Origin of the sequence: Mycobacterium sp. pUA109 (assembly GCF_041287095.1) — a bacterium.
Lineage (GTDB): Bacteria > Actinomycetota > Actinomycetes > Mycobacteriales > Mycobacteriaceae > Mycobacterium.
The window spans coordinates 1-57,671 of sequence record NZ_JBGGKS010000008.1 but is presented as its reverse complement, the minus strand read 5'-3'; the positions used below and the strand labels follow the sequence as shown (position 1 = coordinate 57,671).

The following is a 57,671-nucleotide window of genomic DNA, read 5'->3' as shown; positions in this document are numbered from 1 at the left end:
CGAACAGGTGGTGATGGCCTACGGGATGACCGAAAACCTCGGGCTGACCGCGTTGCGCGGCGACGAGTGGCTGGCGCACCCGGGCAGTGTCGGCCGCGGGTTCCGGGGCACCGAGATCCGCATCCTGGACCCGAACGGCGCCCCGCTTCCCCCCGGCGAACTCGGCGACATCTATCTGCGGGCGCCGATGAGCGCCGGCTACCGGTATCTGGGCGGTGCACCCCCGCTGCCGTCAACGCCGGACGGGTTCCGCTCCGGCGGCGACGTCGGGCACCTCGACGAAGACGGCTACCTCTATATCGCCGACCGCCGCTCCGACATGATCATCACCGGCGGCGCCAACGTGTTTCCGGCGGAGGTGGAATCGGCGCTGGCCGACCACGACGCGATCGTCGATGTCGTGGTCATCGGGCTATCGGATCCGCACTGGGGCCGTCGGGTGCACGCGGTGGTGCAACCGGCCGACCCGGCGCTGACCGAACAGCAGGTGATCGCGTTCGCCAAGGGCCGACTGGCCGGCTACAAGGTGCCCAAAACCGTCGAGTTCGTCGACGAGATCCCGCGCACCGCGGCCACCAAAATCAACCGTTCGGCGCTGGTCGAAGCCCGCGGCGGCTAACACGGGGCCCCCGTCGCCAAGCCCGGCGATCACCTCCGCACCGAGGTCAGACGGTGTAGATTGGGAATGTCCGGCATTTATCAGCAACTAAGGGAAGCGCGATGACTACGCACGCCGCCGCCCCGCCGACCCACGCCGACTGGGCTGCCGAACTCGCCCATCTCGTCTACCGCACCCGCATCGAAGCCGACCTCACCCAGGCCGACCTGGCGCGCGCCCTGGGCACCAACCAGGCCACCGTCACCGCCTGGGAAGACGGCAGCTGCGCCCCCGATGTCGAAGCCCTCGACGACGTGGCGCGGGCCTGCGGTCAGCACCTGGAGATCACCATCGGCCGGTAGCTAGCCGCCCACCCGGGCGAACTGGCCCTGCCGGTACTGCTCGACACACGTCGCGCGCCTGACCTTGCCGCTGGTGGTGATCGGAATCGACCCGGGCGCCACCAGAACCAGATCCGCCACCCGCAGACCGTGCGAGCTGAAGATCGCCGAGGTGACATCGCGCTTGACCGCGGTGAGCTTGGCCGCGGCCTCCTGGGGCTCACCCCGCTTTTTGACCTCGATGATGACGACCAGTTGCTCGGTGCCCTCACCCGGAATCGCGATCGCCGCACACCGGCCCCCGGTGATCTCCTGGACGGTCGCCTCGATGTCGTCGGGCGCGTGGTTGCGCCCGTACACGATCAGCAGGTCCTTGATCCGGCCGATGATGAACAGCTCACCGTCAAAGACGAATCCGACGTCACCGGTGCGCAGCCAGGGCCCCTCGGGGGTGCCCGCCAACGGGGCAACCAGCCGTCCGCCGAACGTCGCGTCGGTCTCCTCGGGTTTCTCCCAATAGCCCAGGGCGACGTTGTCGCCGTGCACCCAGACCTCGCCGACGGTTCCCGCCGGGCACTCCAGGCACGTCTCGCGATCCACGATGCGGATCAGCGGTGATTCCGGCATCCCATAGCTGACCAGCGGCGTGCCATCACCGTCGAGGCAGCGCTGCGCGGTGCCGGCGGTCAGCTTCTCGGTATCAAAGCGCACGATCGCCGGCGGCGCGGCCGGCGCCCGCGTCGCCACATACACGGTGGCTTCGGCGAGCCCGTACGACGGGCGCAGCACCGCCTCGCGCAGGTTGAACGGCGCGAACCGCTGGGTGAAGCGCTGCAGCGTCGCCGGATGCACCCGTTCACTACCGGTCGCGATCACCAGCACGTCGGCGAGATCGAGCCCGGCCAGGTCCGCGTCCGACGTCCTTCGCACCGCCAATTCGAAAGCGAAGTTCGGTGCCGCCGAGTAGGCGCGACTATTACTCGCCAGCAATTGCATCCACCGGGCCGGCCGTTGCAGGAACGCCACCGGGCTGGCGAGCACGGTGGGAAGTCCGGTCAGAATGGGTCCGCAAACTCCCAGATACAAACCCATGTCGTGATAGAACGGCAGCCACGACACAATCGTGGTGTTTGGCGGCGGCACTTTTCCATAGTCAGCAAAGAAGGCCGCCATTACCTGTTCGAAATTGGCCAACAGATTTCTGTGCGACACCATGACGCCGGCCGGCTGACGGGTCGACCCGGACGTGTATTGCAAATAGGCGGTGCTCGGAAGATCGGCACCGCCGGTACCGGATCGCACCGACGCGTCTAGGTCCAGCCCGTCGACCTCGATGACGGTGGGAGCCGAGGTGGCCGACGGCGACTGCACGTGCGCGGCCACGGTGCTGACGACCGCGGTCGTGGTGAGAATGACCGACGGCGAGGCGTCACGCAGCACCGAACTGACCCGCTCATCGCTGACGCCCCCCAGCGGAACCGACAGCGGCACGGCGATCAGCCCGGCCTGCAATGCACCGAAAAACGCCACGATGTAGTCGAGCCCCTGCGGCGCCATGATGAGCGCCCGGTCGCCCGTCGCGGCGCACCCGCGCAGCGCCTCGGCGACATTTAATGTCCGGCGATGCAGTTGCGACCAGGTGAGGCGTTCGGCAATCCCCGACCAATCCTGCTCGTAATCGATATAGGTGAACACCGTGTCATCGGGCTGCAGCCCGGCGCGTTCCGACAGTAGGGCCAAAATCGACGTCCCAGCCACGGGCATCAGGTTACCGCCGCCGTTACCGCTGCATCGGCGCATCCGGACGGATCGTTCGGATTTTGGGACAACTCGGCGGGAGTGAAATACCGTTATTTCGAGCGTCAAGGTATTGCCTAGTAGCGGCCGGAGCCCGCACCCCATGTTTGCTGCAGGAGGGCCAGTGGCTTCATTCGAGACACCCGCGACGGCGGTGGCCGTGGTCGGCATGGCCTGTCGACTTCCCGGCGGCATCGAGTCCCCAGAACAACTGTGGAAAGCGCTGCTTGGCGGCGACGACCTCGTTACCGAGATTCCGCCCGATCGTTGGGACGCCGAGGAGTACTACGACCCCGAGCCCGGGGTGCCCGGGCGGTCGGTGTCGAAGTGGGGCGCCTTCCTACACGACGTGGCCGGCTTCGATTCCGAGTTCTTCGGGATGAACGAACGCGAGGCCGCCGTCATCGATCCACAACACCGGTTGCTGCTGGAAACCTGTTGGGAGGCAGTGGAGCACGCCGGCGTAAGCCCGGTCAGCCTGGCCGGTTCGCGGACCGGGGTGTACCTGGGTCTCACGCACGGCGACTACATCTTGGTGGCCGCCGACGCCAACACCTTGGAGGGGCCCTACGGCTTCTTGGACAACAACTTTTCCATGGCCTCCGGCCGGGTCGCGTACGCCATGGACCTGCACGGCCCGGCGATCACGCTCGACACCGCCTGCTCGTCAGGTCTGGTCACCGTGCATATGGCCTGTCGTAGCCTGCGCGACGGCGAATGCGATCTGGCCCTGGCCGGCGGGGCCGCGGTGGCGTTGGACCCACGCAAATTCGCCTCCGGTTCGGCGGGCGGGATGCTGTCCCCGACCGGACACTGCCGCGCCTTCGACATTGCCGCGGACGGGTTCGTGTCCGGGGAAGGTTGCGCGGTCGTGCTGCTCAAGCGGTTACCGGATGCGTTACGCGACGGCGACCGGATCCTGGCGGTGGTGCGCGGCACGGCGCTGAACAACGATGGCCGCACGCCGACCATCACCATGCCGTCGCGGTCCGCGCAGGTCCAGGCCTATCGGGCGGCGTTGGCGGCGGCGGAGGTGGACCCGCGCACCGTGGGCATGGTGGAGGCCCACGGCACCGGCACCCCGACCGGGGACCCCATCGAATACGCCGGCCTGGCCGAGGTCTACGGCCTCGACGGCCCCTGCGCACTCGCCGCCGCGAAGACCAATTTCGGGCACAACCAGTCGACCTCGGGCACCTTGGGCCTGATGAAGGCGGTGTTGGCCCTCCAACAGGGGGTGATCCCGCAGAACCTGCACTTCACCCGGCTGCCCGACGAGCTCGCCCAGATCAAGACCAACCTGTTTGTGCCGCGGGACAATACGCCCTGGCCCGGCGACGGGGACACGCCCCGACGGGCTGCGGTGTCGGCGTACGGGTTCTCCGGAACCAACGCCCACGCCATCGTGGAGCAGGCCCCCGACACCCCCGACACCCAAGCGGCGGAGACCGCGGGGCCGCTGCTGTTCGTGCTGTCGTCCAGCTCGGCCGACGAACTGCGCCGCACCGCGGCCCGGCTGGCCGGTTGGGTGCACGCCCACGACGACGTGGCGATACCGGACCTGGCGTACACCCTGGCGCGGCGGCGGGGGCACCGGCCGGTACGCACCGCCGTGATCGCCAGCACCCGGCCGGAACTCACCGCGGCGTTACGTGAGGTCGCCGCCGGCGAGACCCCGTATCCGGCCGCGGTCGGCAAGGATGACCGCGGCCCGGTGTGGGTGTTTTCCGGGCAGGGTTCGCAGTGGGCCCAGATGGGCGCACAGTTGCTGGCAACCGAACCGGTGTTTGCCGCCACCGTCGCGCAGGCCGAGCCGCTGATCGCCCGCGAGTCCGGCTTCTCGGTGACCGAGGCGCTGTCGGCACCGGAGGTCGTGACCGGTCAAGACCGGATCCAGCCGACCCTGTTCACCATGCAAGTGGCGCTGGCGGCCACCATGGCGGCCTACGGGGTGCGCCCGGCTGCGGTCATCGGCCACTCCCTGGGTGAGGCCGCGGCGGCGGTGGTGGCCGGCGCGCTGTCACTGGAAGACGGGGTGCGGGTCATCTCCCGCCGCTCCCAGCTGATGTCCCGCGTCGCCGGTACCGGGGCCACCGCGGTGGTGGAACTCCCGGCCCAGCAGGTGCTTTCGGAGCTCACCGTGCACGGCGTCAACGACGACGTGGTGGTGGCGGTGGTGCCGTCGCCGCAGTCGACGGTGATCGCCGGCGCCGCCCAGCCGGTTCGCGAGCTGGTAGCCGCCTGGGAGCAGCGGGACGTGCTGGCCCGCGAGATCCCCACCGATGTCGCTTTTCACTCCCCCCAGGTCGATCCGATCCTGAACGATCTGACCGACGCGCTCGCCGAGCTCAACCCGATGCCACCGAAGATTCCGTTCTACTCCGCGACGCTGTATGACCCGCGTGAGCAGCCGGAGTGCGATGGCCGCTATTGGGCGGACAATATGCGCCGCATGGTGCGCTTCGCCGCCGCGGTCCGGGCCGCCTTGGAGGACGGTCACCGCGTCTTCGCCGAGTTGGCGCCGCACCCGCTGCTGACCCGCGCTCTCGAGCAGACCGCCGGCAGTCTCGACGTGCCGATGGCCGCGCTGGCCGCGCTGCGCCGGGCGCAGCCGTTGCCGCACGGGCTGCGCGGGTTTGTGGCGGATTTGCACAGTGCGGGCGCCGCGGTCGACTTCTCGGTGCTCTACCCGCACGGGCGGTTGGTGGACGCGCCGCTGCCGAGCTGGAACCACCGTCGGCTGCTGTTGAGCCGCGAAGGCCAGGAATCCCCCACCCACGGCGGGTCCATGGTTGCGGTGCATCCGCTGTTGGGCCCGCACGTGCGGTTACAAGAAGAACCCGAGCGCCACGTGTGGCAGGCCGAGCTCGGCACCGCCGTCCAGCCGTGGCTGGGCGACCACCGGATCCGCGATGTGGCGGTGCTGCCGGCGGCGGCCTACTGCGAGATGGCGCTGGCCGCCGCGCGCACCGTGCTCGGCGACGCGTCTGAGGTCCGCGACATCCGGTTCGCGCAGGCGCTGCTGCTGGATGAACAAACCACGGTCGGTGCCTCGGCGTCGTTCTCGGCACCGGGCGTCGTCGACTTCACCGTGGAGGCCAACCAGGCCGGCGAACAGGCGCGGCATGCGACCGCGGTGCTGTGCGCGGTCGCCGAGGAGCAGCCTTCCGGGCACGATACGGTCGCGCTCCTCGCCGCGCACCCGCGCCGCGAGGACGGCGCTGAGGTGCGCAACCGCGTGGACCAGCATGGTGTTCAGTACGGTCCGGCGTTCACCGGCCTGACCGCGGTGCGCACCGGCGACGGGCCCGACACCACGGTGCTCGCCGAGGTCGCCCTCCCCAGCCAAATCCGCTCCCAGCAAGATGCCTACGGCATGCACCCCGCGTTGCTGGATGCCTGTTTTCAATCCGTCGCGGCCCATCCGGACGTTCGGGCCCTGGGCGAAGACGGGCTCGCGTTGCCGTTGAGTATCCGGCGACTGCGTTCCTACCGAACCGCCCGCGGCGCCCACTACTGCCACACGCGGGTGACCAAAGCGGACACCACCGGGGTCGAGGCCGATCTCGACGTGCTCGACGAACACGGGGCGGTGCTGCTCACCGTGCAGGGGCTGCGATTGGGCACCAGCCGCTCCGAAGGCGACACCAAAGATCGGTTGCTGGCCGAGCGGCTGCTGGCCATCGAATGGCAGCACAGCGAGGTGCCCGAACCGCAATACAGCGACGCCGGAACCTGGCTGCTGATCAGCACCACGACCTCCGATGCGCTGGTCGGCACGTTGAGCGATGTGTTGAAAAGCCGCGGCGCGCAATGCAGTACCCTGTGCTGGCCGCAGCACACCGACGACCTCACCAACCGGGAGCAGCTGGCGAATCAGCTGCGGGCCGGTGGCTTCGCCGGTGTGGTGATCCTCACCGGGTCGACGAACGGCGACACCGACGACCAGACCCCGCTGCGCGGCCGCGAGCAGGTCCAACACCTGGTGCGCATCATCCGCGAGTTGCCGGACCTGCCCGGCGAGCTCCCCGCGCTGTATGTGGTGACCCGCAACGCGCAGACCGTGGTGCCCGGTGATGTCGCCAACCTGGAGCAGGCCGGACTGCGCGGTCTGATCCGGGTGGTCGGCGCCGAGTATCCGCACCTGCGCGCCACCCAGATCGATGTGGACACCGACACTGACGCCGAACAGCTGGCGCGGCAACTGCTCAGCGGGTCGGAAGAGGACGAAACCGCCTGGCGCGGCGGCGGATGGTATGTGGCGCGGTTGTGCCGGGCCCCGCTGCTCCCCGAAGACCGGCACACCACCGTCGCCGACCCGCAGCGCGACGGCATGCGCCTGCAGATCCGGACCCCCGGCGATCTGGAGACTTTGGAACTTGTTGCCCGCGACCGGGTTGCGCCGGGACCGGGGCAAATCGAGATCGCGGTCCGCGCATCCAGCATCAACTTCGCCGATGTGCTCAACGCGTTCGGCCGCTACCCGGTCTTCGACGGCCCGCCGCCACAGCTGGGCACCGATTTCGCCGGCGTGGTCACCGCGGTCGGACCGGACGTGACCGATCACCAGGTCGGCGATCACGTCGGGGGCCTGTGCGCCGACGGCTGTTGGGGCACCTTCATCACCTGCGACGCGCGCGCGGCCGTCACCCTGCCGTCGGGACTGTCCGACGCGCAAGCCGCGGCGGTGACAACCGCCCACGCCACCGCCTACTACGGACTGCATGACCTGGCCCGCATCGGGCCCGGCGATCGGGTGTTAATCCATTCCGGGACCGGGGGTGTGGGGCAGGCGGCCATCGCCATCGCCCGGGCGGCGGGCGCCGAGATCTTCGCCACCGCCGGCAGCGAGGGCCGCCGGCAGGTGCTGCACGACATGGGTGTTGAGCACGTGTACGACTCCCGCAGCCTGGAGTTCGCCGACCTGATCCGCGCCGACACCGACGGCTACGGGGTCGACATCGTGCTCAACTCGGTCACCGGCGCCGCCCAACGCGCCGGCCTGGAATTGCTGTCCTTCGGCGGCCGGTTCGTCGAGATCGGCAAACGCGACATCTACGGCGACACCCGGGTGGGGCTGTTCCCGTTCCGGCGCAACCTCACCTTCCACGCCGTGGACCTGGGGCTGCTGGCCGCCACCCATCCGGAGCGGGTCCGGGACCTGTTCGCCCGGGTCTACCGGCTCGTCGCCGACGGTGCGCTGCCGATGCCGGAAACCACGCACTACCCGCTCGTCGACGCGGCCACCGCCATTCGGGTCATCGGCGGCGCCCAGCACACCGGCAAGCTCGTGCTCGACATCCCGCACACCGGTACCAGCACGGCGGTGGTGGTGCCGCCGGCACAAGCCCGGGTCTTCCGGCGCGACGGCGCCTACCTCATCACCGGTGGCCTGGGCGGGCTCGGGCTGTTCCTGGCCGAGACGATGGCCGCGGCGGGCTGCGGACGCATCGTGCTGTCCTCGCGCTCGGCGCCGACTGCGGAAACGCTGCAGACCATCGAGCGCATCCGCGGCAGCGGCGCCGACATCGTCGTGGAGTGCGGCGACATCGCCGACGCCGGTACGGCGCAGCGGTTGGTGGCCGCGGCGACCGGCACCGGACTTCCGGTGCGCGGCGTGCTGCACCTGGCGGCCGTGATCGAGGACGCCACCCTGGGCAATATCACCGACGAGCTGCTGGAGCGGGACTGGGCAGCAAAGGTGTACGGCGCGTGGAATCTGCACCGTGCCACCGCCGAGCAGCCGCTGGACTGGTTCTGTTCGTTCTCCTCGGCGGCCGCGCTGGTGGGGTCGCCGGGTCAGGGCGCCTACGCCGCGGCCAACAGCTGGCTGGACGCCTTCACCCTCTGGCGCCGGGCGCACGGCCTGCCGGCGACCGCGATCGCCTGGGGGGCCTGGGCCCAGATCGGGCGGGCCACCGCCCTGGCGGCAAGTACCAATGGCGGCATCGCGCCCGACGAAGGTGCCTACGCGTTGGACGTGCTGCTTCGCCACGCCCGCGCCTACACCGGGTATGCGCCGATCGCGGGCACACCGTGGTTGACGGCGTTCGCGCAGCGCAGTCCGTTCGCCGAAGCGTTCCGCACCACCGGACAAGACGCGACGGGCACCAGCAAGCTGCGCGCCGAGCTCGACGAGCTGCCCCGCGACGAGTGGCCCGCCCGGCTGCGGCATCTGCTCTCCGAGCAGATCAGCCTGATCCTGCGGCGCAGCATCGACCCCGACCGGCCGCTGTCCGAATACGGCATTGACTCGTTGGGGGCCCTGGAACTGCGCACCCGCATCGAGACCGAAACGGGAATACGCCTCACCGCCGGCGACATCGGCATCGCCACCACGCGCGATTTGGCGGGAGTGCTGTGCGACAAGCTCACCCCCGCCGACGCCGCCTCTTAGCTGGCGAGGCAGCACATTCGGTAGGTGATCGCTCCGTTCTGCAATGCGCGGCAAGTCGTCCGTTATAGCCACGAAGCTTGAAAATTGAAAAGAGCCAACCGATAACGGTTAACGCGGTAACGTCCCGCCCATGTGGAGCACAGTGCTGGGTGTGACGCTATTGATGGCGCTCGACCCGGTGCGTTTCGGCTTCATCCTTCTTTTGATCTCCCGGCCACGGCCGGTGCCCAACCTGCTGGCCTATTGGGGCGGCTTCATGTTAGTGAGTGTTCCCTACCTGCTGGTTCCGCTGATGATGCTGCACGTGACACCGGCATTTAAATCTTTTGCGCATGATTTGACCAATCCGGCCACGGCCGCCAGCGCCACGGCCCGGCATGTTGAACTCGGTATCGGTGCGCTCACCCTAGTGATCGCTGCGCTGATGGTAGTGCGCTTCCCGGCACGTCAGCGGGCACAGTTGCCCACACCGGGCGGCACCACGTCGACCTTGGTATTGGACTCGGATCCACCGCCCGCGCTCTCGCGGTTGCATAACCACGCAGCGGAAGCGGCGCCGGACCGCGAATCGCTAATCCGGCGGCTGATTGGCCGCGCCCGCAAGGTGTGGGACAACGGAGCCGTGTGGGTCTCGTTCGTGATCGGCCTCGGATCGATGCCGCCAATCCCCCCGGTGCTCCTCGTACTCACCACCGTCGCGGCCTCGGGAGCTTCGACCGGCGCGCAGGTCAGTGCCGCCCTCGCGTTCCTCGTCGGGACGCTTGCGGTGGTGGAAATCATCATGGTCAGCTATCTCGCCACGCCCGCGAAAACCCAAGCGATACTGCAAGTGCTACAGAATTGGTTGCGGCCGCGCAGCCGGCAAATCTTGGCTGCCATCTTCGCAGTGATTGGGGCGCTACTGGTGGTCAGCGGCATGCACAGTACCTGAGTCGGTAGCTCAGATTAGCCGTCATCGGCTCAGGTCAACTTTCTCTTCGACAAGGTCTGCGGCGGTGGCAACGCTGGCGGCAGGTTTAGTCATCTGGTCAGCGATGTCGTGGGCTCGGGCGGCGTATTGCGGGGCGAGGATGCGGCGCAGGTCTGCCACCAGCGATTCGCGGGTGGTGGCCGAAAAGCGCCGGGAAGTACCGACCATCAGCCGTTTGACCTGAGCTCCCCAGATCTGGTGGTCGGGCAGAGTCCAGAGGATCAACGTGGGCACTCCGGCGCGCAGGCCGGCGGCCGTGGTGCCCGTGCCGCCGTGGTGGACGACCGCGCGGCAGGCGGGGAAGACGACCGCGTGGTTCGCTGCACCCACGACCTTGACGTGGTCGAACTGTGGGAGATCGCTGAAGTCGCTCCAGCCGGAGCAAACCAGCGCCCGCTCGCCAAACTGCGCGCAGGCCCCCGCGATCATGGCCAGCGTGTCAGCAGGAGACTCGACCGCCATGCTGCCAAAGCCGAAGTAAATCGGCGGTGTCCCCGCGGCAATCCAGGATGTGACCTCGTCGTCGGTATCTGCCGTCAACTCCAGTGTCGGCGTGCCGACGAAGGGCCGTCGGACATTCCGTTTCGCCCATTCGACTGCCAGGCCAGGGAAGCACACGTTATCGTAGGCCTGAATTTCCAGCGATCCGCGTTGTGTGATCCGCCGAGGCGAGGGAGTGGTCGCCTTAGGCAGGCCGAGTTCACGCCGTTGCGCGTCTTCAACCTTCTTGGTCTCGCGCCAATGCAGCCATTCGAACACCGTCATTGCGGAGCGCACCAGCCAGGAAGGCAGTTGCGGAAGAAGATGTCCGTTGGCTCGGATCGGCAGGGTGTGCAGCGTTGCCAACGGAATGTCGTAATATTCCGCGACATTGGCGGCTTGCTGCTCGAAAACCGGGCCGCTGATCAACAGATCGGTCCGGTGGGCTAGCGACGTCAGCGTCGCGCTCATCTCCCCCCAGCGCTCGGTGAACAGGTCCCGAGTGTCGCGCCGCAACTTGGCCAGATCGCGGAACCTGGACAGGTTGCGTGGGAAATCCTTCCACAAGTTGAGCAGAGCATCCGCCTCCATCGCCGGCTGCGAATCCGGTCCGTAACCGACCGCCACAAGCCCTGCCGATTCGACAAAGCCAACCACATCGGGCGCGACGGCCATGCGTACTTCGTGGCCCCTGCGCAACAGTTCACGGCCCACGGCAGCGCACGGCTCGACATCTCCACGAGCTCCGTAGCTTGCCAGCACAAATTTCATCGCGGATCCTAGCCACTTCCCGTGCGCGTTCTTCGAAATGAAAGCGGGAGCCTCAGGTATGGCCGCCGATATGATAACCGAATACCCGCGCTTCCGAGCCGAAATCCAGAAGTTTGAGCAAGCGACCGACAACATCGAACCGGCTGCAGAACGCGCTCTAGTTACCTCCTTTCAACCGCCTGACCGGGATCGACGGGGCTATCTGCAACGGTATGAGAGAAGGACCGGAGACCCCACCGGGATTCAAACAGCTCGAATTCCAATCAGTGCACGATCCGGGTGCAACATTCACCGCCCGGCCGGTAGGGTATCGGAATCAGCGGAATCGGTTTTGCGCTGCGGCGCTGTCCCGTCTGAAGGAAGCCGTGTATGCCCAGTCTCGACTTGGTCAAGAAGCGTGGACGCGGCGTTCTGCTCAACTCGATGCGCACGTGCGTCGCCCAGGATCGCCTTCCTTGGATCGCCAAAGCCGTGTACGTGAACGGATGCCAGCGGCTGCTTCCCGTCCTCGGTGTCGAGTCCGACGAGACGCCGGTGGAGTCCGAGTACGGACCGAAGTTCGTCGCCGGATCGGGCGGCTCTTGGCTGAACTCAATACTGCGCTATCGCGGCGTCTGGGAGCCGGCACTCTCTGAATTCATCATTCGGCACGTGCATGAGGGTGATGTGTGCGTCGATGCCGGCGCCAACTGCGGGTACTTCTCGCTATTACTTGCCCAACAGGTGGGGCAGTCCGGGAAGGTCATCGCGATTGAAGCTGCGCCCGACAGCGTGCGACGGTTACGCGCCAACGTCGAGCTCAACGGCGCCGTCGGCACCGTGGACGTTGTGCTGGCGGCGTGCGCCCAGCAAAAGGGCGAGATCACGCTACACGTGCATCCACGCAATGACTGCTGGACCCGGCTCAGCCCGCCTGGCAAGGGAGAGTTGGATCGCCTCTACATGGGGAAGACATGGATTCCGGTGACCGTGCCCGCAGACACGCTCGGCGCCATCGTCGGCAGCGAGGCCGAGCGGGTGTCCTTCATCAAACTCCACATCGAGGGTGCCGAGGCAGCGGTGGCGCCCGAGATCCCCGGTACGTTCCCTCACCCCAGGCTAGTGGTGGCGCTCCTCGCGAAGGAGCCGCACATCGCGGCCACGCTGAAGCCGTTTGAGGAGGCGGGGTTCTACGTTTACGACCGGCACAACGACTACCGCTGGGCTTTCGAGCGCAAGGTGCAAGCAATCACCGAGGCGTCGTACGGCGACTTCACGAAGCAGCACACCGCCTACGTACTTCTCAGCCGCCAGCCGCTCACGCTGTCGTAGCTCCGCACCCTGGTCAGCGCAGGCCAAACGAGCTACTGCGCTTTAGGACCAACCCCCGGAAGGACCCGTTCTGTTTTGAAATACCACAAAGATGAATACGACATCTGAACGCATACTTCAACAAATCGAAAAATACCGTTTACCGATCATGGAACTACCGACCTCTCCGCCGGCCAGTTCGCCGCCTCGCCGCAGCGCGTTAATGACGAACGGCGACCCGGCGGCCCCGATGACCCCAACCATTTCGGGTCGTCATCGCTGGACAGAAACTACGTAGCGATTAGCCAATAGCGCCCCGTGCCCCGCAACAGCAGAGTAATCTGCGCAACGACGTGGACCACGTGCTGTACCTGGGGGTTTGAGATGGCGATTGTCCCGTCCGGCGGGGCACCTTTAGAAGAGTCGTGGTGTGCTCGCGGTTGGGCGCAGTGGGCCGCTACATCCGCGAGTGGCCACGACCAAGCCGACATCACGGCAGCCTTGCCCGCCATTTGCGACGCTCGGAGACCTCAAAGCGGGCGGCTCGATGCCGTCTGAGATCCCTTTCATCCGCCCGGCCTTTCCCAAGCCCGCCGAACTCGCCGAGGAGTTCGACGAGATCGTCAACGCCAACTGGTATACGAACTTTGGACCTAAGGAGCGACAGTTCGCCCGCGCCCTAGGCGAGTACCTCGGGCCTGGCCTGCACGTGGCCACCTTCGCGAACGGCACCTTGGCGCTCATTGCAGCTCTGCACGCCACCGTCGGTCCCGGAACGGCGGACCGCTATCTGCTGATGCCGTCCTTCTCCTGGGTCGCCGTGGCCGAAGCTGCGGTGTGGGCTGGGTACCGGCCGTGGTTCATCGATATCGACGCCGATACCTGGCAGCCAAGCGTTGTCTCGGCCCGCGCCGCCCTGAAGGACTCCCGCGACCAGATCGCCGGCCTCCTGCTCGCCAACGTCTTCGGCGTCGGCAACCCGCATATCAGGGCCTGGGAGAATCTCGCCGCCGAGTGGGAATTGCCGATTGTGCTCGACTCAGCGGCGGGCTTCGGCTCCGTGTACGCGGACGGTGAGCGCGTCGGCGGGCATGGCGCCTGCGAGATCTTCTCCTTCCACGCCACGAAGCCGTTCGCGATTGGTGAGGGCGGCGCATTGGTCTCTGGCGACCGCCGGCTCGTCGAGCGGGTGGAGGAATTCCAGAACTTCGGCTTCACCGGGGCACGGGAGTGCACGCAGATCGGGATGAACGGGAAGATGCAGGAGATCTGTGCCGCCATCGGGCTGCGCCAACTTGCCGGGTTCGACCGTCGCCTGGCGAGCCGTCGGAACGTCTTCAACCGCTATCACACTGAACTCACCCGCTTTGGTGTGCGGTTCCAGCCCAACGCGGATACCTCCTCGCTCTGTTTTGCGAGTGTGTGCTGCGAGTCCGCCGACCACAAGGCAGCGGTGCTCAGCAGCCTGCACCGAGACGCCATCCGCGCTGGAGACTATTACAACCCACCCCAACACCTGCAGCGATACTTCGTCACAAGGCCCGGATTCGCAGCGTCGGCCGATCTAACCGTGACGGAAGACATTTGCTCGCGAATCGTCTCGCTGCCGGTCCATGACTACATGGACCCGGACGACGTCGCACGCGTCATTGCTGCCGTACAGAAAGGAGGCCCGCAGTGACCGAGGAACGCAGACCGTCGGCCCTTCTTGTGGTGCCGCGGTAAATGTGATCCACCCGTAAGGACCGGCGATGAAATTTGTGCTGGCGAGCTATGGGACTCGTGGCGATGTCGAACTGTGCGCTGCCGTGGGCCGTGAGCTGCAGCGCAGGGGACACGAAGCGCGCATGGCCGTCGCGCCCAATCTGGTTGATTTCGTCGAGTCGGTGGGGCTTGCGGCGGTCGGTTACGGACCGGATACCCAGTCGGCACAGGAGACCGATGCCCTGCTCAACTTCTGGAGAGATTTCCCCCGCAGTCTATGGCGGATCCAGGATCTGCTCAGGACACGACGCGAAACTCGAGAGCTCTTTATCCAGTCTTGGGGCGAGATGAGCGCGACGCTCACCTCGCTTGCAGACGGCGCCGATCTGCTGTTCACCGACATGGTTTTCGAGCAACAAGCCGCCAACGTCGCCGAGCACTACGACATTCCGCTGGCCACGCTGCACTTTTTGCCGATACGGGTCAATGGTCAGCTCATTCCGATCCTGCCGCCTTCGTTGACGCGCTTCGCACTGAGAGCGCTCGAGTGGGTGCACTGGCGCGAAACCAAGAAGGTTGAGGATGCGCAGCGCCGCGACCTCGGCCTGCCTAAGGCGAACACTCCCTCACCGCGACGGATCACCCAACGCGGCTCCTTGGAAATCCAGGCCTATGACGAGGTTTGCTTCCCGGGGCTGGCAGCCGAATGGGCGCAATGGAATGGCCGACGGCCCTTTGTCGGCACGCTGACGCTGCAGTTGCCGACCGATGTCGACGACGAGGTCACCTCCTGGATTGCTGCGGGAACACCACCGATTTACTTCGGATTTGGCAGCGTACCGGTCGGATCTTCCGCCGACACGCTGAGCATGATCGCGGGAGCCTGCGCGCAGTTAGGCGAGCGGGCGCTGGTGTGTTCGGGCTGGACTGATTTCAGCGGCCTCCCGCAGTTTGACCACGTCAAGGTGGTGAGCGCAGTCAATTTCGCCGTCGCGCTTCCCGCTTGCCGTGCGGTTGTCCACCACGGCGGCACGGGCACCACGGCCGCAGGTCTGCGCGCCGGGGTGCCCACGTTGATCCTCTGGTCAGCACCGGATCAGCAGATCTGGGGGGCGCAGATCAAACGACTGAAGGTGGGCAGCAGCCGGCGCTTTTCGGCCAGCACCCGCGAATCGCTGGTGGCCGACCTGCGCCGCATTCTCGCTCCGCAATACGCAGCTCGAGCCCGCGAGATCGCCACCCAGATGACCAAACCCGCCACCAGCGCCGCCACCGCCGCCGATCGCGTGGAAAACTTCGCCCGCCTCAGGGGCGCTGGCTAACGGCGAAGATCGACACCTTGGACCGGGCGCGGTTTTGGGCAAACGACTCAGCATGGAGGGACGAACTGAGCAACGTACTCGATCTGCTCGACCAGACCGCCTTTGACGTCGAGCAAGCAACAGGAACCAGCAACCAGCTCCAATGCTTCTGGGTGTATAACCGTGCGGTCGACATCGACGGCCTGCGCCGGCTTCATGACCATCTTCAACAGGGACGGCTATTGGCCCGCCGCATCGAGCGGTCACCATTGCCGATCGGTCGGCATCGCTGGGTATCGTCCGGCGGCTTATCCGACATTGACATCGCCGCGTCAGCTCGGCCTCGTGAGGCGTTCCGCGCGTGGCTGGACGAGCAGCCTCCCGTCCCCCTGGACGTGCAGCATGGACCGGGATGGCACCTTGCGGTGCTGCCGTTCACCGACGGCGGCGCAGGCGTGAGCATGGTCAGTTCACATTGCCTCATCGACGGCATCGCGCTGTGCGAGGCGCTGGCGAACGCGACGTGCGGTCGCGACGACGTCTTCGCCTGGCCGGCCGCCGCGTCACGTCGACCGTGGCGTGCGCTGTCCGAGGACATGCGCCAAACCGCGCGCGACACTCCCGACATCGGCCGCGCCGTCGTCGCCGCAGCGCGATTGGCCCGACACAATCACAGCCAGGTCGACTCTGGCGCTCTGTCACCTGCCGGACCGGACGAATCCGTCACCATTCCAACAGACACGTTCGTTGTCGATGCCGACGAGTGGGATGCCCGCGCCCACTCACTCGGCGGGACGAGCAATGCGCTGCTATCGGCGTTCGCGGCCCGCCTCGCCTATCGGTTGGGACGCGTCACCGAAGACGGCCTGGCCACGTTGACGATCCCCGTGAACGAGCGCGGTCCCGGCGATACCCGCGCCGGCGCGGTCACCGAGATCGACATCAGTATCGATCCGGCTGCTGCGACGACGGATCTGCGTGAAATTCGCGCCGCGGTCAAACACGCGCTGATCCGGCACCGGGAGGTGCTCGACGAACGGTGGGCACTGTTGCCGCTGGTTCCGCTGTTGCCGCAACGGCTGCTTAGACGAATCGGCGTGGTGTATGGCAATACAACCCGCGTTGTGTCATCCAACCTCGGCGTCATCAACCCCGCCGCCAACCGGGCTGACGGCACCGACGCCGATTACTTCGCCATGAGGGTGCGTTACTCAGGCTTGACCGAGACGATGCTGCAGCGTGCCGGCGGACTGCTGGCGTTGGTCTCGGGAAGACTGCACGGACGGGTCTTCGTGTCTGCAGTCGCCTATCAGCCCGGCACATCGAACAATGATTTGCCGCGACGCCTTTCGAGCACACTGGACGAGTTCTCGCTCACCGGCACGCGGCTGTGGTGCGGGAGCTAACCGGTTCGCCGGTACGCCACCGCGATCTGCGGGCGCCCGCGGACGTTGAACGCAGCTTTGCGCACCTCAACGGTGATCGCCGGGTCGGCGTAGTGGGCCAAGGCACGCAGCGCCGAGGGGCTGTAGGCGCGCAACGCGCTGATCAGCCCGTCGTGCATGACCGGAAACAGCACCGCCAACGGCAACAAGCACACCAGCTGCAGGACGTGCGCCGGCGCGCTCAGCCGGGGCAAGTCGATGATCAGCAGCTTGCCCGCGACGCGGGTGCCTTCGGCGAACACCCGGGCGGCCTGCCGCGGCGGTAGGTGATGGAAGGACTGCGCGAACACGGCGAGGTCGTAGGACCCGTCGGGCGCGTCGATGGCGGTCGCGTCCATCTCGCGCACTGTGACACGCGGATGGCTGCCGAGATCCCCGGCCGCGATGGCCGCCACCGACGTGGGCTCGATGTCGGTGGCCGTGACCCGAGCGGCGGGATGCAACTTCACCAGCGCCCGCGACACCCCGCCATGACCGGACCCGAGTTCGAGGATCGTGGGATCGGCCACCTCGGCGACCTCGGCGAGGGCGAGGCGGGCGAACATGTCGTGCTGGCCCAAAATCCGTCCGCCGCGGTCCAGCGAGCGGACCACGCGCCGCTTCAGGTCGTCGACGTCGTCGCGGTCCAGGTATTCGGGACGATCGGTCTGCAACCGCCGATCCAACCATGACGCATCCGGGCCGCCGCGCGGCATGCGGTCGATGTCGAAGATCTCGCCGGCCATGTCGTTCATCATGGCCGACGGCATGCGTCACATGGGAGGAAAGCAGCCACGAAACTCCCCTGCACCCCGAATTGCCCTGGGTAGCATGCGGGGAAGGCACGCCACCGCAGCCTGCCGGCCCGACGGCAAGGAGGCCCCGTGACAACCATTCCTAGAATGTTGGTATTCGGCCTTGGTGGACTCGTGGTGTTCGGCGTCATGCTGTTCTTGCCGGCGTGGACCTTCGATTATTGGCAAGCCTGGGTACTGCTGCTGTTGGTCTTGGCGCTGTCCAACTGGATCCCCGGGATCTACTTGATGCGGAAGAACCCGGCTGCGCTTCAACGGCGGATGCGTGGGGGGCCCGGGGCGGAAGCCCGACCGGCACAAAAGATCGCGATGGGCTGCGCATGGCTGTCGCTGATCGCGATGTTCGTGGTCAGCGCCCTGGACCACCGCTTCGGCTGGTCACCGGTACCGATAGCCGTGTGTGTGCTTGGTGATGTGTTGGTAGCCATTGGGCTTACTGTGTCGACGCTGGTGGTCATTCAGAACAGCTACGCGGGCGCAACCGTGCGGGTGGAGGAAGGCCAGCAGCTCGTCTCCACCGGACTGTATGGCTGGGTGCGCCACCCGATGTACACCGGCAACGTGATCACGACGGTCGGTGTCCCCCTTGCGCTCGGCTCCTACTGGGGACTCGTCTTCGTCATCCCCGGTGTCGTAGCGCTCGCCCTACGCATCCGCGACGAAGAACGGTTGCTCCAAGAGGAGTTGGACGGCTACCGCGACTACACGCAGCAGGTGCGCCATCGCCTGGTGCCCGGTATGTGGTAGCAGGCGCAAACCTGCTGACCTCCTCCCCGCAGCCGCGCTGCACGTACCTTTACTGGGAGGATCCGGGGCTTTTGACTGGGTAGTTGAGTTCTCGGCAGCCCTCTATCAGGCGGTGGTCGTAGACCACGACAGCGGTGAGTGCGTCGCCGAGTTGCGCTGCGGATGCGAGGTGTATGGCGTCGAGGGAGCGCAACGACTCCGGCCCGATCGTTTCGGCCTTCTCGATCACTTCATCGGTGAGGGCGAGGATATCGAGATCCTCACTGAGGGCGCGTTTCGCATTGTCGATGATCCTGGTATCACCGCTTCGCAACGCGGTGCGCATCAGCTCGACCCGGCCGAGCGCGCTCGTTACGTGGTCACGATCCTCGGCATCGGCGAGCCACTGGCGCAAAGCCCCGGACTCCGGTTCCTGCGCGATGAGCTTCACCAGGGCGGAGGTGTCTATGTAGATCACCGTTCCTCGCGCACCTCTGCCAGGATCGCAGATAGGTCCTGTCGCGGCAGGCTGTCGGTATCGATTGTCGTGAGGCCCGCGGGCCGGCGTGCGGGCCTCAGGGATCCGTTGGCGATGAGGATTTCTCGGGTGCGGCCGGTTGGGGTGACCGGAACCAGTCGGGCAACTAACCGGCCACGCATCGTGACGGCCAACTCCTCGCCCGCTTCGACTCGTCTGAGGTATTTACTGGCGTTCTGCCGCAGCTCTCGAACCCCGATAACCTTCATTCCTAGCATAGTAGCACATGTAGTGCTACTATGCTGTAGTCTGCCCGGAGGCGCGTCCGCCCAACTGTTGGCTGAGTCTTCTCACGGTTGGCGCATCGAATAGGGTGCGCACAGGGAGGTTGACGTCAAGGGCTGTGTTGATTGCCGCGATTGCCCGCAGCGCGGAAAGTGAATCCCCGCCCAGGTCAAAGAACGACTCGTTGACTCCGACCTGCTCGACACCGAGTGCCTGGGTGTAGATGCCAGCCACGGCCTGCTCCACCTGGCTGACCGGGGCGCGGTAATCATCGCCGCTGTCGTGGTGTTCGGGGGCCGGCACCGGACTGAGGGCCGGCGTGGTCAACGCTGCGCGCCTAACGCGCCCCTGCAGCCGAGCGCGCTCGGGCTCGTCGAGCACATCGATCGATGACAGCCATTGCGCCGGATCGGCGGTCATCGCCGCCAGTATCTGCTGTAGCCGCTCAATCAGTGTCTTGATGCTTTCCGCGTCGAATACGTCGGTGCGGAACTGGACGAGAAGGGTCAGTTCGCGGCCGGGTAGGGCTTGCACCACCAGCGGATAGTGGTAGTGGTCGCGAATGATGAACTCGCTGATCGCCAACCCGTCGCCACCCGACAGCGCGGCGGTGTCGACCGGGTAGTTCTCGTAGACGAGAACGGTGTCGAACAGTCTTTCGTGGCCGGTGACGCGGTGAATCTCGTTGAGCCCCAGGTGTTGGTGCTCGAGGGTGTGGGTGTGATCGGTTTGCAGCTGGTCGAGCAGATCGGCGGTGGTGGTCGTCGGCGTGATGGTCGCCCGCACCGGCACGGTGTTGATCAACAGCCCCACCAGCGAGTCCACGCCGGCCACTTCGGCCGGGCGCCCGGACACCACGGCGCCGAACGCCACATCGTGTCGGCCGGTCAGCGAGCACAGCAGCAGCGCCCACGCACCCTGCAGCACCGTGTTGACGGTGGTGTGACAGGACCGCGCCAACTCGCTCACATCACGGGTGGTCTGCTCAGAGATCCGAAACGATTCCACGTCACGGGATCCCAGCCCCAACCGATCCGGTGGACCCACCAGGGTCGGGGTGTCAAACCCGGCGAACTTCTCCCGCCAGGCGCCGCGGGCGGCGTCGCGGTCTCGCTCGGCCAGCCAGCTGACAAACCCGCGATACGCGACCGGCGCGGGCAGCCGCTGCCCGTAATAGCCGGCGAAGATCTCCTGCAGCACGATGGGCAGCGACCAGCCATCCAGCACGATGTGATGGAAGGTCAGCACGAACCGGTGCCGGTCTTCGGCGACCCGGACTAACGCCGCCCGAAAAGCCGGTTGGCCATCGAGATCACCGACCGCGGCGCGTTCGGTCGTGCACAACTGCTGAACTTGCTCATCGATATCCGCGTCGCCGGTGTCGAGCTCCACATAGCGCCATCCCGGCACCGGGTTGGACGCGATGATCTGCACCGGATCACCGAACCGGTGGCAGAATCGGGCCACCAGGTTCGGGTGTCGGCCGACCACCGCCTGCACCGCATCCCGCAGCCGATCCGGGTCGATCCGACCGGTCACGGTGAAACCCAGCTGCACCGCATACACATCGTCGTCGCTGCCGCGTGCGGCGTCGGCGTGAAAGAGCAGCCCGTGCTGCAGCGGCGTCAGCGGCAACACATCAGCAAGCTCATAGTCGCGGCGCAGGTCGTCGATCTGCTGCTGGCTCAACCGAGCCGGCGCGACATCGGACGGGGTCAATCCGCCCCCGCCGGCACGCACGTGCGCGCAGATACCCGCCAAGGCCTCAAACCACAAGCGGCTCAACCGGTCGACCCGCGGCTGATCCAGCACCGTAGGTGCCCACGTCCAATCGGCACGCAGCCACGGGCCAACATCGGTGTCGAGGGTGACGGCATTGAGCTCCACGGCATGCGCCAACGGCACAGGGACGCCGGCGTTGGCGGGGTCGGTGAACAACGAACCCCAATCACCGATCCGCCACAGATCATCGGACTCGGCGGCAGCCGCGCCGCCGAGCCGCCCCAGATAGTTGAACCCGATCGCCGGATCCGTACCACCCAGCTCAACGTCGCTGTTGAGGTAACGCAGCAGACCATAGGTCAGGCCGTCCGGCAGGGCGCGGAGACGTTCTTTGGCGTCTTTGAGCACCGCCCCCAGCGCGGCGTCCCCGGCCACCACCTGCGCCCACGAGACCCCACCGACGGTGAGCGCCACCGGGTATTTGGTGGTAAACCAGCCCACCGTGCGCGACAAATCCACGTCGAGGCCCAGCTCCTCCTGGCGCCCATGGCCTTCCACGTCGATGCCGATCGGTGCGCCACGTCGGCCCAAAAACTCCGCCAACGCCAATCCAAACGCGATCAGCAGAATGTCTTGCACGCCAGCGTGAAACGCCGCCGGCACCTCCCCTAACAGCATCCGGGTCGTCTGGGTATCCAGCGATGCCGACAATTTCCCGGCGCTCACATGCGTATCCAACGCCGGAATCATTGCCGGCAACGCGGCCGGGGTCGCCGCTACCTGCCACCACACCTCGGCCTGGTCCACCACCGCCGGGTCGCGGGCATATTCCGCCAGTAGCGACGCCCATCGGGCAAACGAGGTCCCGGTTGCCGGGAGTGCCACCGGTTGGCCGTTGTGGCGCTGGCCCCACGCAACGTTGAGGTCCTCCAACAGGATCCGCCACGACACCCCATCCACCGCGAGGTGATGAATCATCACTACCAGCTGGCCGGTGGCGCGCTCCCAGACGGCGCTGAGCATCAGCCCAGCCGCCGGGTTCAACCGCAACCGCGCCAACAGCAATGCCACATCGGACAACTCATCCACGGTTTGCAGGCAGCCGCGGGCATCCACCGAGCCGGCGTCGGGCACCGTCAACGACCAGTCCAGTACCCAGTTGTCAACGCGCAGCCGCAGCATCGCGTGGTGGTCCAGCAGCGCCTGCAACAGCACCGCGACGTCTTCTTCGGTTACCCCTGCGGGGGCCTGGAGCACCATCGTCTGGTTGAACTGCTCTATCGGACCACCTAAATCACGTAGCCAGTACATGATCGGCGTGGTGATGACCTTGCCCACGCCGTCGTCACCGTGATCGGTTGGGCCAGTCTCGCTTTCGACCAGCCTGGCCAGCCGGGCCACGGTCCGTTCGGTGAAAACATCCCGCGGTCGGCACCGCAGGCCGGCAGCCCGTGCTCGCGCCGCCACGTGGATTGACAGGATGCTGTCGCCGCCGAGGTCGAAGAAGGAGTCGTCGACCCCAACCCGCTCCAGCCCGAGTACCTGGGCATAGATGTCGGCCAAAATCTCTTCGGTGGGGCTGCCCGGAGCGCGGTACCGGTCCACCTCGGTGTATTCCGGTGCTGGCAACGCCCGCTTGTCGAGTTTGCCGTTCGCCGTCAACGGCAGCTCCCCGATACCCACCACCGCGGCCGGCACCATATAGTCGGGCAGCCGTTGCGCCAACGTCGTCCGCGTGCCGGCCACATCCACCTTCCCGGTCACATAACCCACCAGCCGCTTATCACCGGGACGATCCTCCCGCGCGATCACCACCGCGTGCTCCACGCCATCAAGCGCACCTAATGCCGCCTGGATCTCCCCCAACTCGATGCGGTACCCACGAATTTTGACCTGATCATCGGCCCGTCCTAGGTACTCCAATTGCCCATCGGCACCCCAACGCACCACATCTCCGGTGCGATACATCCGCATCCCAAGCCCGCCGAACGGACACGCCACAAACCGCGTCCCCGTCAGCCCAGACCGACCGACATACCCAACACCCACACCCCGACCAGCCACATAAAGCTCACCGACCACCCCCGGCGAAACCGGCTGCAGCCACCGATCCAGCACGAAAAAGGCGAGATGCGCCAACGGCACCCCGATGGGGCTCGCCGTGTTGTCGGCATCGCCGTCGACGATCGGCCGAAACGAGGCATGCACCGTGGTCTCGGTGATGCCATACATATTGATCAGGCGCGGTGTTTTTGGATGACGATCCAGCCATGCCCGAAGACGCTGCGGTTCAAGGGCTTCTCCGCCAAACACCACCGTTTCCAGGGAGAGCTGATCCGCCCGCTCGGCCTGTGATGTGTCGGCGGATTGCAGGGCATAAAACGCCGACGGGGTCTGGCTCAACACGCCGACCCGTTCGGTGATCAGCAGGGCGTGCAGATCTTCCGGCGCCCGCGCTAACGACTCGGGCACCACCACCAACCGGCCACCAGCCAGCAGCGCACCGAAGATTTCCCACACCGAATAGTCAAACGCCAACGAATGACACTGCGTCCACACCCGTCCGGGCGCCAACTCGTCGTTCAACGACTCCAGCAGCCAAGTCACGTTGTGATGGGCGATGGCGACGCCTTTGGGCAACCCGGTGGTCCCCGACGTGTAAATGATGTAGGCGATGTCATCGGCAGCCGGTGTCGGCAACGCCGTAGTGGGCTGGGCAGCAATGTGAGGATCATCGACATCGATGACTGCCAGGCCGTGCCCGTCCAACCGCGACCGCAGGCCCGCGGTGGTGATCGCCGTGATCGGCGCGGCGTCGTTCACCATGAAGTCGATCCGCGCGTCGGGCTGCATCGGGTCGATCGGCAGATACGCCGCCCCGGACTTCAGCACCGCCATAATCGCCACGATCGCCTCAACCGACCGGGAAAATAGCAGCGCCACAAACTCACCCGGGCCCGCACCCTGACCGACCAACACGTGCGCCAACCGGTTCGCGGCCTCGTCCAACTCGCGGTACGTCATCGAGCGGCCCTCGCAGGTCAACGCCACCGCCGCCGGGGCCCGCGCCACCTGCTCGGCGAACAACACCGGAATCGACGCCGCCGCACCCGCCGGCTGGCTAAGGACTGCGCGATTACCCCACTCATCGAGCCGGGCGCGCTCACCCCCATCAAGCAGATCGATCGACAACAACCGCCGCGCCGGATCGGTCATGACCGCTGCCCCAAATCCGCCGTTTTCGCTGTCAACACCCGCTCGAACCAGTCCTCCGACTGGTCTGTGCCCAATTGTCGACTCAAGATTCGAACCGACGGTGTGTCGAAGAGGGCGCGTACCGCGAGGTGGGTGTCAAGGGCGGTATTGATCGCGACGATCCCCCGCATCGCCGACAACGAATCCCCGCCCAGATCGAAAAACGACTCGTCGACGCCGACCTGCTCGACCCCGAGGACTTGTGCGTAGATGCCGGACAAGATCTGCTCGACCATGTCCGCCGCGGCGCTGTCGTGGTTACCGGGCGGGTGCACCGGGGTGGGCGTTGGCTGGTGTCGGGTGTGGCGCCCCGCGTCGAACACATCGATCGATGACAACCGCCGACCCGGGTCGGCGGCCATCGCCGCCAGCACCCGCTGCAATCGCGCGATCAATGCCTTGATGGTTTCCGCATCGAATATGTCGGTGCGGAATTGGACCAGAAGGGTCAGTTCGCGGCCGGGCAGGGCTTGCAGCGTCAGCGGGTAGTGGTAGTAGTCGCGGCTGGCGTACTCGGAGATGGCCAACCCGTCGGCGTCGGAGAACCCGGTGGCGTCGACCGGGTAGTTCTCGTAGACGAACACGGTGTCGAACAGTCTTTCGTGGCCGGTGACGCGGTGAATCTCGTTGAGCCCCAGGTGTTGGTGCTCGAGGGTGTGGGTGTGATCGGTTTGCAGCTGGTCGAGCAGATCGGCGGTGGTGGTCGTCGGCGTGATGGTCGCCCGCACCGGCACGGTGTTGATCAACAGCCCCACCAGCGACTCCTCACCAGCGACCTCGGCGGACCTCCCCGAGACCACGGTGCCGAAAGCCACATCATGTCGGCCGGTCAGCGAACACAACAGCAACGCCCACGCACCTTGCAGCACCGTGCTGGCGGTGGTGCGACACGAGCGCGCCAACTCGTTGATAGCCCGGGTGGTCTGCTCAGATATCCGAAAAGATTCCACATCGCGGCTGCCCAACCCCAACCGATCCGGCGGGCCCACCAAGGTTGGGAAATCGAACCCGGTGAACACCTCTCCCCAGGCCGCACGGGCAGCCTCGCGGTCTCGCTGGGCCAGCCAGGTAACAAACCTGCGGTACGGCACCGGCGGGGGAAGGCGCTGCCCGTAATAACTGGCGAAAATTTCTTGCAGCACGATCGGTAGCGACCAGCCATCCAGCACGATGTGATGGAAGGTCAGCACAACCCGGTACCGATCGTCGGCAATGCGGATGAGAGCGACCCGAAACGCCGGCTGGCCATCGAGGTCACGGACCGCGGCGCGGTCAGCGGCACATATCCGCGCGACCTGATCGTCGAGTGCGCTGCCGGTGTCGAGTTCGACATAGCGCCACCCCGCCACCGGATCCGCCGGAATGATCTGCACCGGGTCGTCGAACCGTTGACAGAATCCGGCTACCAGGTTGGGATGCCGGCCGATCACCGCCTGCACCGCATCACGCAATCGTTGGTGGTCGAGCCGACCGGTCACGGTGAAACCCAGCTGCACCGCATACACATCGTCGTCGCTGCCCCGCGCGGCGTTGGCGTGAAAGAGCAGCCCGTGCTGCAACGGAGTCAGCGGCAACACATCGGCGACCCGGTACCGCTGGCACAGTTCGTCGATTTGCTGCTGGTCAAGGCGGGCCGGGGTGATATCGGAAGGCGTCAATCCGCCCCCGCCGCGCTTGACGTGCGCGCAGATACCCGCCAATGCCTCAAACCACAACCGGCTCAACCGATCAACTTGCAGTTGATCTAGCGCCGAGGGCGCCCACGTCCAATCGGCGTGCAGCCGCGGGCCAGCGTCGGTGTCGACGGTGCCGGCGTTGAGTTCCACCGTATGCGCCAACGGCATAGGGACACCAGCGTTAGCGCGGTCGCTGAACAACGAGCCCAAATCACCGATCCGCCACAGATCCTCGGAGGCCTCGCCCGCCGCACCCAAACGGCCTAGGTAGTTGAACCCGACCACCGGATCGGATTCAGGCAGTTCGACATCGTTGTTGAGGTAGCGCAATAATCCGTAGGTCAGGCCCTCGGGCAGGGCGCGGAGTTGTTCTTTGGCGTCTTTCACCGCCGCCCCCAGCGCGGCGTCCCCGGCCACCACATCTGCCCAGGACAACCCCCCAACGGCCAGCGCCACCGGGTACTTGGTGGTAAACCACCCCACCGTGCGCGACAGGTCCATATCGGGGGCCAGCTCCTCCTGGCGCCCATGGCCTTCCACATCGATCCCGATCGGTGCGGCACCACTGCCCAAAAACTCCGCCAACGCCAACCCGAACCCGATCAACACAATCTCGTGCACCCCGGCATGAAACGCCGCCGGCACCTCCCCTAACACCATCCGGGTCGTCTCCACATCCAACGACACCGACAACTGCCCGGCGCTCACATACGTATCCAACGCCGGAATCACCGCCGGCAACAGGGCAGGCGTCGCCGCCACCTGCCGCCACGCGCCGGCCTGCCCGACGATCTCCGGGGAGCGGGCACGCGCGACCAACAGCCGCGCCCACCGGGCAAACGAGGTCCCGGTCGCTGGGAGTGCCACCGGCTGGCCGGCGCGGTGTTGGGTCCACGCGATATTGAGGTCCTCCAACAGGATCCGCCACGACACCCCGTCAACCGCCAGGTGATGGACCATCACTACTAACTGGCTTGTGGAAACAACCCACAACGCGCTGAGCATCCTTCCCGCCGCCGGGTTCAACCGCAGTCGCGCCAACATCAGGTCCAGATCGGACAGCACATCCACCGATTGCAGGCACCGGCGCGCATCCACCGATCCTGCCCCGGGCACCCACGGCGACCAGTCCATCACCCAGTCGTCAACACGCAGCCGCAACGTCGCGTGGTGGTCCAGCAACGCCTGCAGCAGTGCCACCACATCGTCCTCGGTCACCCCCGCCGGAGCCTGCACCAGCACCGCTTGGTTGAACTGCTCCGTCGGCCCACCCACACCACGCAGCCACCACATGATTGGGGTCAGCGGCACCGACCCCACACCCTCATCGTCGTGATCGGCTGGGCCAGCCTCACCTTCAACCACCCGAGCTAGGTGGGCCACGGTCCGCTCGACGAAAACATCTCGCGGGCGACACCGCAGCCCAGCAGCACGAGCCAGCGCCACCACCTGCATGGATAAAATGCTGTCCCCACCCAGCTCAAAGAACGAGTCGTCAACCCCGACCCGCTCCAGCCCCAGCACCTGGGCGTAGATGCCGGCCAAAATCTCCTCGGTGGGACTGCCCGGAGCACGGTACCGGTCCACCTCGGCATACTCCGGCGCCGGCAACGCCCGCTGGTCGAGTTTGCCGTTGACGGTCAGCGGCAGCTCATCTAGCACCACCACGGCCGCCGGAACCATGTACGGCGGCAACCGATCCGCCACGGCGGCACGCAGTGTGGCGGGATCGGTGGTGCCGGTCACGTAGGCCACCAAACGCTTATCCCCGGGATGGTCCTCACGGGCGACCACCACCGCCTGCTCCACCGCCTCGAGTTCAGCTACCGCCGCTTGCACCTCGCCCAATTCGATGCGATAGCCCCGGATCTTGACCTGGTCGTCGGCACGTCTTACGTACTCCAACTGCCCGTCAGCACCCCAACACACCACATCTCCGGTGCGGTACATCCGCACCCCCGGCCCGGCAAACGGGCACGCCACAAACCGTGCCCCCGTCAACGCGGCCCGACCCACATACCCACACGCCAACCCGCCACCCGCGACGTATAACTCCCCGGCCACGCCCGCCTGCACCGGTTGCAACCACTGGTCGAGCACAAACAATGCTGCCCCCGGCACCGGCGAACCGATCGGCGGAACACCGGCTCCGCGGGACAATGGCGCACTCATCGACGCATACACCGTGGTTTCCGTGGGACCGTAGGCGTTGACCATCATCCGCCCGGACGCCCACCGGTCGACCACCGCGGCCGGGCAGGCTTCGCCGGCCACTACCAGCGTCGTCGACCCCAAACCCTGCGGCGACAGCATCGCCGCTGCCCACGGGGTTTGGCTTAACACGCTCACCTGTTCGGCAACCAGCAAGGCGTGCAGGTCTTCCGGTGAGCGGGCCACCGATTCGGGAACCACCACCAGCCGGCCGCCGCCCAGCAGCGCACCGAAGATCTCCCACACCGAGTAGTCAAACGCCAACGAATGACACTGCGTCCATACCCCCGCACGCAGCAGATCGGAATCCAACAGTGCCAGCAGTTGAGTCACGTTCTGGTGGGTGATGGCGACGCCCTTGGGCACTCCAGTGGTACCCGACGTGTAGATGAGGTAGGCGACGTCGTCGGGTTTCGGTGCTGGTAACCCAGTGTCCGGGTAGCCGTCGATCCGGGGATCGGTGGCATCGATGACCGCCCCGTCGAACCCGTCCAGACGTGCGTGTAGGCCCGCGGTGGTGATTGCCCCGATGGGCGCGGCGTCGTTCACCATGAACTCGACCCGCGCGTCGGGATGCATCGGATCGATCGGCAGATACGCCGCCCCCGTCTTCAACACTGCCAAAATGGCCACGATCGCCTCAGCCGACCGCGAAAACAGCAGCGCTACGGACTCGCCCGGCCCCGCGCCGTGGTCAACCAGTAGGTGCGCCAAGCGATTCGCGGCCTCGTCGAGCTGGCGGTAGGTCATCGACGCGCCCTCAAACGTCAGCGCCGCCGCCTCGGGCGTACGCGCCACCTGCTCGGCAAACAACACCGGTATCGACACCGCCGCGGCCGCCGGCCGGCTCAGCACCGCCCGATTTCCCCACGCATCGAGCCGGGCGTGCTCACCCCCGTCAAGCAGATCGATCGACAACAACCGCCGCGCCGGATCGGCGGTCATGACCGCTGCCCCAAATCCGCCGTCATCGCCGCCAACACCCGCTCGAACCGTTCGATCAGGGTGTGGATGCGGGTCGCGTCGAACACCGCGGTGTCGTACTCGATACGAAGCCCCAATTCGGTGCCCGGCACGGCTTGCAGCGTCAGCGGGTAGTGGTTGTATTCGCGGTTGGTGAATTCGGTGATGGCTAACCCGTCGGTGCTCGACAACTCGGCGGTGTCGACCGGATAGTTTTCGTAGACGAACAGGGTGTCGAACAGTTGATCGTGCCCAGTGATCCGGTGAATCTCGTGTAGCGCCAGGTGCTGATGCTCAAGGGTGTGGGCGTGCAGGGTTTGCAGCTGGTCGAGCAGGTCGGCGGTGGTGGTCGCCGGGGTGATTTGCGCCCGCACCGGCACGGTGTTGATGAACAAGCCCACCATCGAGTCCGCACCGGCCACATCGGTGGGGCGCCCAGACACCGTGACACCGAAGGCGACGTCGTGCCGGCCGGTCAGCGAGGTCAACAGCAGCGCCCAAACAGCCTGCAGCACCGTGTTGACGGTGGTGTGACACGAGCGCGCCAACTCGCTCACGGCCCGGGTGGTCTGCTCTGCGATCCGGAAGGATTCCGCGTCTCGGGCGCTGCGTCCCACCCGGCCCGGCGGGCCCACCAGGGTGGGGGTGTCGAAGCCAGCGAACACCTCACGCCAGGCTGCCTGCGCGGCCTGGCGGTCTCGCTCGGCCAGCCAGGTGACAAACCGGCGATACGACACCGGTGCGGGCAGCCGCTGCCCGTAATAGCCGGCGAAAATTTCCCGCAGCAGGATCGGCGTCGACCAGCCGTCGAGCACGATGTGGTGGTTGGTCAACACAAACCGGTGCCGGTCTTCGGCAACGCGGATCAGCGCCGCCCGGAAGGCCGGCTGGTCATCGAGGTCGCTGACCGCGGCGCGTTCGGCCGCACACAGCCGCTGAACTTGCTCCTCAATGCTGCCGTCACCGTTTCCGGTGTGCAGCTCGACGTAGCGCCACCCCAGCACCGGATCGGTCGGAATGATCTGCACCGGCTCGCCGAATTGATCGCTGAAGTGGGCCGCCAGGTTGGGATGCCGATTGACCACCGCCTGCACCGCATCCCGCAGCCGTAGCGGATCGAGCCGCCCGGTCACGGTGAAGTCCAGCTGCACCGCATACAGCTCACCCACGTCGCCGGGGACATGCCCGTTGTTGTCCCACATGCTGTCGGCGTGAAACAGCAAGCCCTGCTGCAGCGGAGTCAGCGGCAACACATCGGCGACCCGATACTGCTGACACAGTTCGTCGATCTGCCGCTGGCTCAACCGAGCCGGCACAATATCGGACGGCGTCAATCCGCCGCCACCACGGCGCACGTACGCGCAGATCCCGGCCAAGGCCTCAAACCACAACCGGCTCAACCGGCTCATTTGCGTTTCATCGACCGCCGAGGGCGCCCACGTCCAATTCGCGTGCAGCCGCGGGCCGGTGTCGGTGTCCAGGGTGGCGGCGTTGAGCTCCACGGTGTGCGGCAACGGGATCGATAGCGCCCCGGCCGCGCCGGTGACCGACAAACCGTCCGGACCGATCCGCCACAGCTCCTCGGACACGTCGCCGGCCGCGCCCAGCCGGCCCAGGTAGTTGAACCCGATCACCGGATCGGAATCGGGCAGCGCGACCTCGGGGTTGAGGTAGCGCAGCAGCCCGTAGGTCAGCCCGTCGGGCAGGGCGCGGAGTTGTTCTTTGGCGTCGTTGATCAGCGGGCCCAGCGCGGCGTCGCCGGCCGCCACCTGCGCCCACGACACTCCGGCGACGGTCAGCGCCACCGGGTACTTGGTGGTAAACCAGCCCACCGTGTGCGACAGATCCACCTCCGGGCCCAGCTCCTCGTCGCGGCCGTGGCCCTCGACGTCGATCCCGATCGGTGTGTTACGACGGTCGCCAAACTCGGCTAACGCCAACGCGAACGCAATCACCAGAATCTCGTGCACGCCCGCGTGGAACGCGGCGGGAACCTCCCCCAGCAGCATCCGGGTCGTCTCGGGGTCATCGAGCGGCACCGCCAGGTGTCCGGCGGTGGCGTAGGTATCCGCGTCGGGCTGCACCGCCGGCAACGCGGCCGGGGTGCTCGCCACCTGCCGCCACGCCTGCGCCTGCTCCACGACGTCCGGGTCGCGGGCGTGCTCGGCCAGCAGCGACGCCCACCGGGCAAACGAGGTCCCGGATGTCGGCAACGCTACCGGCTGGGCGCCGCGGTGCTGGGCCCACGCAACGTTGAGGTCCTCCAACAGAATCCGCCACGACACCCCATCCACCGCGAGGTGATGAATCATCAGCACCAACTGGCCGGTGGCGCGCTCCCAGACCGCGCTGAGCATCGCCCCGGCGGCCGGGTCCAACCGCGACTGAGCCTGCACCAGCACCGCATCGGACAACGCGTCCACCGTGCGCAGGCATTCGCGCGCGTCCACCGAGCCAGCCTCGGGTACCGTCAGCGACCAGTCACCGGCCCAGTCGTCGACGCGTAACCGCAGCATTCCGTGGCGATTCAGCAAGGCCTGCAACAGCACCACCACATCGGCCTCGGTCACTCCGGCAGGGGCCCGCACCACCATCGTCTGGTTGAACTGCTCCACCGGGCCCGCCACGTCGTGCAGCCACCGCATGATGGGGGTGGCCACCACGGGTCCGATGCCCTCGTCGACCGGGCCACCGCCGCCGGTTGCCACCGCGGCGACCCGGGCCAGCCGGGCCACGGTCTGCTCGACGAACACGTCACGCGGCTTGAACGTCACCCCCGCGGCGCGGGCGCGGGCCACCAACTGCATCGACAAGATGCTGTCGCCGCCGAGGTCGAAGAACGAGTCATCGACCCCGACCCGGTCCAGCCCGAGCACCTGGGCATAGATGCCCGCCAGAATCCCTTCGACCGCGTTGGCGGGGGCGTGATAGTGGTCCAGCTCGGCGTATTCCGGGCTCGGCAACGCCCGTTTATCGAGTTTGCCGTTCGGGGTCAGCGGCAGCTCATCGAGCACCATCACCGCCGCGGGCACCATATAGTCGGGCAACCGCTCCGCCAGCTTCGTGCGCGCGGTGGCCGAATCGGCGGTGCCGGTGACGTAACCCACCAGCCTCTTATCGCCGGGGCGGTCCTCGCGGGCGAGCACCACCGCCTGCTGCACCCCCTCCAGGGCGCTGAGCGCCGCCTGGACCTCGCCCAACTCGATGCGGTACCCGCGGATCTTGACCTGCTCATCGGCGCGGCCCAGATACTCCAGTTGGCCGTCGGCACCCCAGCGCACCACGTCCCCGGTGCGATACATCCGCGCGCCCGGTCCGGCGAACGGGCACGCCACAAACCGCGACCCGGTCAACGGGCCTCGGCGCACATACCCGCAGGCCAGCCCGGCACCGGCCACGTACAGCTCCCCGACCACCCCGGTCGGCACCGGCCGCAGCCACTGGTCCAGCACAAAGAAGGCGAGGTGGCGCAACGGCACCCCGATGGGGCTGACACTGCGGTCGGTGTCGGCCTCGACGAGCGGCCGGAACGAGGCGTGCACCGTGGTCTCGGTGATGCCATACATGTTGATCAACCGCGGCGCGACCGGATGGTGGTTCAGCCATGCCCGAAGGCGCCGCGGTTCAAGGGCTTCACCGCCAAAGACCACGGTCTCGAGGGTGAGCTGTCGCGCGATGTCGGGCTGCAACGTGTCGGCGGTTTGCAGCGCGTAAAACGCCGACGGGGTCTGGCTGAGCACGGTGACCCGCTCGGCAGCCAGCAAGGCGTGCAGGTCTTCCGGGGAGCGCGCTGTCGTTTCGGGCACCACCACCAGCCGCCCCCCGGCCAACAGCGGGCCGAACATCTCCCACACCGAGTAGTCGAACGCCAACGAATGGCATTGCGTCCACACCCCGGCCCGCGCCACGTCGGCATCCAGCGTGTCCAGCAGCCGGGTCACGTTGTGGTGAGCGACCGCCACGCCCTTGGGCGTCCCGGTGGTGCCCGATGTGTAGATGATGTAGGCGATGTCGTCGCCGGCCGGTGCCGGCAACGCCGTGGCCGGTTGGGCGTCAAGACCAGGATCGCCGACATCGATGACCGCGCCGTCAAAGCCTGCTAGCCGCGGAAGCAACTCGTGGGTGGTGATCGCGGCGATCGGCGCGGCGTCGGAGAGCATGAACTGCATCCGGGCCTCCGGCGCCACCGGGTCGATCGGCAGGTAGGCCGCCCCGGTCTTGAGTACCGCCAGCACCGCCACCACGGCCTCCGCCGACCGGGAAAACAGCAGCGCCACCCGCTGACCCGGGCCGGCGCCCTGGTCGACCAGCTGGTGCGCCAACCGGTTCGCGGCGTCGTCCAACTCGCGGTACGTCATTGACCGGTCCTGGAAGGTCAGCGCCACCGCCTCGGGGGCCCGTGCCACCTGCTCGGCGAACACCGCCGGAATCGACACCGACGTCCGCGCCGCCGCCGTCAACGCCGCGTGATGACCGATTTCGTCCAGCCGGGCGTGCTCAGCCGCGTCGAGCAGATCGATCGACGACAGCCGTTGGGTGGGTTCGGCAATCATCGCCGCCAGCACCCGCCGCAGCCGCGCGATCAACGCTGCGACGTCGGCCGCGTCGAACACGTCGGTGTCGTATTCGACGCGGAGGTTCAGTTCGCTGCCGGGCAGGGCCTGCAGCGTCAGCGGGTAGTGGTTGTATTCGCGGTTGCTGAACTCGGTGATCGCCAACCCGTCGCCGCCGGACAACGCGGCGGTGTCGACCGGATAGTTTTCGTAGACGAACAGGGTGTCGAACAGTTGGTCGTGCCCGGTGACGCGGTGAATCTCGTGCAGCGCCAAGTGCTGATGTTCCAGCGTGTGCGTGTGGGCGCCTTGCAGCTGGTCGAGCAGCTCGGCGGTGGTGGTCGCCGGGGTGATTTGTGCGCGCACCGGAACCGTGTTGATCAATAGCCCCACCATGGTGTCCGCGCCGGCCACCTCGGCGGGCCTCCCGGAGACCGTGACACCGAAGGCCACATCGGGTCGCCCGGTCAGCGAGCACAGCAGCTGCGCGAACGCCGCCTGCAAAACGGTGTTAACGGTCGTGTGGCCGGAGCGCGCCAGGTCGGCCACGACCCGGGTAGTGTCCTCGGACAGCCGAAACGCTTCCGCGCCTCGGGCTCCCACACCCATCCGGTCCGGTGGGCCCACCAGGGTCGGCGACTCGAACCCGTCGAATGCCTCACGCCAGGCCGTGCGGGCGGCGTCGCGGTCTCGCTCGGCCAGCCAGCTGACGAACCGGCGATACGGCACCGGTGCGGGTAGCCGCTGCCCGTAGTAGCCGGCGAAGATTTCCTGCAGCAGGATCGGCAGCGACCAGCCGTCGAGCACGATGTGGTGGAAGGTCAGCACAAACCGGTGCCGGTCTTCGCCGATGCGGACCAACGCGGCCCGAAGGGCGGGCGCGTCGCCGGGCTCGCTGACCGCGGCGCGTTCGGCCGCGCACAACTGCTGGATCCGCCCCTCGTCGCCGGTGTCGAGTTCGACGTACTGCCACCCCGGTTCGGGATCGGCCGGGATGATTTGCACGGGTTCATCGAATTGGTCGCAGAATCGGGCGACCAGGTGGGGATGCCGGTCGACCACCGCCTGCACCGCATTGCGCAGCCGATCCGGGTCGAGGACCCCGGCCACGGTGATGTCCAATTGCATGGCGTAGACGTCGTCGTCGTTGTCCGCCGCGGTGTTCGCGTGGAAGAGCAGCCCGTGCTGCAGCGGGGTCAGCGGCAACACATCGGCGACCCGGTACCGCTGGCACAGTTCGTCGATTTGCTGCTGGCTCAACCGGGCCGGCGCGATATCGGACGGGGTCAGCCCGCCCCCGCCGCGGCGCACATACGCGCAGATCCCGGCTAGGGCGTCAAACCACAACCGGCTCAACCGGTTCATTTGCGCGTCATCGACGGCCGAGGGCGCCCACGTCCAATCCGCATACAGGTGCGGGCCGGTGTCGGTGTCGATGGTGCCGGCGTTGAGTTCCACGGTGTGCGCTAACGGCATGGGGATGGCCGCACCGACCGAGGCCAGCGGTAAGGCATCCGTGCCGATGCGCCAGGTGTCACCGTTGGTTTCGGGCGCCCCTCCCAGCCGGCCCAAGTAGTTGAATCCGATTGCCGGATCGGATCCGGGCAGCTCGATCTCCGGGTTGAGGTAGCGCAACTGTCCGTAGGTCAGGCCGTCGGGCAGGCGGCGGAGTTGTTCTTTGGCGTCTTTGATCAGCGGGCCCAGCGCGGCCTCACCGGCCACCACCTGCGCCCAGGACACGCCGGCGACGGTCAAAGCCACCGGGTATTTGGTGGTGAACCAGCCCACCGTGTGCGACAGATCCACATCCGGGCCGAGCTCCTCCTGGCGGCCGTGGCCCTCGACGTCGATGCCGATCGGCGCGCCGGTGCCGCCGAAGAATTCGGCGGCCGCCAGCCCGAACGCGATCAGCAGAATGTCCTGCACCCCGGCGTGAAACGCCGCCGGCACTTCGCCGAGCAGCATGCCGGTGGTCTCGGCATCCAGCGACATCGACAACTTCCCGGCGGTGGCGAACGTATCCACCTCGGGTTGCACCGCCGGTAGCACCGGCGTGGTCGACGCGACCTGCTGCCACACCCCGGCCTGGCCCACGACGTCGGGGTCGGACGCGTGCTCGGCTAGCAGCGACGCCCACCGGGCAAACGAGGTCCCCGTCCGCGGCAGCGCGACCGGCTGGCCGCGACGATGCTGCGCCCAGGCAAGGTTGAGGTCCTCCAACAGGATCCGCCACGACACCCCATCGACGGCCAGGTGATGAATCATCAACACCAACTGGCTGGTGGACGCCGCCCACACCGCGCTGAGCATCATCCCCGCCGACGGGTTCAGTCGTGACCGGGCCTGCACCAGCACCGCATCGGAGAACACGTCAACCGTTTGCAGGCAGTGTGCCGCGTCGACCGCACCCGGTTCGGGTACCTGCAGTGACCATCCGCCGGCGCCGTCATCGTCGGCACGCAGCCGCAGCATCTCGTGGCGATCCAGCAAGGCCTGCAACACGATCACGACGTCGGCTTCGGTGACCGCGGCGGGGGCCTGGACCACCATCGTCTGGTTGAACTGTTCCACCGGGCCCGCCACGTCGTGCAGCCACCGCATGATGGGGGTGGCCGGCACCGGCCCGGTGCCCTCGTCGGTGAGGTCGCTCTCCCCGGTGGACACCCCGGCGACGCGGGCCAGCCGGGCCACCGTCTGCTCGACGAACACGTCGCGCGGCTTGAACATCACCCCGGCGGCCCGGGCCCGCGCCACCACCTGCATCGACAAGATGCTGTCGCCGCCGAGGTCGAAGAACGAGTCGTCGACCCCGACCCGGTCCACCCCGAGCACCTGGGCGTAGATGCCAGCCAGGATCTCCTCGACCGCATTGACCGGGGCGCGATACCGTTCTGCCTCGCTGTATTCCGGTGTCGGCAAGGCCCGTTTGTCGAGCTTGCCGTTCGAGGTCAGCGGCAGCGCGTCGAGCAGCACCACCGCGGCGGGCACCATATAGGGCGGTAACCGGTCCGCCAGCTTCGTGCGCAACTCGGCCGGGTCGGCGGTACCGGTCACGTAGGCGACGAGGCGTTTATCGCCGGGGCGGTCCTCGCGGGCGAGCACCGCCGCCTGCTCGACCCCGTCGAGGGAGGTGAGTGCCGCCTGGATTTCGCCGAGTTCGATGCGGTACCCGCGGATCTTGACCTGCTCATCGGCGCGCCCCAGATATTCCAGCTGCCCATCGGCACGCCAGCGCACCAGGTCCCCGGTGCGATACATCCGTTGTCCGGCGCCGCCGAACGGGCACGCCACAAACCGCGACCCGGTCAACCCGGCACGACCGACATAGCCAACGCCCACACCGCGGCCGGCCACGTACAACTCGCCGACCACCCCGGCGGGCACCGGCCGCAGCCACCGGTCCAGCACGAACACCGCCGCCCCCGGCACCGGCGCACCGATCGGCGGCACCCCCGACCCCGGTGTCAAGGGCGCACTGATCCCCACGCACATCGTGGTTTCGGTGGGGCCGTAGGCGTTGACCAGCACCCGCCCGGGCGCCCACCGATCCACCACCTCCGGCGGGCAGGCCTCCCCCACCACCGCCAACGCCGCGGACTCCAACCCTTCCGGGGACAGCACCGCCACCGCCGACGGGGTCTGCGTCAGCACGCTGACCCGCTCGGCGACCAGCACCGCGTGGAAGTCCTCCGGCGAGCCCGCCACGTCCTCGGGCACCACCACCAACCGCCCGCCGCGCAGCAGCGCCCCGAAGATTTCCCATACCGAAACGTCGAAGGCCAGCGAATGGCTGTGTGCCCAGACCCCCGCCGCCGGGAGCCCGGCATCCAACGACGCCAACAGTTGGGTGGCGTTGTGGTGGGTGATGGCAACGCCTTTGGGCAGCCCGGTGGTGCCCGAGGTGTAGATCAGGTAGGCGATGTCGTCGGGGTCCGGGGCCGGCAACGCGGTGGCGGGGTAGCCGTCGAGGCGGGGGTCGTGGACATCGATGACCGTCACGTCATGGCCGGTGAACGTCGAGCGCAGGTCGGCGGTGGTGATCGCGGCGACGGGGGCGGCGTCATCGAGCAGGAACCGCAGCCGGGCCTCCGGCACACTGGGGTCGATCGGCAGATACGCCGCCCCGGATTTCAACACCCCCAGGATCGCCACGACCGCCTCGGCCGACCGCGAAAACAGCAGCGCCACACACTGCCCCGGCCCCGCACCCCGGTCCACTAGCAGGTGCGCCAACCGGTTGCTGGCCTCGTCCACTTCGCGGTAGCTCCACGACCGGTCACCGTCGCGGATCGCCACCGCCTCGGGGGCGCGGGCGGCCTGCTCGGCGAACAGCGCCGGCATCGACACCGGCGCGGCCGCGCGCCGGGACAGCACCGTGCGGTTGCTCCACTGATCGAGCTTGGCGTGTTCGCCGGCGTCGATCAGATCGACCGCGGACAGCCGCTGCGTCGGGTCGGCGGTCATCGCGGTCAGCACCTGCTGCAGCCGCCCGATCAGCACCTCGATGCTGGCGGCGTCGAACACGTCGGTGCGGAATTCCACCGCCCCACCGATCCCGCCGGGTTCACCGGCCTCGGTGAAGCGTTCGGTCAGCGAGAACGCCAGATCCATTCGGGCGGTGTGGGTGTCCATCGGCAGCGGTGTGACCTGCAGATCGCCCAAGGCCAACCCGGCGGCCGGGTCGTCGTGCCCATGCCAGTTCTGCCAGGCCAGCATCACCTGAACCAGTGGGTGATGCGTCAGGCTGCGGGTGGGGTTGAGCCGTTCCACCAGCACTTCAAAGGGCACGTCTTGGTGCTCGAACGCCTCCAAGCTGCGCTGGCGCACCTGGGCCAGCAGCTCGGCGAAGCTGGGGTCCCCGGCCACCTCGACCCGCAACACCAAGGTGTTGACGAAGAACCCGACCAGGTCATCGAGCGCGGGATCACGCCGCCCGGCGATCGGGAATCCCACCGCCACATCGCTGCTGGCGGCGAGCTTCGACAACAACACCGCCAACGCGGCCTGCACGACCATGAAGCTGGTCGCGTTGTGCTCGCGGGCCACCGCCGCGACGTTGTGCTGCAGCGCGGCCGGCCAGTCCACCGGCACGCTGGCGCCGCGCTGATCGGCCACCGCCGGGTAGGGCCGATCGGTGGGCAGCTCCAGCCGCTCCGGCATCCCGGCCAGAGCACCATGCCAATAGGACAGCTGGGCGGCGATCGGGCTGCCGTCATCGTCGAGATCGCCGAACTGGGCGCGCTGCCACAGCGTGTAATCGACATACTGCACCGCCAGCGGCGTCCAGCTAGGGGCTTGGCGGTGCCGGCGCGCCCGGTACGCCTCGCTGAGATCACGCACCAGCGGGGTGACCGACCAGCCGTCGGCCGCGATGTGGTGCGCGGTGATCGCCAGCACGTGCTCGTCGTCGGTGACGCGGAAAAGCCGCGCCCGCAGCGGGATTTCGGCCGCCAAGTCGAACGCGTAGCGTCCCGCTGCGGCGATCGCGTCAGTCAAGCGGGTCTCCGACCAGCCGGTGGCGTCGACCACATCCCAGCTGAAATCCGTTTGTTCGGGCGGGATCACCACCTGCTGCGGTGTTCCGTCCACCGCGGTAAAGACGGTCCGTAGGGTTTCGTGGCGGCCCACCACATCGGCCAGCGCGGCGCGCAATGCGTCGGCATCGAGGTTGCCGGACAGCCGCAACGCGACCGCCATGTTGTACACCGGTGACGGCCCCTGCAGCTGATCCAGGAACCACAACCGGGACTGCGCAAACGACAACGGCACCACCGCGGGCCGCTCGGCCGCCACCAGCGGTGCGAACCGCGCCCCGTCGGCACCGATCCGCGGGGCCAGCTGCGCGACGGTGGGGGCCTCGAACAACGCGCGGACCGGCACACCGGCATCCAACGCGGCGTTGACCGCGGCGATCACCCGCATCGCCGACAGCGAATCCCCGCCCAAATCGAAGAAGGAATCGTCGACCCCCACCCGGTCCAGCCCGAGCACCTGGCCGTAGATGCCGGCCAGAATCTCCTCGGTCGGGTTGGCCGGGGCGCGGTACTGGTCCACCTTGGTGTATTCCGGGACCGGTAGGGCGCGTTTGTCGAGTTTGCCGTTGGGGGTTCGCGGCAGCGCGTCGATCACCACGATTGCGGCCGGAATCATGTATTCGGGCAGCCGCTGCGCCAGCTTCGTGCGCAACTCGGTCGCGTCGGCGGTACCGGTCACGTAGGCGACGAGGCGTTTATCGCCGGGGCGGTCTTCGCGGGCGAGCACCGCCGCCTGCTCGACCCCGTCGAGGGCGCTGAGTGCGGCCTGGATTTCGCCGAGTTCGATGCGATAGCCGCGGACCTTGACCTGCTCATCGGCGCGGCCGAGATATTCCAGCTGCCCATCGGCACGCCAGCGCACCAGGTCCCCGGTGCGATACATCCGTTGTCCCGCGCCGCCGAACGGGCACGCCACAAACCGCGACCCGGTCAACCCGGTGCGACCGATATAGCCGACGCCCACACCGCGGCCGGCCACGTACAACTCGCCGACCACCCCGGCGGGCACCGGCCGCAGCCACCGGTCCAGCACGAACACCGCCGCCCCCGGCACCGGTGCACCGATCGGCGGCACCCCCGACCCCGCCGTCAACGGCACGCTCCTGGACGCACATATGGTGGTTTCGGTGGGGCCGTAGGCGTTGATCATCACCCGCCCGGGCGCCCACCGATCCACCACCTCCGGCGGGCAGGCCTCCCCCACCACCGCCAACGCCGTGGACTCCAACCCGCGCGGGGACAGCACCGCCACCGCCGACGGGGTCTGCGTCAGCACGCTGACCTGTTCGGTGACCAGCACCTCGTGGAAGTCCTCCGGCGAGCCCGCCACGTCCTCGGGCACCACCACCAACCGCCCGCCGCGCAGCAGCGCCCCGAAGATCTCCTCGACCGAGGCGTCGAAGGCATAGGAATGACACTGCGCCCATACCCACACCGGCCCAGTCGGTAGCGGTGTCTGCTGGGAGGCCAGCAGCTGGGTGACGTTGTGGTGGGTGACCGCAACACCTTTCGGTCGCCCGGTGGTTCCCGAGGTGTAGATCAGGTAGGCGATGTCGTCGGGGTGCGGGGCCGGCAACGCGGTGGCGGGGTAGCCGTTGAGGCGGGGGGCGTGGACGTCGACGACCGGCAGCGCTGGTCTGTCCAGCCGGGCGGCCAACTCGGTGCTGGTGATCGCGGCGACCGGTGCGGCGTCATCAAGCAGGAACCGCAGCCGGGCCGCCGGCACACTGGGGTCGATCGGCAGATACGCCGCCCCGGATTTCAACACCGCCAGGATCGCCACGATCGCCTCGGCCGACCGCGAAAGCAGCAGCGCCACACACTGCCCCGGCCCCGCACCCCGGTCCACCAGTAGGTGCGCCAGCCGGTTGCTGGCCTCGTCAACTTCGCGGTAGCTCCACGACCGGTCACCGTCGCGGATCGCCACCGCCTCGGGGGCGCGGGCGACCTGGTCGGCGAACACCGCGGGAATCGAGGCCCGCACGGCGGCAGGTCGCGCCAGCACCGCCCGATTTCCGATCTCATCCAGCCGGGCGTGTTCGTGCTCGTCGAGCAGATCGATCGACGACAACCGCTGCGCCGGGTCGGCGGACATGACCTCCAGCACCTGCCGCAGCCGCCCGATCATCGCCTGGATGCTGGCGGCGTCGAACACATCGGTGCGAAACTCCACCTCGCCGCCGATGCCGCCGGGCGCTCCGGCCTCGGTGAAGCGTTCGGTCAGCGAGAACGCCAAATCCATTCGGGCGGTGCGGGTGTCCACCGGCAGCGACGTGACCTGCACATCGTCGACGGCCAGCCCGGCGACGGGGTCAGCGCCGTGCCAGTTCTGCCAGGCCAGCATCACCTGAACCAGCGGGTGATGCGTTCGGGATCGGGTCGGGTTGAGCCGCTCCACCAGCACCTCAAAGGGCACGTCTTGGTGCTCGAACGCCTCCAGGCTGCGTTGCCGCACCTGGGCCAGCAGGTCGGCGACGGTGGGATCGCCGGCCACCTCGACCCGCAGCACCAGGGTGTTGACGAAGAACCCGACCAGATCATCGAGGGCGGGATCACGCCGCCCGGCGATCGGGAACCCGACCGTCACATCGCTGCTGGCGCCGAGTTTGGCCAGCAGCACCGCCAGGGCGGCCTGCACGACCATGAAGCTGGTGGCGTTGTGCTCCCGGGCCACCGCCGCGACGTTCTGCTGCAGCGCCGCCGGCCAGTCCAGCGGCACGCTGGCGCCGCGCTGATCGGCCACCGGCGGGTAGGGCCGATCGGTAGGCAGCGCAATGCTTTCCGGGATCCCGGCCAGGGCCTGCTCCCAGTAGGCCAGCTGCGCGGCGATGCGGCTGTCGTGATCGTCGAGATCGCCGAACTGGGCGCGCTGCCACAGTGTGTAGTCGATGTAATGCACCGGCAGCGGCGCCCAGCTCGGCGGGTGGCCCCGGTGCCGCGCCCGGTACGCCTCGCTGAGATCCCGCACCAGCGGGGTGACCGACCAGCCGTCGGCAGCAATGTGGTGCGCCGTAGCCACCAGCACATGCTCGTGATCGGCGGTTCGGAAAAGCCGCGCCCGCAACGGGATCTCGCTCGCCAAATCGAACGTATACCGGGCTGCCTCGGCGATGGCGTCATCCAGTCGGCTCGCCGGCCAGCCGCGGGCATCGACGATCTGCCAGCCGAACTCGGCGTGCTCGGCGGGAACAACCACCTGCTGCGGTGTGCCGTCCACCGCGGTAAAGACCGTCCGTAGGGTTTCATGGCGGCCCACCACATCGGCCAGCGCGGCCCGTAATGCGTCGGCATCGAGGTTGCCGGACAGCCGCAACGCAACCGCCATGTTGTACACCGGCGACGGCCCCTGCAGCTGATCCAGGAACCACAACCGGGACTGCGCAAACGACAACGGCACCACCGCGGGCCGCTCGGCCGCCACCAACGGCTCAACGTCAGCCTCCCCGCCGCCGACACGCTGTGCCAACAGGGCGACCGTGGGCGCCTCGAACAAGGTGCGCACCGAAACCTCGGCAGCCAAACCGGTGTTGACCGCGGCGATCACCCGCATCGCCGACAGCGAATCCCCGCCCAGATCGAAGAAGGAATCGTCGACCCCCACCTGGTCCAGCCCGAGCACCTGGGCGTAGATGCCGGCCAGGATCTCCTCGGTGGGGCTGCCCGGGGCACGATAGCGGTCCGCCTCGCTGTATTCCGGTGCCGGCAACGCCCGTTTGTCGAGCTTGCCGTTCGGGGTCAGCGGCAGCTCGTCGAGCACCACCACCGCCGCGGGCACCATATAGGGCGGCAACCGGTCGGCCAGCGCGGCGCGCAGCTCGGCCGGGTCGGCGCCGCCGGTCACGTAGCCCACGAGGCGTTTATCGCCGGGGCGGTCCTCGCGGGCGAGCACCACCGCCTGCTCCACCCCCTCCAGCGCGCTGAGTGCGGCCTGGATTTCGCCGAGTTCGATGCGGTACCCGCGGACCTTGACCTGCTCATCGGCGCGCCCCAGATACTGCAGCTGCCCATCCGCACCCCAGCGCACCAGGTCTCCGGTGCGATACATCCGTTGTCCGGCGCCGCCGAACGGGCACGCCACAAACCGCGACCCGGTCAACCCGGGCCGTCCGACATACCCGCTGGCCAGTCCGGCGCCGGCCACATACAGCTCGCCGACCACCCCGGCCGGCACCGGCCGCAGCCATTGGTCCAGCACGAAAAACGCGAGATGGGGTAACGGCACCCCGATGGGGCTGACCCGGTGGTCGGTGTCGGTGTCGGCGATCGGCCGGAACGAGGCATGCACCGTGGTCTCGGTGATGCCATACATGTTGATCAGGCGGGGTAACCCGGGGTGGCGGTCCAGCCACACCCGAAGGCGCTGCGGCTCAAGGGCTTCCCCGCCGAAGACCACCGTCTCAAGTTTGAGCTGATCCCCCAGCTCGGGCCGTGCCGCGTCGACCGACTGCAGCGCATAAAACGCCGCCGGGGTTTGGCTCAACACGTTGACCCGTTCGGTGACCAGCAGGGCGTGCAGGTCTTCCGGTGAGCGCGCCACCGATTCCGGCACCACCACGACCCGGCCGCCGCCGAGCAGCGCGCCGAAGATCTCCCACACCGAGTAGTCGAACGCCAACGAATGGCATTGCGTCCACACCCCGGTGCGCGGCACATCGGCGTCCAACGACTCGAGCAGCCGGGTCACGGTGTGGTGGGCGACCGCCACGCCCTTGGGGGTCCCGGTGGTGCCCGACGTGTAGATGAGGTAGGCGGTGTTGTCCGGGTCCGGTGCCGGCAACGCCGTGGCGGGGTAGCTGTCCAGGCGGGGGTCGTGGACGTCGATCACCGCCACGCCTCGCCCGTCCAGCCGGTCCGCCAAGTCCGCGGTGGTGAGCGCCGCGATCGGTGCGGCGTCGTGCAGCATGAACGTGATCCGCGCAGCGGGATGCATCGGGTCGATCGGCAGATACGCCGCCCCGGTCTTCAACACCGCCAGGATCGCCACCACGGCCTCGGCGGACCGCGAAAACAGCAGCGCCACCCGCTCACCCGGGCCGGCGCCCTGCTCGACCAGCCGGTGCGCCAACCGATTCGCGGCGTCATCGAGCTGCCGGTACGTCAGCGAGCGGCCCTGGCAGGTCACCGCCACCGCCTCGGGGGCCCGCGCGACCTGCTCGGCGAACAACCCCGGAATCGACACCGCGGCCGCGGGTGGCGCCGTCAACACGGTGCGGTTGCCCCAGGTGTCCAACCGGGCGTGCTCGGCCGCGTCGAGCACATCGGTCGACGTCAGCCGCCGCGTCGGGTCGGCGGTCATCGTCGCCAGCACCCGTCGCAGTCGCTCGATCAGCGCCGCGACGTCGGCCGCGTCGAACACGTCGGTGTCGTACTCGACGCGCAGGCCCAGCTCGGTGCCGGGCAGGGCTTGGATCGCCAGCGGGTAGTGGTTGTATTCGCGGTTGGTGAACTCGGTGATGGCCAGCCCGCCGATGCTCGCCAAGGCGGCGGTGTCCAGCGGGTAGTTCTCGTAAACGAGCAGGGTGTCGAACAGTCTTTCCTGGCCGGTGATGCGGTGAATCTCGTTGAGCCCCAGGTGTTGATGCTCAAGGGTGTCGTTGTGGGCGGTTTGCAGCTGGTCGAGCAGCTCGGCCGCGGTGGTGGTCGCGGTGATCTGCGCCCGCACCGGCACCGTGTTGATCAGCAAGCCCACCATCGCGTCCGCACCGGCCACCTCGGCGGGCCGCCCCGAGACCGTGGTGCCGAAGGCGACGTCGTGCTGCCCGGTCAGCCACATCAGCAGTTGCGCGAAGGCCGCCTGCAGCACGGTGTTGACGGTGGTGTGCCGCGCCCGCGCCAACTCACCAACGGCTTCGGTGATGTCGTGGTCCAGCCGAAACGTGTCCACGCCGCGGGTGCCCAGCCCCCACCGGTCCGGCGGGCCCACCAAGGTCGGGGACTCGAACCCGTCGAATGCCTCACGCCAGGCCGTGCGGGCGGCGTCGCGGTCTCGCTCGGCCAGCCAGCTGACGAACCGGCGATACGGCACCGGTGCGGGTAGCCGCTGCCCGTAGTAGCCGGCGAAGATTTCCTGCAGCAGGATCGGCAGCGACCAGCCGTCGAGCACGATGTGGTGGAAGGTCAGCACAAACCAGTGCCGGTCGTCGGCCACCCGGATCAGGGTGGCCCGCAAGGCCGGTGGGCCGTCGAGATCACTGACCGCGGCGCGTTCGGCCGCGCACAACCGCTCGATCTGGTCGTCGGGGGCGGCGCTGGTGGACAGGTCGACGTAGCGCCACGGCGCCACCGGATCGGCCGGGACGATCTGCACCGGCTCGGTGAACTGATCGCAGAACCGGGCGACCAGGTGGGGATGCCGGTCGACCACCGCCTGCACCGCATCCCGCAGCCGATCCGGCTGGAGGTCACCGGCGACGGTGATGGCCAGTTGCATGGCATAGATGTCGTCGTCGTGCCCCGGTGCGGTGTGGGTGTGAAACAGCAGGCCCTGCTGCAGCGGGGTCAGCGGCAACACATCGGCGATCCGATAGTCGCGCTGCAGTTCGTCGATCTGCTGCTGGCTCAACCGGGCGGGGGCAATATCGGACGGGGTCAGCCCGGTACCGCCCTGGCGCACATGCGCGCAGATCCCGGCCAAGGCCTCAAACCACAACCGGCTCAACCGCTCGGCCTGGGCCTGCCCCAGCGCCGAGGGCGCCCACAGCCATTCGGCCTGCAGGCGCGCACCGGTGTCGGTGTCCAGGGTGGCGGCGTTGAGCTCCACGTTGTGCGGCAACGGGATCGGCACCGCCGCTGCCACACCGGCGACCGTCAAGCCGTCCGGCCCGATCCGCCACAGCTCCTCGGACGCCGCGGCGCCCGCGCCCAGCCGCCCCAGGTAGTTGAACCCGATCGCCGGATCCGATTGGGGCAGTTCGACCTCGGGGTTGAGGTAGCGCAGCAGTCCGTAGGTCAGGCCGTCGGGCAGGGCGCGGAGTTGTTCTTTGGTGTCGTTGAGCACCGCGCCCAGCGCGGCGTCGCCGGCCATCACCTGCGCCCACGACAGTCCCCCGACGGTGAACGCGACCGGGTACTTGGTGGTGAACCAGCCCACCGTGCGCGACAAATCCACATCCGGGCCCAGCTCCTCGTGGCGGCCGTGACCCTCGACGTCGATCCCGATCGGCGCGCCGCGATGGCCGGTGAACTCCGCCAGCGCCAGCCCCAACCCGATCAACAGGATGTCTTGCACCCCGGCGTGAAACGCCGCCGGCACATCGCCGAGCAGCAGTGCCGTGGTCTCGGCGTCCAGCGCCACCGTCAACTTCCCGGCGGTGGCGTAGGTATCCGTGTCGGGATGCACCGCCGGCAGCGCGGCCGGGGTCGCCGCCACCTGCCGCCACGCCTGCGCCTGCTCCACGACGTCGGGGGCGTGCGCATACTCGGCCAGCAGCGACGCCCACCGGGCAAACGACGAGCCGGTCGTCGGCAACGCCACCGGCTCCCCCGCGCGGTGCTGGGCCCAGGCGATATTGAGGTCCTCCAACAGGATCCGCCACGACACCCCATCGATGGCCAGGTGATGAATCGTCAGCACCAATTGGCCCGGGCCGGGCGCCCACAGCGCGCTCAGCATCACCCCGGCGGCCGGGTTCAGGCGTGACCGCGCCTGCACCAGCGCCGCATCGGACAACGCATCGACCGTGTGCAGGCACCTGCGGGCGTCCACCGCGCCGACCTCGGGCACCGTCAACGACCACCCCTCGGGGCCGTCATCGGCGACCCGCAGCCGCAACACGGCATGCCGATCCAGCAGGGCCTGCAACACGGTCACGACGTCGGCCTCGGTGGCCCCCGCGGGGGCCCGCAGCACCATCGTCTGGTTGAACTGCTCCACCGGGCCGGCCATATCGTGCAGCCACCGCATGATGGGGGTGGCCGGCACCGGCCCGACGCCCTCGTCGGCGAGGCCGGTCGCATCGGTGGACACCGCGGCAACCCGGGCCAGCCGGGCCACGGTCTGCTCGACGAACACGTCACGCGGGCGGCACCGCAGCCCGGCGGCATGAGCTCGCGCCGCCACCTGCATCGACAGAATGCTGTCGCCCCCGAGGTCGAAGAAGGAGTCGTCGACCCCGACCCGGTCCAGCCCGAGGACTTCGGCGTAGATGCCGGCCAGGATCTCCTCGGTGGGGCCGCCGGGGGCGCGATACCGGTCCGCCTCGCTGTATTCCGGTGCCGGCAACGCTCGTTTGTCGAGTTTGCCGTTGACGGTGAGCGGCAGCGCGTCGATGACCACCACCGCGGCGGGCACCATGTAGGGCGGTAGCCGGTCCGCCAGCCCGGCGCGCAGCACCGCCGGGTCGGCGGCGCCGGTGACGTAGCCCACCAGCCGCTTATCGCCGGGGCGGTCCTCGCGGGCGAGCACCACCGCCTGCTGCACCCCGTCCAGCGCGCTGAGCGCCGCCTGGACTTCACCCAACTCGATGCGATAGCCGCGGATCTTGACCTGCTCATCGGCGCGCCCCAGATACTCCAACCCGCCGTCGGCGCCCCAGCGCACCAGATCTCCGGTGCGATACATCCGTTGTCCCGCACCGCCGAACGGGCACGCCACAAAGCGCGACCCCGCCAACCCGGCACGGCCCACATATCCGCACGCCAACCCGGCGCCGGCAATGTACAACTCGCCGACCACCCCGGTCGGCACCGGCCGCAGCCACTGGTCCACCACGAAGAAGGCCAGGTGACGCAACGGCACCCCGACGGGGCTGGCCAGGTTGTCGACGTCGGCGCCGACGATTTCCCGGAACGAGGCGTGCACCGTGGTCTCGGTGGTGCCGTACATGTTGATCAGCCGCGGCGCGACCGGATGGTGGTCCAGCCACGTCCGAAGACGCCGCGGTTCCAGCGCTTCCCCGGCGAACACCACCGTCTGCAGCGTCAGCCGTTGTCTGATCTCGGGCTGCAGCGCGTCGGCGCTTTGCAGCGCATAAAACGCCGACGGGGTCTGGCTGAGCACGGTGACCCGCTCGGCAGCCAACAAGGCGTGCAAGTCTTCCGGGGAGCGCGCTGTCGTCTCGGGCACCACCACCAGCCGCCCCCCGGCCAGCAGCGCACCGAAGATCTCCCACACCGACACGTCGAACGCCAACGAATGCCACTGCGTCCACACCCCCGACCGCGCCACGTCAGCGTCCACGGACGCCAGCAGCGCGATCACGTTGTGGTGGGTGATGGCCACGCCCTTGGGCGTCCCGGTGGTGCCCGACGTGTAGATGATGTAGGCGATGTCCTCGGCGGCCGGCGCCGGTAACGCGGTGGCCGGTTGGCTGTCGACGGCGGGGTCGTCGGCATCGATTACCGGCAGCTGACACCCCTGCAGCCGGTCGGCCAGGGCCGCGGTGGTGAGGGCGGCGATCGGCGCGGCGTCGGCCACCACGAACTGGATGCGCGCCGCCGGCACTTCCGGATCGATCGGCACGTAGGCCGCCCCGGTTTTCAGCACCGCCAAGATCGCCACGACGGCCTCGGCCGACCTCGAAAACAGCAGCGCCACCCGCTCGCCCGGCGCGGCGCCGTGGCCGGCCAGCAGATGGGCCAACCGGTTCGCGGCCTCGTCCACCTCGCGGTACGTCCAGGACCGGTCCCCGTCGCGGATCGCCACCGCCTCGGGGACCCGCGCCACCTGCTCGGCGAACAACACTGGAATCGACACCGCCGCGGCCGCCGGCTGGGCCAACACCGCCCGATTACTCCACCCGTCCAGCCGGGTGTAGTCACCGGAATCGAGCACCTCAATCGACGACAACAACCGTTCCGGATCGGCGGTCATCGCCACCAGCACCCGCTGCAACCGCCCGGCTAGGTCGACGACGTCGAAATTCGAAAACGGTTGCCCAATACCCGCCGTGCGCAGAAAGAGGTCATCGCCCATATTGGAGAAGTTCAAGCCGAAGGCACCGACGAGCCCGGGATTCGTGTAGGACGCCGTCGCCGTACCCGCCCCTAAATCCAGCCCAAAGGTGGCCGGAAGGAAATTGACGCTCACCCTATCGGCGACCTGCGGGCCGCCCGGACTGACTTTGCGCTCCAGTGCTTGCACCGGAAATCGCTGATGGGCCACCGCTTCTCGTATTCGCGCATCAACCTGCGCGCAAAAATCGGCCACCGTAGCTTCCGGTGAAACCCGCAACACCAGTGGCACCACCCCGGCAAGCATCGCGGGCAGCGTCTTGGACTCCGGTTGCACGCGCCTGCTGACCGGGAGGTTGAGGACCACCTCGTTGCCTTCAGCGCACCAGCGACGCACCAGCAGCGCGCATGCCGCGGTGATCACCGCTGATCGCGGCACCTTCCACACTTCTGCGAGCTCTTGCACTCGCCGCAGCAGCACCGGGTCCAACTGGGCCGGCTCAGACAGCGAATGCGGATCGTGGTCGTCGGCGGCGTGCGACAGCCGATATTGTGGTTCGTTTTCTGACGGGAGGTTCCGCGTCCAATACTCCCGGTCGTCGAGATAATCGTCGGACGCCTCGTATTCGGACTCACAGTTCACCAAGTCCTGCAACGATCCGAGGACAGCCGCGGGAATGGGCGCACCGGAAATAAGGGCGGAATAGACCGAGGCAATCCGATAACCAATCAGCGCGATGCCCGATCCGTCTAAGACAATGTGGTGACAGCAGACAAACAAGCAGAATTCATCGCGTCGCGTCCGGAATAGGGCGAATTTTAAGAGCGGGCCCGTCAACGGCATCGGCGTGCGTTGAATCGATGCCGCTATGTCACGGGCTTGTCGCACCGGATCGGGCGCGCTGACGAGGTCATGGAACGGCACCTCGACATCCGGCTTGTCGAGCGCCTTTTGGAAAACCTGACCATCCACTTCGAAGAAGGCGGCCCGGGCGGGTTCGGCATCGCGTATTGCGCGGCGAATCGCCCACTCGAGGGCATCGCGTTCTACCGTGCCCTCAATCCTCACGAATAGGCCAAGCTGCCATCCCGTGTCGAACTGATCCGTTTCTTGAGCAAGCCAAATATCTAGCTGTCCGCGGGTTAGCGGAAATCCCGGGTTCTCACGCTCCATCCAGCTCCCCCAGACGGTTTACCGATCCGACCTCCGGCCCTCGGCCAGCCTGTCACGCAGACTTTTCGGCCGGATATCTGTCCAGTTCTGTTCGATGTAGTCCAAGCACGCCGCGCGATCCGCTTCGCCATAAACCACCCGCCAACCCGCCGGAACATCGGCAAAGGTCGGCCACAGGCTGTGTTGCTCCTCGTCGTTGACCAAGACGAAAAAGCTGCCACTGTCGTCGTCGAACGGATTGATGCTCAACCGGTCCTCCAGACCACCTAACTAATTGACATGAGTGCAACCGTTCCAGAGCCCAAAAGATACTGGAGCCCAACGAAGTCCGTCCGAGGTTTCGGGAAAGTTTTGCCAAGTGTTTGACCGGGTCGGCGGCGGGGTACCCGGGGCGCGCTCACCGGCCTGGATCCGCCGCCCGCCGGCACGGAACGACCAGGAGATCGCGCAAGCAAAACGGGCCGCCAGTCAAACCTTTCGTCGACCGTTCGGCGACCTCCACAACCTCACCGACGCGCCCCGGTTCAGGCCCAGCGAGCGCACCGCCTCCCCACCGCCGCCGCACCGTGGCCATAACTCCTGTTATCCGCGGTCGCTCCGGAAGGAATCACCCGTGGATAACGCGGATCGGGCGATTTGCGGGTGGATGCAGAACGTCAATACCCGCGTTTACGCACGCCGTATGCATTACGCTCCCCTAACGGGTTGGGAACGAGCCGATATGGAGGCCACCGGCATGGCTTACTCGTTGAGATCTGGTCACGCTCCCCGCGGCGCCGCACGGCTGACCGGCGTCCCCCTCTGCATTCGAACTACCTGCCTCTAGCGTGTCGCGGTCGATGTGTAGTTGCATCGGCAAGCGGCTCACATGGCGGCGGGCAGCAACACGGGTGGAAGGGGTTCACGATTTCCAGAATCCTGAGGCGGCTGTGGATCCCGCTGGTCATCCTGGTGGTAATGGGTGCCGGCGGATTAACGGTATCCCGGCTGCACGGCATCTTCGGCTCTGAGAAGCGCCCCTCCTACGCCGACACCAAAATCAACGACACCAAACCTTTCAATCCCAAGCACTTGACGTACGAGGTCTTCGGTGCGCCGGGGACGGTGGCCGACATCAGCTATTTCGACGTCAACGCGGAGCCGCAGCTTGTGCAGGGCGCACACCTGCCGTGGTCGCTGCAGTTCGAGATCACCAAGGCCGCCACCGTGGGAAACGTCGTCGCGCAGGGCGACAGCGGCAGCATCGGTTGTCGAATCATGGTGGATGACGAAGTCAAAGCCGAACGATCATCGACCGAAGAGAACGCGTTCACCTTCTGCCTCCTGAAAAACGCGTGAGTGGCGAGCGCATGACAGACAAACCCACCAAGCCACCATTCGTGGCCCGGATGATCTACCGATTACCGGTGCTCATCATTGTGGCGTGGCTGGCGATTACCGTGATCGTGACGCTTGGCGTCCCGCCACTCGAACAGATCGAAAAGGAGCACTCGGTATCGCTGACCCCCCAGGATGCGCCGTCGATCAAAGCGATGACGCGCATGGGCCGCGATTTCAAGGAATCGAATTCCGATAGCGTGGCGATGATCGTCTTGGAGGGCCAGCACCCGCTGGGCGACGATGCTCACGAGTACTACGACCGGTTGGTTCGTCAATTGAAAGACGATCCCAAGCATGTGCAGCACGTCCATGACTTCTGGGGGGACCCGCTCACGGCGGGCGCCGCGCAAAGCGCCGACGATAAGGCCACCTACGTTCAGGTAGACCTCACCGGTGAGCTCGGCCAAACGTTGGCGAACGAATCGGTGCAAGCCGTCCGCGATATCGTGCGCCGAACGCCGGCGCCGCCGGGAGTCACCACCTATGTCACCGGGCCGGCAGCACTCGCCGCGGACCTGGGCCACAGCGGCGACAGGACGGTCCTGCTCATCACCGTGGTCAGCGTCGCGGTGATCTTCACCATGCTGTTCCTGGTCTACCGGTCGGTCATCACCGTCGTTCTTCTCTTGCTGATGGTCGCAATCGAATTGCAGGTGGCCCGAGGAATTGTCGCGTTCCTCGGCGCTCACCAGATCGTTGGTCTCACCACCTACGCGGTGAACCTGCTGGTATCGGTCGGGATCGCGGCCGGGACGGATTACGGGATCTTTTTCACCGGGCGGTACCAAGAGGCGCGTCAGGCCGGCGAGGATCGGGCCACCGCGTTCTACACCACCTACCGCGGCACCGCGCGCGTGGTCTTGGCCTCCGGGACGACGATCGCCGGGGCGGTTTTCTGCCTCAGCTTCACCCGCCTGCCGTCCTTCCAGGTCCTGGGCATCCCCTGTGCGGTGGGCATATTCGTCGCCGTCGCGGTCGCGCTGACCCTGGTTCCGGCGGTGCTCGCCCTCGGTGGCCGCGTCGGTCTGTTCGAACCCAAGCGCAAGATCAAGGTTCGTCGGTGGCGGCGGGTCGGCACGGCGATCGCGCGGTGGCCCGCGCCCATTCTCACCGCCGCCCTAGCGGTCGCGCTGATCGGCCTGCTGACCCTGCCCGGATACAAACCCAGCTACAACGACCAGCAGTACATCCCCAAAGATATCCCCGGCAATCTCGGGTTCGCGGCCGCGGCCCGTCATTTTCCCCAGTCGCGGATGATGATGCCCGAGATTCTGTTGGTCGAAGCCGACCACGATATGCGGAATTCGGCGGATCTGCTGGTGTTGAACAAACTCGCCAAGGGCGTGTTTGCGGTTCCCGGCATTTCCAGCGTGCAGTCCATAACCCGGCCGCAGGGCACCCCGATCGAGCACACGTCGATACCGTTTATGCTCAGCATGTCCAACGCCAGCCAGCGGCAGACCTTGCACTTCCAGAAGGACCGGATGAAGGACCTGCTCAAGCAGGCCGACGATCTGGCCGAAACGATCAAGCTCATGCAGCGCATGTATGGCCTGATGCAGCAACTCGCCAACACCACACATCACATGGTCGGCCAGACCCACGAGATGACCGAAATCACCGAAGATTTGCGGGATCACATCTCGGATTTCGAGGATTTCTGGCGCCCCATCCGCAACTACTTCTACTGGGAACAGCACTGCTATGACATTCCCATCTGCTTTTCGCTGAGATCCATCTTCGATTCGATCGACGGGGTGGACCAGATCAGCGGCAAGCTGGATGCCTTGGTCGAAGACCTCGATCAACTCGATCTGCTGATGCCCCAAATGCTGCAGCAGTTTCCGCCGATGATCGCGACCATGCAGCGCACCCGGAGCATGATGTTGACGATGCACAGCACCATGTCGGGGCTGTTCGGGCAGATGGAGGACGCCAACGACGACCCGACGGCCATGGGGAAGGCATTCGACACCGCTAAAAACGATGATTCCTTCTACCTGCCTCCGGACGTGCTCAAGAACGAAGACTTCAAACGCGTCATGAAAGTCTTCCTGTCGCCGGACGGCAAGGCCGCCCGGATGCTGATTTCGCAGCGGGGCGACCCGGCGACGACCGAGGGCATGTCGCGGGTCGGGGCGATCAATACCGCGGCCGAAGAGGCGCTCAAAGGGACGCCGCTGGAAAACGCCAGGATCTACCTCACCGGCAGCGCGGCGATGGTGAAGGACCTGGTCGAGGGCTCCAAATACGACTTGTTGATCGCCGGGGTCGGGGCACTGTGCCTGATTTTCGCGATCATGCTGATCATCACCCGAAGCTTTGTCGCCGCCCTGGTGATCGTGGGCACGGTAGCGCTGTCGCTGGGTGCCTCGTTTGGGTTGTCGGTGCTGGTCTGGCAGTACCTGCTCGGCATCCAAATCCACTGGATGGTGCTGGTGATGTCGGTGATCATCCTGTTGGCGGTGGGGTCCGACTACAACCTGTTGTTGGTGTCCCGGATGAAAGAGGAACTCGGCGCCGGGATCAAGACCGGCCTGATCCGGGCGATGGGCGGCACCGGCAAGGTCGTCACCTCCGCGGGTTTGGTGTTCGCCTTCACCATGATGTCGATGGTGGTCAGCGACCTGCGCGTGATCGGTCAGGTCGGCAGCACGATCGGCTTGGGCCTGCTGTTCGACACCCTGGTGGTGCGGGCGTTCATGACACCGTCGATCGCGGCGCTGCTCGGGCGCTGGTTCTGGTGGCCGCAACGGGTACGCCCCCGCCCGGCCAGCGCCCTGCTGCGCCCGGTGGGGCCTCGGCCGTTGGTGCGTGCCCTGCTGCTGCGCCCCAACGGGGAATACCCGGCCGCCGACGAGACCGCGCCGCGGGCCGGCGGCAAGTCGTTGTAGGGGCGACATGAATCCCCGGCCACCCCCCATCGCGCGGATCATCCGCAAGCTGTCGCTGGTGATCATCCTGGCCTGGGTGGCACTGGTTTTGATTGTGACGCTGGCGATCCCGTCGCTGGAGCGGGTCGCACAAGAGCATTCGGTAGCGCTGAGTCCGCGGGACGCGCCGTCGGTGCGGGCCATGATCCGCATGGGCAAGGACTTCAAGGAATCCGATTCGGATAGCTTCGCGATGATCGTGCTGGAGGGGCAGCAACGGCTCGGCGACGAGGCGCACGCCTACTACGCCGGACTGGTGCGCGACCTTCGCGACGATCCCCGGCATGTCGAGCATGTCCAAGACCTGTGGGGGGATCGACTCACGGCGGCGGGCGTGCAAAGCGACGACGGTAAGGCCGCCTACGTCCAGCTGAATCTGGCCGGCAACCAGGGCACCACGCTGGGCGACGAGTCCGTGGCGGCGGTGCGCAACATCGTCCAGCGCACGCCCCCGCCGCCCGGGGTGAAGGTCTACGTCACCGGCCCGGCACCGCTCAACACCGATATGCAGCACAGCGGGAACAAATCGATCCTGAAGATCACCGCGGTCACCGTGGTGATGATCTTCACGATGCTGCTGCTGGTGTACCGGTCGGTGATCACCGTGGTGCTGCTATTGGTCACGGTCGGGATCGAATTAGCCGCCGCCCGCGGGATCGTCGCGTTTCTGGGCAATGCCAATGTCCTGGTGCTGTCCACGTTCGCCATCAATCTGCTGGTGTCGCTGGGGATCGCGGCCGGAACCGACTACGGGATCTTCTTCTTCGGCCGCTACCAAGAAGCGCGCCAGGCCGGCCAGGACCGCGAAACGGCCTACTACACCACCTACCGCGGGGTCGCCCCGGTGGTCTTGGCCTCCGGGCTGACCATCGCCGGGGCCATCTTTTGCCTCAGCTTCGCCCGGATGCCGTACTTCCAGACCATCGGCATCCCGTGCGCGGTGGGCATGTTCGTGGTGGTCGCGGTTGCGCTGACGTTGGTCCCGGCGGCGCTGGCCATCGGCAGCCGCTTCGGCCTGTTCGACCCCAAGCGCAGGATCCGGGTTCGCCGATGGCGGCGGGTGGGGACGGCGATCGTCCGATGGCCCGGGCCGATTCTGGCGACCTCCTGCGCGGTCGCGCTGGTCGGGCTGCTCACGTTGCCCGGCTATGAGACGAGCTACAACGACCGGCTCTACATACCCCGATATCTGCCCGCCAATGAGGGATATGCGGCCGCCGAGCGCCACTTCTCGCAGGCCCGGATGATGCCCGAGATCCTGATGATCGAGACCGATCATGACATGCGCAATCCGGCCGACTTCCTAGTGCTGAACAAGCTGGCCAAGGGGGTTTTCCGGGTTCCCGGGATTTCCCGGGTGCAGGGCATCACCCGGCCCGAGGGCACCCCGATCGACCACACCTCGATACCGTTTCTGCTCAGCATGCAAAACGCCACCCAAATACAGGACATGCATTTCCAGAAGGAAAACATGAAGCTCATGCTCGAGCAGGCTGACGAGATGGCAGCAACGATCAGCATCATGCAGCGCATGTATGGCGTGATGCAGCAAATCACCAACACCACTCATCGGTCGATCGGCCAGACCCACGAGATGGCGGAAATCACCGAAGAATTGCGGGACCATATTGCGGATTTCGAGGATTTCTGGCGACCGATCCGCAACTATTTTTACTGGGAACCACACTGCTACGACATCCCCATCTGCTTTTCGCTGAGGGCCATCTTCGATTCGATCGACGGTATCGACGTGCTGAGCGACAAGCTGCAGGACGTCGTCAAAGAGCTCGACCACATGGACGTGCTGTTGCCGCAACTGCTCACCCAGTTCCCGCCGATGATCGCGACCATGCGCAGCATGCGCAGCATGACGCTGACCATGCACAGCACCATGTCCGGGATCTTCAACGAGATGGACGACATGAGCGAGGACGCAACCGCCTTGGGTCAGGCGTTCGACGCGGCCAAAAACGACGATTCCTTCTATCTGCCTCCGGAAGTCTTCCAGAACAAGGACTTCCAGCGCGCGATGAATTCCTTCCTGTCCCCCGACGGGAAAGCGGCCCGGCTCATCATCTCGCATCGCGGTGATCCCACCACGATCGCGGGGATCGCGCGGATCGACGGGATAAAAACCGCCGCCGAGGAGGCACTCAAGGGGACACCCCTGCAGGACGCCAGGATCTACGTCGCCGGCACCGCGTCGACCTATAAGGATCTGCGCGACGGCTCCAAATACGACCTGTTGATCGCGGGAGTCGCCTCGCTGTGTCTCATTTTCACCATCATGCTGATCATCACCCGCAGTTTTGTCGCCGCCCTGGTGATCGTGGGCACGGTGGCGCTGTCGCTGGGGGCCTCGTTCGGGCTGTCGGTGCTGATCTGGCAGTACATTTTGGGCATCAAGCTGCATTGGATGGTGCTGTCGATGTCGGTGATCATCCTGTTGGCGGTGGGGTCCGACTACAACCTGCTGCTGGTCTCCCGATTCAAAGAGGAAATCGGGGCGGGCTTGAATACCGGCATCATCCGCGCCATGGGCGGCACCGGTAAGGTCGTCACCTCGGCGGGGCTGGTGTTCGCCTTCACCATGGCCTCGATGGTGGTCAGCGATCTGCGGATCATCGGCCAGGTCGGCACCACGATCGGGCTGGGCCTGATGTTCGACACGTTGATCGTGCGCTCGTTTTTGACCCCCTCGATCGCCGCGCTGCTCGGGCGGTGGTTCTGGTGGCCGCAGCCGGTGCGCCCCCGCCCGGCCAGCGCCCTGCTGCGGACCGAGGGCCCGCGCCCGCTGGTGCGGTCCTTGCTGCTGGGCGAGGACCGCCCCGACGACGACGCCATCACCGCCGAGATCCCGGTCCCGCCCAGCTGAGATTGCGCGCGACGCCGTTGAGATTGCCGTCAGGGCTGCGGATGGGGCCTTGGATTCAAGCGGTGGCTGCAACGAATGTGGACGGGTTTGAGAGTAGTCGCTCGAGTTCTTCGGCGGGTGTTCGCCA

At 67.1% G+C, this 57,671-nt stretch carries 21 protein-coding genes (1 of these 21 running past the window's edge); 12 read left to right on the top strand and 9 right to left on the bottom strand.

Annotated elements, in window-relative coordinates:
• Nucleotides 1-619: the final stretch of a class I adenylate-forming enzyme family protein gene (locus ACAG26_RS11165; protein WP_370482172.1), read on the top strand. The gene continues 836 nt to the left of window position 1, outside the view; the window shows 619 of its 1,455 coding nt (coding positions 837-1,455); its start codon lies beyond the left edge, outside the window; it ends in the stop codon at nucleotides 617-619.
• Between the two features lie 101 nt (nucleotides 620-720).
• The gene (locus tag ACAG26_RS11160; RefSeq protein WP_370482170.1) at nucleotides 721-960 is read left to right on the top strand and encodes a helix-turn-helix transcriptional regulator; all 240 of its coding nucleotides are present in this window, start codon (nucleotides 721-723) and stop codon (nucleotides 958-960) included.
• Here ACAG26_RS11160 and ACAG26_RS11155 read toward each other — a convergent pair whose 3' ends face one another.
• Nucleotides 961-2,703: an AMP-binding protein gene (locus ACAG26_RS11155; protein WP_370482168.1), complete on the bottom strand. Its 1,743-nt coding sequence runs from the start codon at nucleotides 2,701-2,703 to the stop codon at nucleotides 961-963.
• Nucleotides 2,704-2,839: 136 nt separating this feature from the next.
• Between ACAG26_RS11155 and pks2 the strand changes: the two genes are divergently transcribed.
• The gene (gene pks2, locus ACAG26_RS11150) at nucleotides 2,840-9,133 is read left to right on the top strand and encodes a sulfolipid-1 biosynthesis phthioceranic/hydroxyphthioceranic acid synthase (protein WP_370482166.1); all 6,294 of its coding nucleotides are present in this window, start codon (nucleotides 2,840-2,842) and stop codon (nucleotides 9,131-9,133) included.
• 130 nt (nucleotides 9,134-9,263) lie between these two features.
• On the top strand, nucleotides 9,264-10,064 hold the full coding sequence (locus ACAG26_RS11145) for a GAP family protein (protein ID WP_370482164.1): 801 nt from the start codon (nucleotides 9,264-9,266) through the stop codon (nucleotides 10,062-10,064).
• 21 nt (nucleotides 10,065-10,085) lie between these two features.
• Here ACAG26_RS11145 and ACAG26_RS11140 read toward each other — a convergent pair whose 3' ends face one another.
• A complete protein-coding gene (locus ACAG26_RS11140; RefSeq protein ID WP_370482162.1) occupies nucleotides 10,086-11,354 on the bottom strand; it encodes a glycosyltransferase in 1,269 nt (422 codons plus the stop codon).
• A 369-nt stretch (nucleotides 11,355-11,723) separates the two neighbouring features.
• On the opposite strand from ACAG26_RS11140, the gene ACAG26_RS11135 reads away from it, so the two are divergent.
• From ACAG26_RS11135 to ACAG26_RS11120, 4 genes are all read left to right on the top strand, one after another.
• Nucleotides 11,724-12,665, top strand: a complete 942-nt coding sequence (locus ACAG26_RS11135; protein ID WP_370482160.1) for an FkbM family methyltransferase — start codon at nucleotides 11,724-11,726, stop codon at nucleotides 12,663-12,665.
• A 526-nt stretch (nucleotides 12,666-13,191) separates the two neighbouring features.
• A complete protein-coding gene (locus ACAG26_RS11130) occupies nucleotides 13,192-14,325 on the top strand; it encodes a DegT/DnrJ/EryC1/StrS family aminotransferase (protein WP_370482405.1) in 1,134 nt (377 codons plus the stop codon).
• A gap of 70 nt (nucleotides 14,326-14,395) precedes the next feature.
• A complete protein-coding gene (locus tag ACAG26_RS11125; RefSeq protein ID WP_370482158.1) occupies nucleotides 14,396-15,670 on the top strand; it encodes a glycosyltransferase in 1,275 nt (424 codons plus the stop codon).
• 65 nt (nucleotides 15,671-15,735) lie between these two features.
• On the top strand, nucleotides 15,736-17,055 hold the full coding sequence (locus ACAG26_RS11120) for a hypothetical protein (RefSeq protein ID WP_370482403.1): 1,320 nt from the start codon (nucleotides 15,736-15,738) through the stop codon (nucleotides 17,053-17,055).
• Here the strand turns inward: ACAG26_RS11120 and ACAG26_RS11115 are convergent.
• A complete protein-coding gene (locus tag ACAG26_RS11115) occupies nucleotides 17,052-17,843 on the bottom strand; it encodes a class I SAM-dependent methyltransferase (RefSeq protein ID WP_370482156.1) in 792 nt (263 codons plus the stop codon). The genes ACAG26_RS11120 and ACAG26_RS11115 overlap by 4 nt on opposite strands.
• 114 nt (nucleotides 17,844-17,957) lie before the next feature.
• On the opposite strand from ACAG26_RS11115, the gene ACAG26_RS11110 reads away from it, so the two are divergent.
• A complete protein-coding gene (locus ACAG26_RS11110; RefSeq protein WP_370482153.1) occupies nucleotides 17,958-18,635 on the top strand; it encodes an isoprenylcysteine carboxylmethyltransferase family protein in 678 nt (225 codons plus the stop codon).
• A gap of 49 nt (nucleotides 18,636-18,684) precedes the next feature.
• Here ACAG26_RS11110 and ACAG26_RS11105 read toward each other — a convergent pair whose 3' ends face one another.
• The 6 genes from ACAG26_RS11105 to ACAG26_RS11080 are packed head-to-tail and all read right to left on the bottom strand — an operon-like array spanning nucleotide 18,685 to nucleotide 50,605.
• Entirely contained in the window at nucleotides 18,685-19,092 is a 408-nt protein-coding gene (locus ACAG26_RS11105; RefSeq protein WP_370482152.1) for a type II toxin-antitoxin system VapC family toxin, read from the bottom strand.
• Nucleotides 19,089-19,361 (bottom strand): type II toxin-antitoxin system Phd/YefM family antitoxin, encoded by a 273-nt coding sequence (locus tag ACAG26_RS11100; protein WP_370482150.1) that lies wholly within the window; start codon nucleotides 19,359-19,361, stop codon nucleotides 19,089-19,091. The genes ACAG26_RS11105 and ACAG26_RS11100 overlap by 4 nt, the downstream gene beginning before the upstream one ends.
• A gap of 28 nt (nucleotides 19,362-19,389) precedes the next feature.
• Nucleotides 19,390-24,315 (bottom strand): amino acid adenylation domain-containing protein, encoded by a 4,926-nt coding sequence (locus ACAG26_RS11095; RefSeq protein ID WP_370482148.1) that lies wholly within the window; start codon nucleotides 24,313-24,315, stop codon nucleotides 19,390-19,392.
• Nucleotides 24,312-29,186 carry an amino acid adenylation domain-containing protein gene (locus tag ACAG26_RS11090; RefSeq protein ID WP_370482146.1) on the bottom strand — a complete coding sequence of 1,625 codons (4,875 nt, stop codon included), beginning with the start codon at nucleotides 29,184-29,186 and terminating at the stop codon, nucleotides 24,312-24,314. Before ACAG26_RS11090 ends, ACAG26_RS11095 begins: the two co-directional genes overlap by 4 nt.
• The gene (locus tag ACAG26_RS11085) at nucleotides 29,183-50,356 is read right to left on the bottom strand and encodes a non-ribosomal peptide synthase/polyketide synthase (RefSeq protein WP_370482144.1); all 21,174 of its coding nucleotides are present in this window, start codon (nucleotides 50,354-50,356) and stop codon (nucleotides 29,183-29,185) included. The genes ACAG26_RS11090 and ACAG26_RS11085 overlap by 4 nt, the downstream gene beginning before the upstream one ends.
• 18 nt (nucleotides 50,357-50,374) lie before the next feature.
• Nucleotides 50,375-50,605: an MbtH family protein gene (locus ACAG26_RS11080; RefSeq protein ID WP_071024533.1), complete on the bottom strand. Its 231-nt coding sequence runs from the start codon at nucleotides 50,603-50,605 to the stop codon at nucleotides 50,375-50,377.
• 666 nt (nucleotides 50,606-51,271) lie between these two features.
• Between ACAG26_RS11080 and ACAG26_RS11075 the strand changes: the two genes are divergently transcribed.
• From ACAG26_RS11075 to ACAG26_RS11065, 3 genes are read left to right on the top strand one after another with little or no spacing between them, the layout of a single operon-like run.
• Nucleotides 51,272-51,694, top strand: a complete 423-nt coding sequence (locus ACAG26_RS11075; RefSeq protein WP_370482401.1) for an MmpS family protein — start codon at nucleotides 51,272-51,274, stop codon at nucleotides 51,692-51,694.
• Nucleotides 51,695-51,705: 11 nt separating this feature from the next.
• A complete protein-coding gene (locus ACAG26_RS11070) occupies nucleotides 51,706-54,630 on the top strand; it encodes an RND family transporter (RefSeq protein WP_370482141.1) in 2,925 nt (974 codons plus the stop codon).
• Nucleotides 54,631-54,637: 7 nt separating this feature from the next.
• Entirely contained in the window at nucleotides 54,638-57,544 is a 2,907-nt protein-coding gene (locus ACAG26_RS11065; RefSeq protein ID WP_370482139.1) for an RND family transporter, read from the top strand.
• Nucleotides 57,545-57,671: the final 127 nt, after the last annotated feature.

Bases quoted from the DNA above. Each gene is read 5' to 3' on its own strand.
- ACAG26_RS11155 (WP_370482168.1), bottom strand. From the start codon at position 2,703: ATGCCCGTGGCTGGGACGTCGATTTTGGCCCTACTGTCGGAACGCGCC.
- ACAG26_RS11130 (WP_370482405.1), top strand. From the start codon at position 13,192: ATGCCGTCTGAGATCCCTTTCATCCGCCCGGCCTTTCCCAAGCCCGCC.
- ACAG26_RS11100 (WP_370482150.1), bottom strand. From the start codon at position 19,361: ATGAAGGTTATCGGGGTTCGAGAGCTGCGGCAGAACGCCAGTAAATAC.
- ACAG26_RS11135 (WP_370482160.1), top strand. From the start codon at position 11,724: ATGCCCAGTCTCGACTTGGTCAAGAAGCGTGGACGCGGCGTTCTGCTC.
- ACAG26_RS11125 (WP_370482158.1), top strand. From the start codon at position 14,396: ATGAAATTTGTGCTGGCGAGCTATGGGACTCGTGGCGATGTCGAACTG.
- pks2 (WP_370482166.1), top strand. From the start codon at position 2,840: ATGTTTGCTGCAGGAGGGCCAGTGGCTTCATTCGAGACACCCGCGACG.
- ACAG26_RS11115 (WP_370482156.1), bottom strand. From the start codon at position 17,843: ATGCCGTCGGCCATGATGAACGACATGGCCGGCGAGATCTTCGACATC.
- ACAG26_RS11090 (WP_370482146.1), bottom strand. From the start codon at position 29,186: ATGACCGCCGATCCGGCGCGGCGGTTGTTGTCGATCGATCTGCTTGAC.
- ACAG26_RS11095 (WP_370482148.1), bottom strand. From the start codon at position 24,315: ATGACCGATCCGGCGCGGCGGTTGTTGTCGATCGATCTGCTTGATGGG.
- ACAG26_RS11065 (WP_370482139.1), top strand. From the start codon at position 54,638: ATGAATCCCCGGCCACCCCCCATCGCGCGGATCATCCGCAAGCTGTCG.
- ACAG26_RS11085 (WP_370482144.1), bottom strand. From the start codon at position 50,356: ATGGAGCGTGAGAACCCGGGATTTCCGCTAACCCGCGGACAGCTAGAT.
- ACAG26_RS11140 (WP_370482162.1), bottom strand. From the start codon at position 11,354: ATGAAATTTGTGCTGGCAAGCTACGGAGCTCGTGGAGATGTCGAGCCG.
- ACAG26_RS11145 (WP_370482164.1), top strand. From the start codon at position 9,264: ATGTGGAGCACAGTGCTGGGTGTGACGCTATTGATGGCGCTCGACCCG.
- ACAG26_RS11070 (WP_370482141.1), top strand. From the start codon at position 51,706: ATGACAGACAAACCCACCAAGCCACCATTCGTGGCCCGGATGATCTAC.
- ACAG26_RS11160 (WP_370482170.1), top strand. From the start codon at position 721: ATGACTACGCACGCCGCCGCCCCGCCGACCCACGCCGACTGGGCTGCC.